This window comes from Kitasatospora viridis (genome assembly GCF_007829815.1).
In the GTDB taxonomy this organism is placed as follows: Bacteria; Actinomycetota; Actinomycetes; order Streptomycetales; family Streptomycetaceae; genus Kitasatospora; species Kitasatospora viridis.
Window position 1 is genome coordinate 566,334 of record NZ_VIWT01000003.1, and the last position, 54,351, is coordinate 620,684.

At 74.5% G+C, this 54,351-nt stretch carries 54 protein-coding genes and 1 pseudogene (2 of these 55 running past the window's edge); 23 read left to right on the plus strand and 32 right to left on the minus strand.

Features of this window, described 5'->3' with window-relative positions; translation table 11 throughout:
- The 3 genes in view from FHX73_RS33145 to pelF are tightly spaced (at most 43 nt apart) and all read right to left on the minus strand, a layout consistent with a single transcriptional unit that may run on beyond the window.
- A protein-coding gene (locus FHX73_RS33145; protein ID WP_145909641.1) for an SDR family NAD(P)-dependent oxidoreductase crosses the window boundary here: on the minus strand, positions 1-857 show its 5' portion. The gene continues 145 nt to the left of window position 1, outside the view; only the first 857 of its 1,002 coding nucleotides appear in the window; it begins with the start codon at positions 855-857; its stop codon lies beyond the left edge, outside the window.
- A gap of 43 nt (positions 858-900) precedes the next feature.
- Positions 901-2,409 carry a hypothetical protein gene (locus FHX73_RS33150; RefSeq protein WP_145909642.1) on the minus strand — a complete coding sequence of 503 codons (1,509 nt, stop codon included), beginning with the start codon at positions 2,407-2,409 and terminating at the stop codon, positions 901-903.
- Positions 2,406-3,866 carry a GT4 family glycosyltransferase PelF gene (gene pelF, locus FHX73_RS33155; protein ID WP_145909643.1) on the minus strand — a complete coding sequence of 487 codons (1,461 nt, stop codon included), beginning with the start codon at positions 3,864-3,866 and terminating at the stop codon, positions 2,406-2,408. Before pelF ends, FHX73_RS33150 begins: the two co-directional genes overlap by 4 nt.
- 1,131 nt (positions 3,867-4,997) lie before the next feature.
- Here pelF and FHX73_RS33160 point away from each other — a divergent pair.
- Both FHX73_RS33160 and FHX73_RS33165 read left to right on the plus strand, forming a co-directional pair.
- Positions 4,998-8,624 (plus strand): putative Ig domain-containing protein, encoded by a 3,627-nt coding sequence (locus FHX73_RS33160; protein ID WP_145909644.1) that lies wholly within the window; start codon positions 4,998-5,000, stop codon positions 8,622-8,624.
- Between the two features lie 140 nt (positions 8,625-8,764).
- The gene (locus tag FHX73_RS33165; RefSeq protein WP_145909645.1) at positions 8,765-9,451 is read left to right on the plus strand and encodes an MFS transporter; all 687 of its coding nucleotides are present in this window, start codon (positions 8,765-8,767) and stop codon (positions 9,449-9,451) included.
- A gap of 7 nt (positions 9,452-9,458) precedes the next feature.
- Here the strand turns inward: FHX73_RS33165 and FHX73_RS33170 are convergent, their stop codons facing one another.
- The gene (locus FHX73_RS33170; RefSeq protein WP_145909646.1) at positions 9,459-10,235 is read right to left on the minus strand and encodes an SDR family NAD(P)-dependent oxidoreductase; all 777 of its coding nucleotides are present in this window, start codon (positions 10,233-10,235) and stop codon (positions 9,459-9,461) included.
- A gap of 95 nt (positions 10,236-10,330) precedes the next feature.
- Here FHX73_RS33170 and FHX73_RS33175 point away from each other — a divergent pair, with 95 nt between their 5' ends.
- Both FHX73_RS33175 and FHX73_RS33180 read left to right on the plus strand, forming a co-directional pair.
- Positions 10,331-11,269 (plus strand): LysR family transcriptional regulator, encoded by a 939-nt coding sequence (locus tag FHX73_RS33175; RefSeq protein WP_145909647.1) that lies wholly within the window; start codon positions 10,331-10,333, stop codon positions 11,267-11,269.
- A 97-nt stretch (positions 11,270-11,366) separates the two neighbouring features.
- Positions 11,367-11,768 (plus strand): VOC family protein, encoded by a 402-nt coding sequence (locus FHX73_RS33180; protein WP_145909648.1) that lies wholly within the window; start codon positions 11,367-11,369, stop codon positions 11,766-11,768.
- A gap of 18 nt (positions 11,769-11,786) precedes the next feature.
- On the opposite strand, the gene FHX73_RS33185 is transcribed toward FHX73_RS33180, so the two are convergent.
- The 3 genes from FHX73_RS33185 to FHX73_RS33195 form a co-directional block, all read right to left on the minus strand.
- Entirely contained in the window at positions 11,787-12,848 is a 1,062-nt protein-coding gene (locus FHX73_RS33185) for an NAD(P)-dependent oxidoreductase (protein ID WP_145909649.1), read from the minus strand.
- 10 nt (positions 12,849-12,858) lie between these two features.
- Positions 12,859-13,434 (minus strand): TetR/AcrR family transcriptional regulator, encoded by a 576-nt coding sequence (locus FHX73_RS33190; RefSeq protein WP_145909650.1) that lies wholly within the window; start codon positions 13,432-13,434, stop codon positions 12,859-12,861.
- A gap of 120 nt (positions 13,435-13,554) precedes the next feature.
- A complete protein-coding gene (locus tag FHX73_RS33195) occupies positions 13,555-15,513 on the minus strand; it encodes an ATP-binding cassette domain-containing protein (protein WP_246214030.1) in 1,959 nt (652 codons plus the stop codon).
- A gap of 340 nt (positions 15,514-15,853) precedes the next feature.
- Here FHX73_RS33195 and FHX73_RS33200 point away from each other — a divergent pair, with 340 nt between their 5' ends.
- Entirely contained in the window at positions 15,854-16,168 is a 315-nt protein-coding gene (locus FHX73_RS33200; protein ID WP_145909652.1) for an ArsR/SmtB family transcription factor, read from the plus strand.
- A complete protein-coding gene (locus FHX73_RS33205) occupies positions 16,165-16,620 on the plus strand; it encodes an SRPBCC family protein (RefSeq protein ID WP_145909653.1) in 456 nt (151 codons plus the stop codon). The genes FHX73_RS33200 and FHX73_RS33205 overlap by 4 nt, the downstream gene beginning before the upstream one ends.
- Positions 16,621-17,197: 577 nt before the next feature.
- On the opposite strand, the pseudogene FHX73_RS46715 reads toward FHX73_RS33205, so the two are convergent.
- The 4 genes and pseudogenes from FHX73_RS46715 to FHX73_RS33225 form a co-directional block, all read right to left on the minus strand.
- Positions 17,198-17,764, minus strand: a pseudogene (locus tag FHX73_RS46715) (TerD family protein); the annotation flags it as partial.
- Positions 17,765-17,889: 125 nt separating this feature from the next.
- Positions 17,890-18,096, minus strand: a complete 207-nt coding sequence (locus FHX73_RS33215) for a hypothetical protein (protein ID WP_145909655.1) — start codon at positions 18,094-18,096, stop codon at positions 17,890-17,892.
- A gap of 225 nt (positions 18,097-18,321) precedes the next feature.
- On the minus strand, positions 18,322-19,047 hold the full coding sequence (locus tag FHX73_RS33220) for a YcnI family copper-binding membrane protein (protein ID WP_145909656.1): 726 nt from the start codon (positions 19,045-19,047) through the stop codon (positions 18,322-18,324).
- Positions 19,048-19,189: 142 nt separating this feature from the next.
- On the minus strand, positions 19,190-19,897 hold the full coding sequence (locus FHX73_RS33225) for a hypothetical protein (RefSeq protein WP_145909657.1): 708 nt from the start codon (positions 19,895-19,897) through the stop codon (positions 19,190-19,192).
- Positions 19,898-20,068: 171 nt separating this feature from the next.
- Between FHX73_RS33225 and FHX73_RS33230 the strand changes: the two genes are divergently transcribed.
- Together FHX73_RS33230 and FHX73_RS33235 are read left to right on the plus strand one after the other, a co-directional pair.
- Positions 20,069-20,635 carry an RNA polymerase sigma factor gene (locus tag FHX73_RS33230; RefSeq protein ID WP_246214031.1) on the plus strand — a complete coding sequence of 189 codons (567 nt, stop codon included), beginning with the start codon at positions 20,069-20,071 and terminating at the stop codon, positions 20,633-20,635.
- Entirely contained in the window at positions 20,632-21,264 is a 633-nt protein-coding gene (locus FHX73_RS33235) for a hypothetical protein (protein ID WP_145909659.1), read from the plus strand. Before FHX73_RS33230 ends, FHX73_RS33235 begins: the two co-directional genes overlap by 4 nt.
- Before the next feature lie 21 nt (positions 21,265-21,285).
- Here FHX73_RS33235 and FHX73_RS33240 read toward each other — a convergent pair whose 3' ends face one another.
- Both FHX73_RS33240 and FHX73_RS33245 read right to left on the minus strand, forming a co-directional pair.
- Complete coding sequence (locus tag FHX73_RS33240) at positions 21,286-22,164, minus strand: class I SAM-dependent methyltransferase (protein WP_145909660.1); 879 nt, start codon at positions 22,162-22,164, stop codon at positions 21,286-21,288.
- 107 nt (positions 22,165-22,271) lie between these two features.
- Entirely contained in the window at positions 22,272-22,895 is a 624-nt protein-coding gene (locus tag FHX73_RS33245) for a CGNR zinc finger domain-containing protein (RefSeq protein WP_145909661.1), read from the minus strand.
- A gap of 82 nt (positions 22,896-22,977) precedes the next feature.
- Between FHX73_RS33245 and FHX73_RS33250 the strand changes: the two genes are divergently transcribed.
- A complete protein-coding gene (locus FHX73_RS33250) occupies positions 22,978-23,724 on the plus strand; it encodes an MBL fold metallo-hydrolase (RefSeq protein WP_145909662.1) in 747 nt (248 codons plus the stop codon).
- A 20-nt stretch (positions 23,725-23,744) separates the two neighbouring features.
- Here FHX73_RS33250 and FHX73_RS33255 read toward each other — a convergent pair whose 3' ends face one another.
- From FHX73_RS33255 to FHX73_RS33265, 3 genes are all read right to left on the minus strand, one after another.
- On the minus strand, positions 23,745-24,389 hold the full coding sequence (locus tag FHX73_RS33255) for an acyl-CoA-like ligand-binding transcription factor (protein ID WP_145909663.1): 645 nt from the start codon (positions 24,387-24,389) through the stop codon (positions 23,745-23,747).
- Positions 24,386-25,969, minus strand: a complete 1,584-nt coding sequence (locus tag FHX73_RS33260; RefSeq protein ID WP_246214032.1) for an MFS transporter — start codon at positions 25,967-25,969, stop codon at positions 24,386-24,388. The genes FHX73_RS33255 and FHX73_RS33260 overlap by 4 nt, the downstream gene beginning before the upstream one ends.
- A 171-nt stretch (positions 25,970-26,140) precedes the next feature.
- Positions 26,141-26,944 carry an NRDE family protein gene (locus FHX73_RS33265; RefSeq protein WP_145909664.1) on the minus strand — a complete coding sequence of 268 codons (804 nt, stop codon included), beginning with the start codon at positions 26,942-26,944 and terminating at the stop codon, positions 26,141-26,143.
- Between the two features lie 215 nt (positions 26,945-27,159).
- On the opposite strand from FHX73_RS33265, the gene FHX73_RS33270 reads away from it, so the two are divergent.
- Positions 27,160-27,498 (plus strand): VOC family protein, encoded by a 339-nt coding sequence (locus tag FHX73_RS33270; RefSeq protein WP_145909665.1) that lies wholly within the window; start codon positions 27,160-27,162, stop codon positions 27,496-27,498.
- A gap of 171 nt (positions 27,499-27,669) precedes the next feature.
- A complete protein-coding gene (locus tag FHX73_RS33275) occupies positions 27,670-28,137 on the plus strand; it encodes a hypothetical protein (RefSeq protein WP_145909666.1) in 468 nt (155 codons plus the stop codon).
- Between the two features lie 16 nt (positions 28,138-28,153).
- Here the strand turns inward: FHX73_RS33275 and FHX73_RS33280 are convergent, their stop codons facing one another.
- Positions 28,154-28,633, minus strand: a complete 480-nt coding sequence (locus FHX73_RS33280; RefSeq protein WP_145909667.1) for a VOC family protein — start codon at positions 28,631-28,633, stop codon at positions 28,154-28,156.
- An 82-nt stretch (positions 28,634-28,715) separates the two neighbouring features.
- Positions 28,716-29,750, minus strand: coding sequence for a beta family protein (locus FHX73_RS33285; RefSeq protein ID WP_145909668.1), 1,035 nt, complete (start codon positions 29,748-29,750; stop codon positions 28,716-28,718).
- Positions 29,751-30,103: 353 nt separating this feature from the next.
- Here FHX73_RS33285 and FHX73_RS33290 point away from each other — a divergent pair, with 353 nt between their 5' ends.
- The 4 genes from FHX73_RS33290 (at position 30,104) to FHX73_RS33305 (ending at position 33,082) form a co-directional block, all read left to right on the plus strand.
- A complete protein-coding gene (locus FHX73_RS33290) occupies positions 30,104-31,102 on the plus strand; it encodes a serine protein kinase RIO (RefSeq protein ID WP_145909669.1) in 999 nt (332 codons plus the stop codon).
- 98 nt (positions 31,103-31,200) lie between these two features.
- Positions 31,201-32,103 (plus strand): alpha/beta fold hydrolase, encoded by a 903-nt coding sequence (locus FHX73_RS33295; protein WP_145909670.1) that lies wholly within the window; start codon positions 31,201-31,203, stop codon positions 32,101-32,103.
- 8 nt (positions 32,104-32,111) lie between these two features.
- Entirely contained in the window at positions 32,112-32,621 is a 510-nt protein-coding gene (locus FHX73_RS33300; RefSeq protein WP_246214033.1) for an RNA polymerase sigma factor, read from the plus strand.
- The gene (locus FHX73_RS33305) at positions 32,618-33,082 is read left to right on the plus strand and encodes an SRPBCC family protein (protein ID WP_145909671.1); all 465 of its coding nucleotides are present in this window, start codon (positions 32,618-32,620) and stop codon (positions 33,080-33,082) included. The genes FHX73_RS33300 and FHX73_RS33305 overlap by 4 nt, the downstream gene beginning before the upstream one ends.
- Positions 33,083-33,112: 30 nt before the next feature.
- On the opposite strand, the gene FHX73_RS33310 is transcribed toward FHX73_RS33305, so the two are convergent.
- On the minus strand, positions 33,113-33,925 hold the full coding sequence (locus FHX73_RS33310) for a LysR substrate-binding domain-containing protein (RefSeq protein ID WP_145909672.1): 813 nt from the start codon (positions 33,923-33,925) through the stop codon (positions 33,113-33,115).
- A gap of 57 nt (positions 33,926-33,982) precedes the next feature.
- On the opposite strand from FHX73_RS33310, the gene FHX73_RS33315 reads away from it, so the two are divergent.
- Positions 33,983-34,432: a DUF5997 family protein gene (locus FHX73_RS33315; protein WP_145909673.1), complete on the plus strand. Its 450-nt coding sequence runs from the start codon at positions 33,983-33,985 to the stop codon at positions 34,430-34,432.
- Here the strand turns inward: FHX73_RS33315 and FHX73_RS33320 are convergent.
- From FHX73_RS33320 to FHX73_RS33335, 4 genes are all read right to left on the minus strand, one after another.
- Positions 34,411-34,608, minus strand: coding sequence for a hypothetical protein (locus FHX73_RS33320; protein ID WP_145909674.1), 198 nt, complete (start codon positions 34,606-34,608; stop codon positions 34,411-34,413). The genes FHX73_RS33315 and FHX73_RS33320 overlap by 22 nt on opposite strands.
- 83 nt (positions 34,609-34,691) lie before the next feature.
- Entirely contained in the window at positions 34,692-36,908 is a 2,217-nt protein-coding gene (locus FHX73_RS33325) for a HEAT repeat domain-containing protein (RefSeq protein ID WP_145909675.1), read from the minus strand.
- A gap of 43 nt (positions 36,909-36,951) precedes the next feature.
- The gene (locus FHX73_RS33330; protein ID WP_145909676.1) at positions 36,952-38,220 is read right to left on the minus strand and encodes a lanthionine synthetase LanC family protein; all 1,269 of its coding nucleotides are present in this window, start codon (positions 38,218-38,220) and stop codon (positions 36,952-36,954) included.
- Complete coding sequence (locus FHX73_RS33335) at positions 38,217-38,858, minus strand: PhzF family phenazine biosynthesis protein (RefSeq protein WP_145909677.1); 642 nt, start codon at positions 38,856-38,858, stop codon at positions 38,217-38,219. The genes FHX73_RS33330 and FHX73_RS33335 overlap by 4 nt, the downstream gene beginning before the upstream one ends.
- A 182-nt stretch (positions 38,859-39,040) precedes the next feature.
- Between FHX73_RS33335 and FHX73_RS33340 the strand changes: the two genes are divergently transcribed.
- The 5 genes from FHX73_RS33340 to FHX73_RS33360 all read left to right on the plus strand — a co-directional run bounded on the left by FHX73_RS33340 (position 39,041) and on the right by FHX73_RS33360 (position 42,679).
- Entirely contained in the window at positions 39,041-39,490 is a 450-nt protein-coding gene (locus tag FHX73_RS33340; RefSeq protein WP_145909678.1) for a ribonuclease domain-containing protein, read from the plus strand.
- A gap of 71 nt (positions 39,491-39,561) precedes the next feature.
- Positions 39,562-40,488: a TIGR03619 family F420-dependent LLM class oxidoreductase gene (locus FHX73_RS33345; RefSeq protein WP_145909679.1), complete on the plus strand. Its 927-nt coding sequence runs from the start codon at positions 39,562-39,564 to the stop codon at positions 40,486-40,488.
- A 59-nt stretch (positions 40,489-40,547) separates the two neighbouring features.
- Positions 40,548-41,129, plus strand: coding sequence for a PadR family transcriptional regulator (locus tag FHX73_RS33350; RefSeq protein ID WP_145909681.1), 582 nt, complete (start codon positions 40,548-40,550; stop codon positions 41,127-41,129).
- A gap of 11 nt (positions 41,130-41,140) precedes the next feature.
- Positions 41,141-41,665: a hypothetical protein gene (locus FHX73_RS33355; RefSeq protein WP_145909683.1), complete on the plus strand. Its 525-nt coding sequence runs from the start codon at positions 41,141-41,143 to the stop codon at positions 41,663-41,665.
- A 174-nt stretch (positions 41,666-41,839) separates the two neighbouring features.
- Entirely contained in the window at positions 41,840-42,679 is an 840-nt protein-coding gene (locus FHX73_RS33360) for a polysaccharide deacetylase family protein (protein ID WP_211786404.1), read from the plus strand.
- 21 nt (positions 42,680-42,700) lie between these two features.
- On the opposite strand, the gene FHX73_RS33365 is transcribed toward FHX73_RS33360, so the two are convergent.
- From FHX73_RS33365 to FHX73_RS33375, 3 genes are all read right to left on the minus strand, one after another.
- Positions 42,701-43,198, minus strand: coding sequence for a DUF5709 domain-containing protein (locus FHX73_RS33365; protein WP_145909684.1), 498 nt, complete (start codon positions 43,196-43,198; stop codon positions 42,701-42,703).
- A gap of 120 nt (positions 43,199-43,318) precedes the next feature.
- Complete coding sequence (locus FHX73_RS33370; RefSeq protein WP_145909685.1) at positions 43,319-45,355, minus strand: serine/threonine-protein kinase; 2,037 nt, start codon at positions 45,353-45,355, stop codon at positions 43,319-43,321.
- 197 nt (positions 45,356-45,552) lie between these two features.
- Positions 45,553-46,377: an alpha/beta fold hydrolase gene (locus tag FHX73_RS33375; protein ID WP_145909686.1), complete on the minus strand. Its 825-nt coding sequence runs from the start codon at positions 46,375-46,377 to the stop codon at positions 45,553-45,555.
- Between the two features lie 99 nt (positions 46,378-46,476).
- On the opposite strand from FHX73_RS33375, the gene FHX73_RS33380 reads away from it, so the two are divergent.
- The gene (locus tag FHX73_RS33380) at positions 46,477-47,166 is read left to right on the plus strand and encodes a helix-turn-helix domain-containing protein (protein ID WP_246214034.1); all 690 of its coding nucleotides are present in this window, start codon (positions 46,477-46,479) and stop codon (positions 47,164-47,166) included.
- A gap of 21 nt (positions 47,167-47,187) precedes the next feature.
- Here FHX73_RS33380 and FHX73_RS33385 read toward each other — a convergent pair whose 3' ends face one another.
- The 6 genes from FHX73_RS33385 to FHX73_RS33410 form a co-directional block, all read right to left on the minus strand.
- Positions 47,188-47,592 (minus strand): VOC family protein, encoded by a 405-nt coding sequence (locus FHX73_RS33385; protein ID WP_425461462.1) that lies wholly within the window; start codon positions 47,590-47,592, stop codon positions 47,188-47,190.
- Between the two features lie 89 nt (positions 47,593-47,681).
- Positions 47,682-48,455 carry an SDR family NAD(P)-dependent oxidoreductase gene (locus FHX73_RS33390; protein WP_145909687.1) on the minus strand — a complete coding sequence of 258 codons (774 nt, stop codon included), beginning with the start codon at positions 48,453-48,455 and terminating at the stop codon, positions 47,682-47,684.
- A 103-nt stretch (positions 48,456-48,558) separates the two neighbouring features.
- A complete protein-coding gene (locus FHX73_RS33395; protein ID WP_145909688.1) occupies positions 48,559-49,428 on the minus strand; it encodes a class I SAM-dependent methyltransferase in 870 nt (289 codons plus the stop codon).
- A 144-nt stretch (positions 49,429-49,572) separates the two neighbouring features.
- Complete coding sequence (locus tag FHX73_RS33400; RefSeq protein WP_145909689.1) at positions 49,573-52,374, minus strand: molybdopterin-dependent oxidoreductase; 2,802 nt, start codon at positions 52,372-52,374, stop codon at positions 49,573-49,575.
- A complete protein-coding gene (locus FHX73_RS33405) occupies positions 52,371-53,186 on the minus strand; it encodes an FAD binding domain-containing protein (protein ID WP_145909690.1) in 816 nt (271 codons plus the stop codon). Before FHX73_RS33405 ends, FHX73_RS33400 begins: the two co-directional genes overlap by 4 nt.
- A 104-nt stretch (positions 53,187-53,290) precedes the next feature.
- Complete coding sequence (locus FHX73_RS33410; protein WP_145909691.1) at positions 53,291-53,896, minus strand: TetR/AcrR family transcriptional regulator; 606 nt, start codon at positions 53,894-53,896, stop codon at positions 53,291-53,293.
- A gap of 117 nt (positions 53,897-54,013) precedes the next feature.
- On the opposite strand from FHX73_RS33410, the gene FHX73_RS33415 reads away from it, so the two are divergent.
- Positions 54,014-54,351: the beginning of a beta-ketoacyl-ACP synthase III gene (locus FHX73_RS33415; RefSeq protein ID WP_145909692.1), read on the plus strand. It continues 619 nt past the right edge of the window; only the first 338 of its 957 coding nucleotides appear in the window; the start codon lies at positions 54,014-54,016; its stop codon lies off the right edge, out of view.

Sequence of the window (54,351 nt, forward strand, 5' to 3'; positions counted from 1 at the left end):
CGGAACACCTCGGAGTCGGCCGGGCGGAGCCGTTGTTCGTCCTCCTTCACGGTGACGTCCGCGCCCATCAGCTTGCCGATCAGCGCGACGGTGTCGCCGACCGAGATCTCCCGGCCGGTGCCGGCGTTGAAGGTGCGGCCCACGACGGTGTCGGCGGGCGCGGTGCCGACCGCCCGGAAGGCGGCCGCGGTGTCCTCGACGAACATGAAGTCGCGGGTCGGGCGCAGGTCGCCGAGGGTGATCTCCCGCTCCCCCGCCGCGAGTTGGGCGATCACGGTGGGGATGACGGCGCGCATCGACTGGCGCGGCCCGAAGGTGTTGAACGGGCGCAGGGTGACCACCGGCGTGCCGAAGCTCGCGTGGTAGCTGTCGGCCAGCCGGTCCCCGCCGGCCTTCGAAGCGGCGTACGGGGACTGGGTGTTGATCGGGTGGTCCTCGGTGATCGGCACGGTCTGCGCGGTGCCGTAGGTCTCGCTGGTGGAGGTGTGCACCAGCCGCGGCACGTCCAGGTGGCGCACCGCCTCCAGCACGTTGAGGGTGCCGGTGACGTTGGTGTCCACGTAGGAGTGCGGCGCCTGGTAGGAGTACGGGATCGCGATCAGCGCGGCCAGGTGGTAGACCGTCTCGGCGCCCTTGACCAAGCCGTTGACCGAGCCGGGGTCGCGGACGTCGCCGAGCACGACCTCGACCGAGTCGAGCACCTGCGGGTCGAGCTCCTCCAGCCAGCCGAACGAGGAGAAGGAGTTGTACTGGACCATGGCGCGGACCCGGTGGCCGTCCGCGACCAGGGCCTCGACCAGGTGCGAGCCGATGAATCCCTCGGCCCCGGTGACGGCGACAGTGGTGCTACTGCTCATGCGGGTTCTCTCCATCCGGATCGGAAATCTGTGGGGCGGGCGCTCAGCGGTGCGGGGTGACCCGGCCGAGCACCGGTGCGGCCACCGCGCCGAGCAGCACGGCCACCAGGCCGCAGCCGACCAGTTGGGCGGTCACCGCGGCGGTGCCGGCCGACAGCGCGGACAGCTCCAGGCCGGCGCCGAGGCAACAGGCGGCGGCCACGGTTCTGCTCAGCCCGAAGGCGTTGAGCAGCAGGGCGAGCCAGAGCGCGGCGCCCAGCAGCACGATCGCCAGCACCGGCAGCGCGGCCGGCGCCCGCCCGCCGGGCCAGAGCAGGCCGATCAGCGCGTCGAGCACCGCCAGCGCGGCGAGGTAGCCGAGCAGGCAGCCGGCCAGCTGCCGGATCGAGCGGCGGGCGAACTCGCCCGGCCGGGTGGCGGTGTGCAGCGCCCGTACGGCCAACTCCCGGTAGCGGTAGAGCAGCCACTCGGCCAGGCCCAGGCTGAGGCTGATCGAGAGCATCGCCGGTCCGCCGAGCCCGCCGGCGGCGCCGCCGTGCCCGGTGAACAGTCCGGCGTTGCCGGCCAGCAGCGTCAGGACGCCGGCGGCGAGCCCGAACAGCGCCTGCGGCAGCTGCCCGCTCAGCGCGGGCGGCCGGCCCGGTTCGCCGCCGGCCCGCAGGCAGCCGAGCAGCGCCCGGCCGGCCAGGACCAGCAGCCCGGCCAGCGAGGCGAGCAGGATCGCCGCCCGGACCGTGGACGGCAGCGGGGTGAGGGCCAGCGCGCCCGCTCCGGCGGCCACCGGGGCCAGCCCGTACAGCAAGTGGCGGGCCCGGCCGAGCGAGAGCAGCACGGTGGCGGCCGCCATGTAGAGGCACTGCCCGGCGGTGAACCAGAGCGCCGGCCACTCCGCGCCGACCACCCAGGCCGCCGCCATCGCCAGCAGCGCGCCGACCGGCGCGCCGACGGCCAGGCAGCGCCCGGCCTGCCGGCGCCGGCCGCGGGCCAGCCAGCTGTAGGTGCGGTGGGCCAGCGCCTGGTTCCACGCCCAGGCCACCACGGTGGCGGCCGCCAGGGCCGCCGCGCCGTCCGGCATCCCGAACTTGAGGTAGTGCGGGTCGAACCAGCCGCTGCCCAGCAGGTAGCCCAGGGCCGGCAGCGCGAAGACCAGGCCGCGCACCAGGCACCGCCAGGGCGAGACCTGCCACGGGTTGGCGGGCGCGGCCGCGGTCGCACGGTAGTGCCGGGGCACCTTGGCGAAGAGCTCCTCGGCCAGCGTGAAGGCGTCCGGGCGGCCGTAACGCAGCGCGGCCTGCTGGTCGTTGACCCCGTCCGCCTCCAGGAAGGCGGCGATCTCGAAGGGGTGCACGGCGGCGGCGCAGACCTCGGCGAGCTGCTCGGCGAGTTCGTCGAGCGGGTCGGCGCTCAGCACTGGTGCGGGGTCGGGCGCCGCGGGCGGGCGCGCCTGGGAGCGGCGCGACCAGGGCAGCGCGAGCTGCATGGTGCGCTCGTTGCCCTGCGGTCCGGCGGGCTGGTCGGCCTCCTGCGGGACCAGGTAGAGCGGCCCGCTCACGCGGCACCTCCCGTCGCGGCGGCGGTCAGCAGCGGGCGCGGCGTGCGCACGCCGGTGCGCAGCAGCTCGGTGTAGATCTCCCGGAACCCGTCGATGTTCTGACGCAGCGTGAACTGTTCGATCACCCGCAGCCGGGCCCGCTCGCCGAGTTGGGCCCGCCGCTCGGGGTCGCGCAGCAGCTCCAGCGCGGCCGCGGCCATCGGCTCGGGCTCGCGCGGGGGCACCACCAGTCCGGCGTCGCCCACCGCCTCGCGCACCCCGCCGACGTCGGTGGACACGGTGGCCCGGCCGCAGGACATCGCCTCGATCAGGGTGAACGGGAAGCCCTCGCTGATGCTGGAGAGCATCACCACGTTCCCGGCGGCGTAGGCGTCGGTGATGTCGGCGACCCGGCCCTCGAAGTGCACCGAGGCGCCCACCCCGAGCTCCTCGGCCAGCGCGACGCAGCGGTCCCGGTAGGCCTCGCCGCCCTTGGGCGTGCCGCCGAACAACCGCAGTCTGGCTTCCGGCAGTTCGGCGTGCACCAGGGCGAAGGCGCGGATCAGCGTCTCCAGGTCCTTGATCGGGTCGACCCGGCCGGCCCAACTGAGCGTCGGGGCCTGCGGTTCGGGGCCGGCGGGCGGGAAGGCCGCGGGGTCGACGCCGTTGTAGACGGTGCGGATGTTGTCGGACGGGGTGCCGCCGCGCTCCTCCCACCGGCGGTTGTACTGGTTGCCGGGGGTGACCAGCGCGGCGTGCCGGTAGCTCTCCTCGGCGAGCATCCGGTAGAAGCCGAGCAGCAGCGCCTTGACCGGCCAGCGGTAGGGGCCGGTGCGGTAGCCGAGGTAGCGCTCGCGCAGGTAGACGCCGTGCTCGGTGAGCAGGAAGGGCACGTAGTGCAGTTGGGCGCCGACGAGTCCGGGCAGGGTGGCCAGCCCGCCGCTGGCCGCGTGCGCGACGCCCTCGCGCGGCGGCTCGACCGCGAGCGGGCGCAGCGCGTGCTCCAGCAGGTCGCCGGCGTTGAGCGCGTCGTGCAGGGTGGGCCGGGCGGCGGCGGTCGGCAGCCCGGTGCGGCTCCACACCCCGTGCAGGGTGCGCAGGGCCTGTTCGCTGCGCAGCGCCGGGCCGAGCAGGCCGCGCCGCGCCAGGTCGGCGAAGGTGCTCAACTCCCGTCCGAAGTGCGCGTCGTAGACCGGGTCGAGCAGCGAGTGCAGGAACCGCTCGTAGGACTCCAGGAAGCGGCGCAGCTCCCGGCCGCGCGGTGCGCGCCCGTCCGCCGCGGGACCCCACAGCGGCACGGGTGTGACCGAGCGGACGTTGCCGGGCAGGTCCCAGACCACCGGCTCGGCGCCGGTGCCGGTCACCGCGATGATGTCGAACTCCACGTCCGGCATCCCCTGGACCAGTTGGTCGCACCAGACGCTGACTCCGCCGTGCTGGTGCGGATACGTTCCTTCGGTGAGCAAGGTGACACGCATGCCGACCCCCCTGTTCTGCCGGCCCGCTGCCTGCTCACTGCCCCGGGCCCCCTCTCGGCGGCGTCGCACCGGTCCGCTGACCGGTGCCGCACCGTCATGTCGTGCTGCGCCGGCCGAGATCGGCCGGCCGTCGGCCGTCGCTGCGGGCCCCTGGACCCACGACGGCTCTCCCTCCCCAGGGCCGGCGGTGCCGCGGTTCGCGCGGTGCCGCCGGTGGTGCTCGTAGTGGTGACCGTGAATTCCGGTTCCGCTCGTCGGCGCTCTTGCCTGTGGCCGTGAATTCGCGCACCGGGATGGCGTTCCTCGGCGCTTGAACGGATGATGAAGACGAAATGTGCACGCGCCGACCGGGAATCGTCGTCGACGTAACGCTGCGGCGTCGTTTCCTGCCGTGCGTGTCATCTTTGCACACCTGACCGGGGCTTTGAGGTCGGCTCAGGAATTCTCATAACGGAACTGATGGATTGTCAGCAGTCGCTCGGGGCCCGCAGCGAGAACTTCCGTGGACGCATGGCACGCCTTCCACCGGTGTCGTGCGTCCACCGGCCGATCGGCCGCAGGGCCGCCGCCACCCCGGCCGGGGAGGCTCGCTCCGGCGCCCGGACCAGGCGGAACACAACTGGATGACAGTCGTCCTGACGCTTCGTCAGCCAGTTGACTCAAAACGGGTGCCGCCGGACCCGACGGCTGGGAGTGATCGCGGCCGCCGTTCAGGAAATTCCCAGGAAACCGCACCCAATTCCCCGATGAATCCAGGATTCCGGCAGGAAGCGCTCATTGTTCATCCAGGATCGGCCCCCAGTTCGAATTGCCGCACCGCACAACACGGACCGGTTCCATTCGTGCGTTTCCCCGTCGAGGCCCGTGGTCGATCCGTGAAGACCGGCCGCCCCGGACGGAACACCGCAGGGCGGGCGCGGCCGGCAGCCCTTGACCGCGCCCACCTGAGCAGCAGCGTGCCGGACGTCGGCGAACTTCCCGCGCCGGGCCGTTTCCGGGCCTTCCCGGAAATGAAGATATCCCCTTGGCATTCCCATATCCGGGCGGCGGCCGGACGGACCGACGATGCTGGGGCATCGCCCACCGAGCGACGGATGGGTGCGAGTCACGGATTCCATGGGGAGGGCCTGGATGGCCGGACGAGTTGCACGTTGGGCTGCCGCGGGGGCGGCAGCCATCACCCTGCTGGGAACGGTCCAGGCGGGGGTGTCGGCCGCGACCCCGGCCGTGATGTCCCCGCAGGTGGACCTGCGGGTGCTGCTGATCGGCGGCGGATCGACGGATCCGACCACCACGGCCTGGCAGAACGCCCTGGCCACCGAGGGCGTCCCCTACACCCTGGTGAACGCCAGTGGCGCGATCGGCAGCGAGACCGTCACCCTGCCGTCGCTGTCCACCGGCAGCCACGCCTACTTCAACGGCGTCGTGGTGGCGGACTCGCCCACCTTCTTCGCCGCCGGGCAGTTGAGCAGCCTGTTCAGCTACGAGTCGACCTTCGGGATCCGCCAGCTCGACGGCTACATGTACCCGTCGCCCTCGCTGGGCCTGACCGCCGCCGGCTCCGGCGCGGTGACCGGCACCGCGCAGCTGACCTCCGCCGCGCTGACCCAACTGCCGGAGCTGAAGGGCCCGGTGCCGTTCGAGTCCGGCTCCTACGGCTACCCGGCGACGCCCGTGGCCGGCGCCCCGGTGACCCCGTGGCTGGAGAACCCGGCCGGCCAGACGCTGGCCGCCGTCTACCAGCACCCGAGCACCGACCCGCAGGCCGGGGTCTCGGAGCTGTCGCTGACCTTCGACTACAACTCGACCATGCTGCCCTGGCTGCTGCTGGCACCCGGGCTGGTCAACTGGGTCACCCAGGACACCCACCTGGGCCTGTACCGGAACTACTTCGGTCAGGACGTCGACGACATGTTCATCTCGGACAACGAGTGGAGCCGGCAGTACCAGTGCACGCCGGCCGCCACCGACCCGAACGACGTGCTCTGCCCGTCCGGCGTCGGCGGCAACGCGGCCGACGGCCCAGCCGACACCCAGATGACCGCGACCGACGTGGACTACGTCGCCAACTGGGAGAAGCAGACCGGCATCAAGCTGGAGTTCGCGTTCAACGCGATCGGCGCCTGCACCGCGCCCACCGCGACCGCCGAGTCGAGCGCCAACTGCTCCGGCAGCACCACGGTGAACGGCCAGAACTTCACCGACCCGGGCCAGGCGGTGGACAGCGGCTACCCGAACGACGCCGCCTTCGTCAACGAACTGCTCAAGCAGCAGGGCTCGTTCAACTGGATCACGCACACCTGGTCGCACATGTACCTGGGCTGCCAGGTCGGCGGCCCGCAGCCGGCCAACGCCCCGACCGCGGGCAGCGGCGGCACGCTGACCGCCGGCGGCTACAGCTACGAGATCACCGCGGCCACCGCGTACGGCGAGTCGGAGCCCTCCGTCCCGCAGCAGGTGACCGTCGGCGCGAACGGCTCGGTCGCGCTCAGCTGGCCCGACGCCCCCAACGGCGGCGGCCCCTCGCTCGCCAAGCTGGAGTCCCTGTACTCCGGCGGCACCGGCTTCTGGGGCTACAACGTGTACCGCGCGCCCGCCGGTTCGACCAGCTTCGGCCTGGTCGGCCAGGTCGCCGAGGACCCGACCGGCGCGGCCACCGGCTACTCCTTCACCGACACCGGGGCGACCACCCCCGGCGGCGGCCCGGGCAGCACCAGCACCTTCCCGACCGCCACCGACCCCGGCATCGACTGCTCCGCCAACTCCGCCTGGCTGCCGGCCACCAGCACCCAGCCCGACTCCAGCATCGAGCAGGAGATCGGCCTGGACGACGCCTTCGCCGCCAACAACGGGCTGACCAACTTCAGCACCGGCGGCCTGGTCACCGGTGAGCACTCGGGCCTGGAGAACCCCAACATGCCCAAGTCGATGGCCGACATGGGGATCTCCGTCTTCGGCACCGACGCCTCCCGCCAGCCGCAGAGCTACACCATCCAGGGCACCAGCGCCTCGGGGGCGAGCAACACCGCCTCCTCCGCACCGCGCTACCCGAGCAACATCTACTACAACGCGGCCAACTGGCCCGACGAGCTGAGCGAGTACAACACCGCCTACGTCGCGCAGGGCTCCTCGATGGGTGACAGCCAGTACCCCGCGGAGACCGGAAAGTGCGTCAACACCCCCTCCACCACCTGCAGCAGCGCCCCGGCCTCCGAGAGCACCCTGCTGGCGAGCGAGTCGCGGATCATGCTCGGCCACGTGCTGGCCGACGACCCGCGGATGAACTACGCCCACCAGTCGAACCTGATCGGCCCGGCCACCCAGACCGTCAACGGCACCACCTCCGACTACGGCTACACGCTGCTCACCCTGCTGAACGACATGCAGGCGCAGTACAGCAGTTGGTACACCGCGCCGCTGACCCAGATGACCGACGCGACCACCTCGCAGACCATCGGTGAGTCGGCCGCCTGGGCCTCGGCCGAGCAGGCCGGCACGGTCACCGCCTCGGTGAGCAACGGCTCGGTGCAGGTCACCAACTCCGCCGGTGCCGCCGTCACGGTGCCGATCACCGTCCCCGCCGGGAGCACCGTCAACGGCGCGGCCTTCGGCCAGTCCTACGGCGGCACCCTGTCGGCCTGGACCTCGATCGCCGCCGGTGACACCACCACCGTCACCACCACCACCGACACCGCGCCGGCGATCACCAGCGCGGCCACCGCGAACGCCACCGCCGGCGCCGCGTTCAGCGCCACCGTCACCACCAGCGGCAACCCGACGCCCGCCCTCACCGAGAGCGGCACCCTGCCCGGCGGCGTCACCTTCACCGACAACGGCAACGGCACCGCCACCCTGGCCGGCACCCCGGCCACCGGCAGCAGCGGCAGCTACCCGCTCACCATCACCGCCAGCAGCCCCGCCGGCTCGACGAGCCAGAGCCTCACGCTCACCGTCGCCCAGGCCCCCGCGATCACCAGCGCCACCAGCGCGGCGTTCACGGCCGGCACCGCGGGCACCTTCAGCGTCACCAGCACGGGCAGCTCCACGGCCGCCCTCAAGGAGACCGGCGCCCTGCCCGGCGGCGTCACCTTCACCGACAACGGCAACGGCACCGCCACCCTGGCCGGCACCCCGGCCACCGGCACCGGCGGCAGCTACCCGCTCACCATCACCGCCACCAGCCCCGCCGGCACCGCGAACCAGAGCTTCACGCTCTCGGTCGCCCAGGCGCCGGCCGTCACCAGCGCGGCCACGGCGGCGTTCACCGCCGGCACGGCGGGCACCTTCACCGTGACCACCAGCGGCAACCCGGCGGCCGCCCTCACCGAGAGCGGCACCCTGCCCGGCGGCGTCACCTTCACCGACAACGGCAACGGCACCGCCACCCTGGCCGGCACCCCGGCCACCGGCACCGGCGGCAGCTACCCGCTCACCATCACCAGCACCAACAGCGCGGGCACCGCGAGCCAGAGCCTCACGCTCACCGTCACCCAGGCCCCCGCGATCACCAGCGCGGCCACCGTGACCGGGCGGATGCTCACCCCGCTCTCCTTCACCGCCACCACCACCGCCAACCCGACGGCCAGCCTCAGCGAGACCGGCCTCCTGCCGCTGGGCCTCGCCTTCACCCCCGGCAAGAACGGCACCGCCGCCCTCACGGGCCTCCCGCTGCTGCCGGGCACCTACCACCTGAAGCTCACCGCCCGGAACGCCACGGGCAGCACCACCCAGGCCCTCACCGTCACCATCGGCGCCTGACCGCAGCCGCACCGCGGCACCGCCCCTGGTCCCGCCCGCTGCCACGCAGCGGGCGGGACCAGGGGTTTCGCGTCCGACGGAGCTGACGGACGATCACCTCCGTTGCCCGGCAGCCGGATCGGCGCCTAGTCTCGCGCAGCATGCGAGAACTGCTGCGCGACCGGCGGGCCCGCTGGTTCCTCACCGGCCAGGCGGTCTCCTCGTTCGGCGACTCCGCGCTCTGGCTGGCGCTCGGGGTGTGGATCAAGCAGCTGACCGGCAGCAATTCGGCCGCCGGGCTGGCGTTCTTCGTGCTCGCACTCGGCAACCTGACGGCCCCGCTGGCCGGGCTGCCGGTCGACCGGGTGCGCCGCCGCCCGCTGCTGATCGCGGTCAACCTGGCGGCCGCCCTGCTGCGGCGGCTCGGCGAGATCCGCCTGGTGGCGGTCGCGCTGGGCGCGGCGGCCGCGGGGTTCCTGCTCCAGACGGTGCCGGCCGTGCCCGCGGTGCTGGCCGGGGCGGCGCTGCTCGGCACCGGGTTCCCGCTGTTCAGCACCGGCCTGCTGACGCTCTTCCAGCGCGGCACCCCGCCCGCCCTGCTCGGCCGCACCAGCGCCGCCCTGGGGCTGCTGCTCTCGGCCCCGCAGGCGCTGTCGGTGGCCGCCGGGTCCGCGCTGGCCACCGTGCTGGACTACCGCGTGCTGCTCCTGCTGGTCGCGGGCGTGCTGCTGCTGGCCGCCGTTCCGTTGCGGCGCACGGCACTTGACGCATCCTCCGACGACCGGCAGTCGAGTCCCGCCGAGCCGGTCGGACCGGTCGAGCCGGTCGAGCCGGTCGAGGCCGGCTGACGCTGCGTCACCACGGCACCGGGCCGTCCTCGTCGAAGAAGCCGCCGCTCGGGCCCTCGGCCCCGGGCGGCAGGGTGGCGAACTTCACCGCGACGGCGGCGCCTTCGGCGGCGGTGCGGGTGATGTCGTCGGCGAACGACAGCCCCTGCACGAAGTCGGTGGCGCAGGCGCCCGGTGCCACCGCGTTGACCAGGATCCCGTGCGGGCGCAGCTCCTTGGCGTACTGCACGGTCAGCGCGTTCAGCGCCGACTTGGAGGGCGCGTAGGCGCCGAACAGCGGCCAGCGCGGCCCGGTCCCCAGCAGCTCGGTGTGCCGGCCCAGCGAGGCGACCCCGCTGGTCACGTTGACGATCCGGCCGGCCGGGGAGCGCCGCAGCAGCGGGAGCAGCGCGTTGGTGACGGAGAGCACGGCGAAGACGTTGGTCTCGAAGACCTCCCGGAGCACGGCGGTGTCGATCGTGCTGGGGTTCTGCTCGACCAGCGGGCCGGAGACGCCCGCGTTGTTGACCAGCACGTCGAGCCGGCCGTAGCTGGCCTCGATCCACTCGGCCGCCGCGGCGATGTCGGCGGGGTCGGTGACGTCGAGCCGGACGTGCTGGATCCGCGCGTCGCCCGCCGGCTCGCCCGGCGGCTTGCGCGAGCCCGCGAGCACGGTGCAGCCCAGGGCGGCGAGTTGGGCGGCTATCTCGCGGCCGATGCCGCGGTTGGCGCCGGTCACCAGGGCGACGCTGTCCGTCAGGTGTCGCGTGGTCGGGTGTTGCGTGGTGATGTCTGGAGTGGGCATGCGTCGAGTGGACCATCGCCCGCACCCCGGGGGCCAGACCGGTCCGGGTATCGCTCCATACCCGTCAAACATCCCGCTCGTGCGAGGATCATCGGATGAACCGTGTGGAGACCCGTGAGCTGGCCTATTTCCTCGCCGTGGCGCAGGAGTCGCACATCGGCCGGGCCGCCGAGCGGTTGGGGATCGCGCAGCCGCCGCTGTCCCGGGCGGTCCGGGCCCTGGAGCGCCGGCTGGGCGTGGAGCTGCTGGTGCGGCACGCGGGCGGGGTGCGGCTGACCCCGGCCGGCGAGGTGCTGGCCCGCGAGGCGGCCGAGGTGCTGGCCGCGGCCGACGCGGCGGTGCGGCGCACCCGGCGGGCGGCCGAACAGCGGGCCCGGCTGCTGGTCGCGCTCAAGCCGGGCGGCGACGGTGAGCTGCTGCCGGAGATCCTGGCGCACTACCAGGCCGGCGGGGCGGCGGTGCCGGTGGAGCTGGTGTTCTGCGACGGGGCCGAGCGGGTGGCCCGGCTGCGGGACGGCACGGTGGACGCGGCGCTGCTGCACCACCCCTACGACGACCTCACCGACCTCGACGTCGAACCGCTGCTGGTGGAGGCGTCGATGGCGCTGCTGCCCGCCGGGCACCGGCTGGCGGACCGTCAGCGGCTGCTGCTGGCCGACCTGGCCGAGGAGCCGCTGGCCCGCTGGCGCGGCCTGCCGGAGTACGGCGGCACCGGGCCCGAGGTGCACGGCATCACCCAGCTGACCCAACTGGTGGCGCTGGGACAGGCGGTGGGGGTGGTGCCGGAGTCGGTGCGGCAGCACGTGCCGGGCGGCGTGGTCTGCGTGCCGGTCGACGACGCGCGGCCGATCACCCTGCTGCTCGCCTGGCCGCAGCGGAGCACCTCGCCGACGCTCGCCGCCTTCGCCGCGGCGGCGGCCACGGTCGCGGCAAGTCGCTTGCCCGGTTCGGCCACGGACGTTAGTGTCCCTTCCATGACTGCCGGGTCGGCCGCAACGGGCCACGCACGAAACGGTTCCCCGGCCTCGGCATGAGTCCGGGGCGGGCCAGGAGCCCGCCGCCGTCCCTCTTCGACACCGCGAAGCACGCTCGCCACCCCGAAGAGAGGAAGTTCTCAGCATGTCCGACAGCATGTCCGAAAAGCCCGCCACCGCCGTCCAGTTGAACCACACGGCGGTCTACGCCTCCGACCGCAGGACCTCGGCCGAGTTCCTCGCCGGGATCCTCGGCCTCGAAGTCGGGGCCCCGTTCGGCCCGTTCCTGCCGGTGGACCTCGGCAACGGCGTCACCCTCGACTACTTCGAGCTGCGCGACCAGCCGGTGCAGAGCAACCACTACGCCTTCCTGGTCCCCGACGAGGAGTTCGACACCATGATCGCCCGGCTGGAGGCGGCCGGGGTGACGTACTACGCCGACCCGCAGCACACCCAGCCGGGCCGGACCAACGACATGTTCGGCGGTCGGGGCGCCTACTTCGACGACCCCGACCGGCACAACATGGAGATCATGACCCGCCCCTACGCGCGCCCCTGACGCCGCCGAGGTCTCCGACTACCGTGCGGAGACCGTCGGCACGCCCTGCACCCGGCCGGCCAGCAGCGCGGCGATGTGGTCGGCGCACCGCACGGCGGCCTCGGCCATCGCGCCGGCCGTCATGCCGGCCAGGTGCGGGGTGAGCAGGGTGCGGGGCGCGCCGACCAGCGGGGAGGCGAAGGCCGCGTGCTCGTGGGCGAAGGTGTCCACGGCCGCTGCGGCGAGCGGATGCCCGGGGTCGCGCAGCGCGTCGGCGAGCGCCTGCTCGTCGACGATGCCGCCGCGCGCGGTGTTCAGCAGGATCGCGCCGGGCCGCAGCTCGGCGAGTTCGGCGGCGCCGATCAGGCCCCGGGTGTGCCCGGTCAGCGGGAGGTGCACGGAGAGCACGTCGCTGCTGCGCAACAGGTCCTGCAAGGTGGCGACTTGGGGTACCTCGGCGGGCACGCTCGGGCGGGCCAGGGTCTGCACGGTCATGCCGAGCGCGGTGGCCCGGCGGGCCAGTTCGGCACCGATCCGGCCGAAACCGAGGATGCCGAGCGTGAGTTCGCCGAGCTCCCGGGCGGGCGCGCCGGGAGCGCCCCAGCGACCGTTCTGACTTCGGGCGTGATGCTCGGTCAGTTCCCGGGTGAGCGCGAGGAGTTGGGCGAGCGCGAACTCGGCGACGGCGCCCGCGTTGGAGCCCGGCGTGTGGGTGACGGTGACGCCGTGCCGGGCGGCGGCCGCCAGGTCGACGTGGTCGGTGCCGGAACCGGCCCGGCCGATCACCCGCAGCGGGTTGCGCAGCGTCGGGTCGGTGGCCGCGGCCAGCAGGGCGGCGCGCAGCGGCACCCCGGCCCGGGACTTGACGGCGTGGAAGCCGTCGGCGGAGCACAGGAAGGCGGTCAGGGCCTGCTCGTCGAACGGGTCGAAGTCGGTGAACGCGACCTCGGCGCCCCAGCGTTCCCGCACCGGCGCCGGGTGCTCGACCCGGCGCAGGTTCAGGGTGGGCGCGAGCCCGTGGCCGAGCACCCGGGCCAGCTCGCGGTCGAGCAGCGGTCCGGGTGCGGCGTCGAGCAGCAGGATGCGGTGCGGGTCCCCCATGCACGGCAGCCTATCCGGCCCGGCTCGGCCAGTTGTCGAGGGCCACGTGCAGGGCCTCCAGCGAGCGGTGCCAGGACTCTTCGACCACCCGGCTGTCAGCGAAGCCCTGGTTGAGCTCCAGGTGGATGTAGCCGTGGAAGGAGGCGCGCAGCAGGCGCCCGGCGTCGGTCAGGTCGGGCTCGGTCAGGCCGTAGCCGCGCAGCACGCCGCGGGTCAGCTCGACGCCGCGCCGGAAGCCGGGCGAGTCGGCCACCTCCTCGGGCTCGAACTGGAGCTGGGTGGCGGCGTACCGGCCGGGGTGGGCGAGCGCGAAGTCGCGGTAGGCGTCGGCGAAGGCGAACAGCGCGTCCTTGCCGGCCCGGCCGGCGACGGCCAGCGCAATCCGTCGGCTCATCTCCTCGGCGGCCAGCAGGGCCACCCGGACCCGCAGCTCGCGCAGGTTGCGCACGTGCGAGTAGAGGCTGGCGTCCTTCACCCCGAACTGCCGTGCGAGGCCGGAGACGGTCAGCCGGTCGAGGCCGTTCTCGTCCGCCAGTTGGGCCGCCGCCTCGGTGAGCCGGGCGGCGGTGAGCCCTGCGCGCGCCATGCGGTGTCCTCCGGAGGGATTCCTAGGGTGTCTAGGCACGAACCTAGCATGGTGCTCCCCCATGCCGGGGGCGGCCATCTGCGCGACCACCCCCGGCACGGATGCCGGCCCCGGCCCGGCTCAGGCCGTCGCGGCCCGCGGCTCCGGCGGCCGGCCCGGGCCTGCGACGGTGCGGTCACGCTGCAGGTCGAGCAGTTCCCGGAACAGGCCGGTCGGCTGCTCGGCCAGCTCCTGCCAGGTGCCGCTCTGCACGATCCGCCCCTGGTCGAGCACGATCACCCGGTCGGCGAGCGCCGCGTTGGCGATGTTGTGGGTGACCAACAGGGTGATCCGGCCGGGCGCGAAGGCGCGCAGGGCGTGCAGCAACCGGTGCTCGGCCCGCGGGTCGAGGTCGGAGGTCGGCTCGTCGAGGATCAGCAGCCCGGGGTTGCGGGCCGACCGGTACAGGGCCCGGGCCACCGCCGCGCGCTGCCAGCCGCCGCCGGAGAGTTCGGCACCGCCCAACCAGCCCTGGGCGAGCAGGGTCTGCCACCCCGAGCGCAACCGGGCGACGATCTCGTCGAAGCCGGTGGGCGAGGCGGCCCGCTCCACCTCCGCCATCAACTCCCGGGTGAGCTGGCCCAGGTGGACGTTCTCAGCCGCACTCAGCGGCCACCTGGCGAATTCCTGCGGCACCCGGGCCACCCTGGTCCACAGCCCCTCGGCGTCCAACTCGCCCACCGGCACGCCGTCCCAGCAGATCCGGCCGGACTGCGGCAGGTAGAGCCCGGCCAGGTACTTGAGCAGCGTGGACTTGCCGCTGCCGTTCTGCCCGATCAGCGCCACCACTTCACCTTGACGGAGCGTCAGGCTGACGCCCCGCAGGGCGGGTTCCTGCTGGTCGCCCGGGTAGCAGTGGGCCAGCTCGCGGACCTCCACCAACTCCGGTGCGCCCGGCACCAGCCGGCCGCGGCGGATCCGGTGCCCGCCCGCCTCGTCCAGGAAGCGGAAGTAGTCGTCCAGGTAGAGCCCCATCCGGTAGAGCCGGGCGCCGTTGCCCACCATGCCCTGCACGCCGGCCGTGGCGGTGCGCAGCGCGAAGGTCGCCGAGCCCGCGGCGGCCAGGCTGATCCGCCCGCCCGCGACCAGGTAGAGCAGCAGGCCCCAGATCAGCGCGCTGCCGGCGCCGGTGCCCAGCGCGGCGAGCAGCGAGACCCGGGCGGCCTGCCGCGCGGCCCGGTCGGTGGCCTGCGCGATCCGCGCCTCCACCTGCCGGTACTTGCCCAGCATGAACGGCAGCAGCTGGTCCGAACGGACTTGGTCGGCCCGGCTCTTGTCGATCAGGAACCAGCGGTAGATGCGCAGCGCGACCCGTTCCTCGTTGGTGGTGACGGCGGCCAGGTAGTGGATCCGTGCGGTGCGCACGGCGCCGATTCCGGCCGGCACCGAGCCGAGCAGCAGGAACGGCACCAGCCAGGGGTGCAGGGTGCCCAGCACGCCCGCCGCGGCGGCCAGCGAGACCGTGGCGGCCGTCACGTCCTGGGCGGCGGCGAGGAGTTCGGGCGTGGTGCTGGCGCCCCGGTCGGCGGACTCCCACTGCTCGGCGTAGGCGGGTTCGTCGTAGGCGGCCAGCTCGGCGGAGCAGCCGGCGGCGATCAGCGCCAGGTCGGCCTCCCGGTTGATCCGCGGGGCGATCCTGGCGGACAGCCCGGTGGCGGCGATCGCCAGCCCGGCACGCAGTGCGGTGGCACCCGCGACCAGGGCGAGCGAGGGCGCGGCGCGACGCAGGTGGGTGCCGAGCTGGCCGGGCAGGAAGAGCGCGTGCAGGGTGCCGGTGGCGGCGTAGAGCGCGAGCGCGCCGAAGACGCCGGCGAGCAGCTGGCAGAGCAGCAGCAGGGCGGTGCCACGGCTGTCCGCCCGCCAGGACAACTCCAGGGTGCGGTAGAGGAGTTGGGGCAGGCGACGGAGCATCGTCACAGTGCGGACGGGGGCGGCGAGCCGGTCCTGCTCCTCGCGCGAGCGGCGGGTGCGGATGTGCTCGCCCGCAGGGGGCGGAGCGGGTTGGTCGGGGTCGGTCGTCACGGTGCTGGGTTCTGACACTGTGCTCCCTAGGTCGGCTCCGGGCAGCCCGGGTCGCCGGGCGGGCGGCCGCAGTTGAGCGCGGCGGACCGGCCGGGGGCGGCGGGCTACCTGGGTGGTCGACCGGCGTCTGCCGGTGCGGTCCCCGATCCTGGCAGCGCGTCGCCGGGCCGTTCGGCGTGTCCCGACGGGTCTCACTCGATCCGGGCGGATCCGTGTCCCGGTCGGCGCGTTGCTGGCGCGCGATCTTCGAATCGCCTTTCGAACACCCGGGACTTCCGACGGCTCCCGACGGCTCCTGACAGCCCCGACGCGTCGGAGATGTTTGACGCGTCGGAAATCTCCGACGTATGGTCGTGGCATGCCGACCGACGTGTTCGGCGTACTGGCCAACCCGGTGCGCCGCAAGCTGCTCGACTGCCTGCGCGACGGACCGCGCTCCACCGGCGACCTCGCCGGGCTATTCGAGCTGGGCAGACCGGCCGTCTCCGAGCACCTGGCCGTCCTGCGGGCCGCCGGGCTGGTCCGCGAGGAGCCGCGCGGCCGGCACCGCTTCTACCACCTGGAACCGGGTCCACTGGCCGAGGTCGAGGCCTGGCTGCGCCCGTTCGAGCAGTACTGGTCGCAGCGCCTGGACGCCCTGGCCGCCGTACTGGACGAGGAGAACCCCGAATGACCGCCGAACCCGCAGAGACCCCGGGAACCCCGGGAACCCCGGGAACCCCGGGAACCCCCGAGATCCGCCTGGACCGCCTGCTGCCCCACCCGCCGGCCGCCGTCTGGGCCGCGCTCACCCGGCCCGAGCTGCTGGCCCGCTGGTGGGCCGCCGGCGACATCGCGCCAGTGGTCGGCCACCGCTTCACGCTCGACATGGGCGCGTTCGGGCAGCAGCCCTGCGAGGTCACCGCCGTCGAGCCGGAGCGGCTGCTCGCCTACCGGTTCGCCGAGGGCACCCTGGACACCACCATCACCTGGCGGCTGGAGCCCACGGCGGACGGCACCCGGCTGCGCCTGGAGCACGCCGGCTTCGACCTCGACTCCCCCATGGGCCGCCAGGCCTACCAGGGCATGGGGCACGGCTGGCCGCACGTGCTGGACCGGCTCGCGGCGGAGCTGACCACCGCCTGACGGTCCGTCAACTGCCCTTTGAGCAGGCTGATTAGAAGAAGTCGCCGTCGTCCTCGTAGTAGTTGTTCACCACCACGTCGGGGCGGTCGTCGCTGAACGCCTCGTCGAGCAGCACGCCGCCGAGCACCCCGGCCACGCCCGCGCCGATCAGCGCACCGGTGCCGTAGCGCCGCGGCTGCTCCGGCGGCAGCTGACCGTGCTGGTGGGGGTAGCCCTGCTGCACCGGCTGCGGGTAACCCTGCTGCTGGGCGTAGCCCTGCTGCACCGGCTGCGGCGGGGTGTAGAACGGCGGCACCGTGCTCTGCACCCGCTGCGCGCAGTGCGCGCAGGTGTGGACCTCGCGCGGCACGCCCCACTGCGGGGACCAGAGCACGGCGGTCGTCCCGGCGCCGTGCGCGGGGTCGAAGAAGCAGGTCACGGGGGCACTCCTCGGGGTGGACGCCGGGATGAACGAGGGGGCGGGCGCGGCGGGCGGCGGCACGGCGGCCGCCGGTGCGGGAGCGGGCGCAGGTGCAGCCGCCGGTGCGGGCTCGGGCACAGCAGCAGTCGCAGGCGCAGGCGCAGGCGGCTCCTGGAGCAGCGCCACCCCGTAGTCGGTGGCGATCCCCGCCAGCCCGGTCGCGTACCCCTGCCCGATCGCGCGGAACTTCCAGTCCCCGCGGTGCCGGTAGAGCTCGCCGAAGACCATCGCCGTCTCGGTCCGCGCCTCCGCCGCCAGCTCGTAGCGGGCGATCTCCAGGCCGCTGCCGGGGTCGGCCAGCCGGACGAACGCCTGCCGCACCCGGCCGAAGTCCTGCCGCCGCTCGGCCGCCTGGTAGATCGCCACCGCGAAGACCACGGTCTGCACCTCGGCCGGCACGGCGGCCAGGTCGACCTCGATCTGCTGCCGGTCGCCGGGGCCGGCCGCGCCCGCGTCGACCGAGCCGCCGTGGTGGCGGACCGAGCCGTCGGGGCTGCGCAGGTTGTTGAAGAAGACGAAGTGCCGGTCGGAGACGACCCGGCCGGAGGCGTCGCACAGCAGCGCGCTGGCGTCGAGGTCGTAGCTCCCGTCGACCGTCCAGCCCAGCCCGACCAGCACCGTGCCGAGCCCCGGTGCCAGCTGGCCCAGGGAGACGTTGCCGCCCATCGTCAGCGCCACGCCCATGGACCCTCCTCCGTCACGGAGCCCGTCGACCGGCGTGCGACGGGCTTTCGTCGCCGATAACGCCGTACTCGACCCGGTTGGTTCCCGGCGCCCCGCGCCCGGCGCCCCGGTGGGTCCGGCCCCGGTCAGACCCGGTCGCCCCGGATCACGGCCGCCAACTCGATCTCCGTGCTCACCGGCCGCGGCAGCCCGTCCAGCAGCACGGCGGCCAGCGTCACCATGTCGGACCACTCCATCACCAGCCGCCGCCCGTCCCGCAGGTAGGCGTTGCGCCCCCATGCCTGGCCGCGCGCGGCCAGCTCGGGGAAGTCGGCGACCCCGGGGTTCAACACCCGTCGCCATCCCGCCGCCGATATCTCGGCATCCCAGAAACCCGGACCAGCAATCATCAAGCCTCCCTCACAGGGCCGTCACACTACTGCCCCGCCGATCGCGCCCGCGCACCAGGGTCCGTACACGCACCACCGCACGCACCGGACCCCCCGCCGGGCCCGGCACGCGACGGGGCCCGGACGCCGCTCGGCGTCCGGGCCCCGGGATCTCAGACCGTGCGGACGTTACTGGGCGGAGCCGCGCCCGCGCCGGCCGAGCAGCAGACCGGCCGCCACGCCGAGCGCGCCGAGCACCACGCCGGCGATGCCGAGCGCGCGGGCGGTGTTGTCACTGCTCGCCGACGACTTGCCCGCGGCGCTGGCCGCCGGCGCGGCCCCCGCACTGGGCGCGGCGCTCGCCGAGGCGTCGCTCGCGGCGGTCAGCTTCAGCACCGGCGCCGGGTGCTCCGGCTCCGGCTGGCCGTCCTTGGGCACGTCGATCCAGCGCACGACGGTGCCGTCGCTGTAGGTCTGCAGCGCCTTGAAGACCACCTGGTCGGTGCCGTCCGGCAGGGCGCCGAAGTCGACCGTGAAGTCCTGGTAGTGGCCGGGCGCGATCTGGCCGCCGGTCCAGACGATCTGCGAGACCACGTCGGTGATGTCGCCGTCGTCGGTGTGGATCGGGGTGGTCAGCTTGGTGGTCTGGATCTGGTCGGTCCAGCCCGGCACCGGCGCGACCAGCGCGGACGGGATCGGGTGGTCGGTCGGGAAGTCCACCTCGACCTTGACGGTGTTGGCGTTGTCCTGCTCGTTCGGCACCCGGAAGGCGAAGGTCTGGTCGGTCGCGTTCGCGGGGACGCTGCCCGGCTGCACGGTCACGTGGGCGGCGGCGGGCAGGGCGGTCAGCAGGACGGCAGCGCCGGCCGCCGCGAAGGCGGCGGTGAGGCGGCGGGCGGAAACGGAAAACGACATGGGGGTACTCCTGGTCGGCGGCTTGGCCTGTGGTGGTCGGACGGTCGGTGATCGGACGTCAGCCAACGGACGCCAGTGATCAGACGTCGGAGATCAGACGTCGGTGATCGGACGTCAGTGATCGGACGTCAGTGATCGGACGTCAGTGAACCGGGACCACCGGCGGGCCGCGCCGGGCCAGGGAGTGCCGCAGGACCGCACGGCCGGGCGCGCCGGGCGGCGGGTCGGCGGGTACGAAGCGAGCACCGGCGGGCTCCGGCACCGCCGCGCGCGCCTCGATCAGCGCGAGCACGGTGCGGGCGGCACCCGCGCAGCGCCGGGCCGCAGCGGCGGCGGCCCGGGAGGTCGAGCTGACCAGCCGCCACACGGCGGCCTCGCCGCGCCGCAGCCACCAGCCGGCGACGACCGTGGCGAGCAAGTGGCCGAGCAGCATCGCGGGGCTGAGCCCGAGCACCGCGTGGTGCCAGAGCGCGCCGGGCGCGACGCCCGAGCCGGACGCCCCCGGCATCCCGGACATCCCGGGCATGCCCAGCATCCCGCCCGTCGCCCCGGCGGGCGGGGCCTGCCGGATCGCCTGGGCCAGCTGGAAGAGCAGGTGCAGGGCGAGCTGTCCGCCGGCCAGCCCGGCGGTGATCGCCCGCAGCGAGCGCTCGCGCCGGGCGGCCCGGATCGCGGCGGCCAGCGCGAGCAGCCACCCGAAGAGCACCGCGCCGAGCGGGATCCCGGCCCCCGAGCCGATCAGGTGTCCGCCCACCCCGAGAAGCACGCAGACCGTCGCAAAAGGGACGGCCCGAACCAGCGTCAGGTCCAGTGCGGCGGAGCGCGCGGACTCGACGACGGGGGCATTCATGGCCGGGCCATCATGGCACTTGATCCACTCCGGCGACAGATGGCCCCGCAGGGGGCGCGCGAGGCCCGCCGCACCCCGGCTTCTCGACGCGAGCCGGCCTGCGGCGACGGCGCCGGTGGTAGGAAAGACCCATCGACCGAGGACGAACGGTCGGACGGCGAACGACCAGGGGTGAGCACGGTGGCCGAGGAGCGGCGGTGCGACGGCCCACCTGGCACTCCCGCCGGCGCGCCCCCTGACGGACCGACAGCGGACACCCCGCTCGCCCTCGCCTTCGACGCGCTCTTCGCCGACCTGCTCCCCCGTCTCTACCGGCGGGCCGCGCTGCTCACCGGCGAGGGCGCCCAGGACGCGGTGCACGACACCTACCTGAAGCTGCGCCCGCACCCGGAACGGCTGCTCGGCCACCCGGTGCCGTACGCCTACGCCTTCCGCACCCTGGTGAGCGTGATCCACAACACCCGGCGGCACCGGCGCCGGCACGTCCTGGTCGACCGGGTGCCGGAGCAGCCGGAGCCGGGCGGCGCACTGGTGCTGCGCGAGGCCGAGTGGCAGTCACGGTGGCTGCTCGGACAGTTGACGCTCCGTCAGGCCGCCGCCGTGCTGCTGGTCGACCTCGACGCGCACACCATCGACGAGGCCGCCGCCATCCTGGGCGTGCACCGCGGCACCGTCTCCCGGGCGCGCGCCCGCGCGCTCTCCCACCTCCGCACCCTCGCCAAGGACGGCGACGCATGAGGCCGCACCGCGAGTCCGCCGATGCCACGGGCGACCGGCTCCGCACCCTGCTGCGGGCCGCCGACGACGACGTCGAGGTCCCTCCGGACCTGTTCGACCGGATTCGCCGGCCCCGCCCGACGCCCGCCGCACCGCCGGCAGCGCGGCGGCGACGTCTGCGACCGCTGCTGGCCGCGGGTGCGGTCGCGGTGGTGGCGGCCGGTGCGGCGCTGCTGGCGGGCACCGGGGGGTTGCACCTGTTCCACCGGCAGTCAGCACAGGCCCCGCCGGGCGGCACGGGCATCACCGTCACGGTCTACAACGCGGAGGCCGGCTGCCGCCCGCTGCACACCCTCGAATGCGCCCTCGACCTGCTCCAGAACCCGCACGAGCGCTACGTCGCGCAGTACTCGGCCGGCCTGGTCTGGCACGGCGAGCGGCTGTCCGCCGACTGCGTGGTCACCGACGGGACCCTGCTGACGGACGAGGCCGGCGTCTCCAGCCGGCGCTGGTACCACGTCACCCTGCCCACCGGCGCGACCGGTTGGCTCCCGGGCGCCCGCACCCGCAACACCGAGGAGGTCCCGTTCTGCGCCACCGACCCGGCTCTGCCGCCCGACACCCTCCCCGGCCCGACGTCCTCCCCCTGAGTCAGCCCCTGCTCCGGGCCGTCACCTCCGCCCGCTCACCAGCAGCGCGGCGTGCGGGAGCAGCAGCGTCCCGTCGGCGTCGGCGAACTCGCGGCTCAGCTCCAGGTAGTGCCCGCGCACCAGTTCGCGGACCGACTCCTCCTGCGCCAGCAGCAGTTGGCCGATGAACCCGATCCCGGCCGCCGCACCGTCCCACCACTCCTGCCGGCCCGCGCGGTGCTCCCAGCGCAGCTCGACGCACTCCGGCTCGCGCCAGCCGGCCGACTCCAGCAGTGCCACCAGGCCCGCCGGGGTGCGTGGGAAGTCGTGCTCGGCGTCCAGCGGCGGCAGGTGGGCGGGGCGGGTGACCCCGGCGGCCTCGACAGCCCGCCAGAGCAGGGTCTGCCCGGCGGCGGCCGGCACCGCCCAGATGGTCAACGCGATCCGCCCGCCCGGCCGGACCACCCGGCGCAGCTCGGTCAGCGCGGCGGCCGGCCGGCCGACGTGGTTGAGCACGAAGTTGCCCACCACGGCATCGAACTCCTGGTCCGCACAAGGAAGTTCCGGCAGCGTGCCGAGCCGGACCGCAGCCTGCGGCACCGCCTCGCGGGCCAGTTCCACCATGCTGGGCTCGGCGTCCACGGCGGTGACCAGGGCCGCCCGGGCGACCGCGGCGGCCGCCACGGTGCCGGGCCCGGTGCCGACGTCGAGCACCCGGTCACCGGCACCGACCCCGGCCGCGTCCAGCAACTGCGGCACGGCGCCGGCGCAGAGCTTGGCGAAGCTGTCCGCGTACGCGCGCCCGCGCCCGGCCCAGGCCCGCCGCTCGTACCCGTCGAAGGGCGTCTCCGACTCCCCCACCCCCGGCCGTTCCGGTTCGGTGGCGCCCAGGTGCAGGTCGGAAAGGTGAAGGTTCCTCATGTGGCGAACCTACCGACCACGCCGCCCGGCGGACCAGCCTCCCCGACCACCGCCGATCCACCGCCCGCCGCCCGCCGCCGACTGCGGCGCCCCCACCCGACGCCGCGTCAGTCCACCTGCTTCGCGGCGTCCCTGGCCTGGGTCCGGCGCGCGTATGCGCGCGCGGCGCGGACCCGGTCGCCGCACCGGGTGGAGCACCAGTGCCGGGCCGCGTGGGTGCGCAGCAGGTAGCGGGTGCAGGGGGTGGCGGCGCAGCGCACCATCAGCTCGGCGTCGGGGCCGGTGAGCAGTTCGGCGGCGTCGGCGGCGACTGCGGCCATGGCGTGCTCGGCGGCGCGGTCGGCCGGGTGGGCCGGGGCGCGGTGCAGGCCGCGGGTCTCGTCCCAGCGCAGCAGGGCCGCCGAGGGCGCGGTGGTCAGCGCGGTGTTGACGGCTTGGAGCGCCGCCGGCGGGGCGGGCGTGCCTTCGACGCACGCCGAGAGCAGTGCTCTCAATTGTGAGCGGAGCTCTCGAAGGCGACCCGCGCAGTACTCGTAGAGCACCGCGTCGTCGGTGGCCAGGTCGTGAGCGCGCAGCCAGTGGACGGCGGCGTCCGGGCTGTCGAGCAGGTCGACCGGCCCGGCGGGCAGGGCGAGCAAGGTGTTGGCGAAGGCGAGCGCGACGTGCTGCGCGGAGCCCGGCGCGGGCGGCAGTGGGTCGGCGGCGGTCACGGTCTCTGTCACGCCTCTCATGTTAAACCTTGCGCTTCTCCGTGAGGAGTAGCTAGATTTCCCTCACGGCAAACGCCAGCTTTTCCCATGAGGGAGATTAATAATGGCCAGCATTACTGTCTTCGGCGGCCCCACCGCGCTCATCGAGTTCGGCGGCCTGCGCCTGCTGACCGACCCGACCTTCGACGCGCCGGGCGACTACCCGGTCGGCGCCGACCGGAAGCTCACCAAGACCGCGCCCACCGCCACCACCCCCGCCGCACTCGGCCGGATCGACGCGGTGCTGCTCTCCCACGACGAGCACCCGGACAACCTGGACACCGCCGGGCGGGCCTACCTCACCGAGGTGTCGACCGTGCTCACCACCCCCAGCGGCGCGGGCCGGCTCGGCGGTTCCGCCCGGGGCCTGGCCCCCTGGCAGTCCGTCACCCTGCCCCGCCCGGACGGCGGCACGGTGACCGTCACCGCCACACCCGCCCAGCACGGCCCCGAGGGCTGCGAGCCGCTGACCGGCGAGGTGATCGGCTTCGTGCTGACCGCCGACGACCTGCCCTCGGTCTACGTCAGCGGCGACAACGCCTCACTCGCGGTGGTCAAGGAGGTCGCCGACCGGTTCGGCCCGGTCGACACCGCGCTGCTGTTCGCCGGCGCCGCCCGCACCGTGCTCTTCGACGGCGCCCTGCTCACCCTGGACAGCGCCCAGGCCGCCGAGGCCGCCGCCCTGCTCGGCGCCCGCGAGGTGGTGCCCGCCCATTTCGACAGCTGGGGCCACTTCACCGAGGGCCGCGAGCAGCTGACCGCTGCCTTCACCACCGCCGGCCTCGCCGACCGCCTGCGGTTCTCCTCCTGACCCCGCGTCAGGAGGGTTGCTCACACCTGGGACGGGCCCAGCGCGTCGAACGCCGCGCCCACCAGCTCGGCCAGGTCGTCCACCCCGTCGTGCTCCGCCCAGTAGACGACCGCCTCGGCGGAGGCCGCCAGCATCGCCGCGACCAGCGCGCGCACCGGGAGGTCGCCGGCCGGGCGGCCGGTCCGCTCCGCGATCAGCGCGCAGAGCCGGTCCGAGGTCTCCTGCTGCTCCGCCATCGCGCGGGCCCGGATCGCCGGCACGGCACGGAAGAGCTGCATCCGCAGCAGCACCTCGTCACGCTCCACCGCGAGGATCTGCCGCAGCGGTCCGATCATCGCCTGCCGGAGCGACTCGATCAGCGGCTCGTCCACCGGGCGGCTGCGGAACCCGTTCTCCAGCAGCGGGTCGTAGTCGTCGCTGATGACCACGTCTTCCTTGGTCGGGAAGTACCGGAAGAAGGTGCTGGGCGAGACCTCGGCCTGGGAGGCGATCTGGTCGACCGTGGTGGCGTCGTACCCCTGCTCGGCGAAGAGGTCGAAGGCCGCCGAGCGGATCGCCCGGCGGGTCTTCAGCTTCTTGCGCTCGCGCAGGCCGAGCGGAGCGGCGAGCAGCTCCTCCAGCTCGGAGCCGGCGGCGGGTCGGATGTCAGGCAGGCCGGGGGTCATGCCCTGGATTCTGCCTCACCTCCGGCCCGGCCCGGCATCCGCCAGGCGATCAAGGCCGCGGAGAGCACCGCCCCGATCCCGCAGGCCAGCAGCACCAGGTCCATGCCGTGCACGAAGGCGGCGCGCGCGGAGAGCGCCAGGGCCGGGTCGTTCGCCGCCCGCGCGATCGCCTGCGCGGCCGAGACCGAGCCGCGCGCGGTGTGCGCGGCGGCGGCCGGCAGTCGACCGGTCGTCAGCCGGGCCGTGTAGGCGCCCGCGAGCAGGCTGCCGAGCAGTGCGACGCCGATCGCGCTGCCGGACTGGCGCAGTGTCTGCAGCAGGCCGGAGCCGACGCCGGCCCGGTCCTCCGGCAGCGCCGCCATCGCAGCGCCCATCGCGGGGACCATGGTGAACCCGGTGCCGAGACCGAGCAGCGAGAGCCAGATCGCGGTGCGGCCGTAGCCGTCGCCGCCGGAGGTGGTGGCGCCCAGCAGCATCGCGGCCGCCATCACCAGCAGGCCCGCGGCGATCACCCAGCGCGCCGACAGCCGGTGGACCAGCCGCTCCGCCGCCCGCGCCGCGACCAGCAGCCCGGCCATCAGCGGCATCAACCGGATCCCGGTGCCGAGCGCGTCGTAGCCGAGCGCCGACTGCAGGTACTGCGGCAGTACGAAGAGGCCGCCGGCCAGCACGAACGAGACCAGCACCGAGGCGACCGAGCTCCAGCGGTAGGCCTGGTCGGCGAGCAGGGTGAAGTCGACCATCGGGTTCGGCTGGGTGCGCTCGCGCCGGACCAGGCCGCCGAGCAGCAGCACCGCCGCGACCAGCGCGGCCACCACCTTCGCGGAGCCCCAGCCGTCGGCCGGGCCCTGGATGATGCCGAAGGTGAGCGCGGCCAGCCCCAGCACGCCGATGACGGCGCTGACCGGGTCGACCCGCGGCACCGAGGGGTCGCGCGACTCCGGCACCAGCCACAGGCAGGCGGCGATGCCGATCACGATCAGCGGCACGTTGATCAGGAAGATCGAGCCCCACCAGAAGTGGTTGAGCAGCAGCCCGCCCAGCATCGGGCCGAGCGGCATGCCGATCGCCATCCCCGCCGTCATGATCGCCACGGCGCGCGGTCGCTCGGCCGGGCTGAACAGGCTCGGCAGGATCGCGATGCCGAGCGGCATGATCAGCGAGCCGCCGAGCCCCATCACGGCGCGCACCGCGATCAGCGTGGCGGAGGAGTCCGCCAGCGTGCCGACCATCGAGGCGACGCCGAACAGCACCAGCCCGCCGATCAGCAGCCGGCGCCGCCCGAACCGGTCGCCGAGCAGGCCGGCCGGCAGCATCGCGGCGGCGAAGACCACCAGGTAGGCGTCGGCGATCCACTGCAACTGGCCGGTGGAGGCGTGCAGTTGCACCGCCATCTCGGGCAGCGCGACGTTCAGGATGGTGCCGTCGAAGCCGAGCACCAGCACGCTCAGGCAGATCGCGGCCAGCGCCCACCAACGGCGGTTGCCGCCCCGGCCCGCCCCACCGGGCGGCGCGGCGGTGCTCGCGGTCGCGTCCGTCATCGCACTCGCGGTCCCGCTCGTGGTCCCGTCCACGGTCATGGCAGCCCCCTTGAGAGTCCCTGTCTTATGACAGTAACTCTCATTTCGGAGACGCTGTCAATCGAACAGGGGCAGGGGCATGCGCGAGCAGCCCAGCGCCGTCAACGGCCCTGGGCTGCTCGTGTCTTGGGTCTCGGGTCGGTCAGAAGGTGGTCATGGGGATCAACGCGGTCACCGCTCCGCAGCCAGGTCGACCCGCTGCCACTGACCCTCGCTCGGCGCCGCGCTGAAGTCGTATCGCGCCCCAGCGGGCCCGAGGGCGAGCAGGGATATCGAGGTCGAGCCCCAGATCCGCCCGTCGCCGAAGTCCCGACGCTGTATCAGGGCGGCCCGGTCGTCCAGCTCCAGGCCGTCCCCGCAGGCGAGCGGCAGCCACTCGCCCCAGGCCTGCCGGGTCGAGCCCGCGCCGGGCTCGGGGCGCACCGCCGCCGCCAGCCGGGCCCGGAAGTGCACGGCCCGGGCGGCCATCATCAGCCGGGCCCGCCGCGAGGTGGTGCGGTTCTCCGCCCGGCCCTCCAGCCCGTCGTTGACCACGACGCTCAGCCCGGTCGGCAGCGCCCGGTCGACCAGCTCGCCCCCTCCCCAGCTCAGCACCCGCACGCCGGTGGGCCGCGCCAGGACCAGGTGGAACGGGTCGTACCGTTCGAGGTCCGTGCGGTCGAGGCGGTCGAACCCGCCCTCGGTCACGGCGAGCAGCGGCAGGCCCCCGCGCGAGAGGCGGGCGTGCGGGTCCGCCGCCGGGCCGAAGCCGTTGAGCAGGCACGCCACCGCCGGTCCGTCCCCGGACCCGTCACCCGGCCGGACGGCGAGCCAGGTGCCGCCCGCGACCAGGTCGAGGCCGCCGACCAGGTCGGGGCTCGACGGCCAGTGGTGGTCCGGCGGCAGCCACTGCCGGCCGACGTACTCGTCCCGCACCGAGAGCAGCAGCACCGGCACGGCCGATGTCGGTTCGATGCTGATGAACGCCGTACACATGTCGCCCCCGTGGACTTCCTGAACTGCCGATCGCAGGTACCACCCTCGTGACGATCCTCGCACGCCTGATCGACCGGCCCGCCGGACCGGCCCCCGATCGCCCGGCTGGACCGGCCCCCGATCGATCAGGAATCAAGAAGCCCCCGCCCCGGCCCCGCTCGTAGCGTGGAGACACCGCCGGGGAGCACCGGCACCGGAGCAAAAGGAGAGGTCAGATGGCCGACAACTTCAAGGCGATCATCTACCCGGTCAAGGACCTGGAGAAGGCCAAGGCCCTGTTCACCACCCTGCTCGGCGCCCAGCCGGACCAGGACGCCCCCTACTACGTCGGCTGGACCATCGACGGCCAGAACATCGGCCTCAACCCGCACGGCTTCGACCAGGGCATGACCGGCCCGGTCCCCTACGTGGACGTGGCCGACCTCGAAGCCCGGATCGACGCCCTGACGGCGGCCGGCGCGAGCGTCCGGCAGCAGCCCACGGACGTCGGCGGCGGCCTGCGGATCGCCACCGTCGAGGACGCCGACGGGAACATCATCGGCCTGCGCGGGTAGGCGACCCCCGTGGTCCCGGCCGGCGCCACCGGCCGCGTGCCCACCGGCACGCGGCCGGGCCCGCGCCGCCGCGAGCCCGCACGCTACGGTTGCCCACCGAGACCACGACGCACCACGACGCACCACCAGGCACAGGCACCACCAGGCACCACCACTCACGGAAGAAGAGCCATGCCCCGCAGGACGGCGGCTGCTCTACGGCTCGACGCCGACTGCCGGTCCCGGCTTCGGGACCACCCGCGCCGGCCATCCCGACTCACCTCCCGCACACGTCGTCAGGCGGCCCGCTTCGAGACCGAACGGGGCCTGCACGAGCGGCGGCTCGAAGACGCCGTCCACCGCTGGCGGGCGTTCACGCGCCGTCCGGGCCGCACGCTCTACCTGCCCGAGCCGGACCTGCCGGGCTACGACATCTGGGACGACCGCTCGCTGATCGAGCGGGCCATCGGCGCGCTCGACGCACGGGCGGCTCGGGAGCTCGCCTCGGTCGTCAGGGACGTCGACGCCGCCTTCCTGGCGCGCACCCTGCCCGACCCGTACGCTCCGCGCGCCTGGCCGTGGTGGCGCCGCAGGTGCCAGGAGCTGGGCGACATCCTGGACGTCCCCTCGCAGGCGCACGGCCGGCCGGCCGGACCGTAGGCGAGCCCCGGGTCCGTCACCCCTCGCCGGCGTGCGCCCGCAGCAGCGCGGCGATGTCCAGCTTCCCCATCGCCATCATCGCCTTGGTGGCCCGGGCGGCCTTCTCCGGGTCGGGGTCGCCCAGCAGCTGCGGCATCACCGTCGGCACCACCTGCCAGGACACCCCGAACCGGTCCTTCAGCCACCCGCACGGCCCCTCCTCGCCGCCCTCGGAGAGCTTCTCCCAGTAGTGGTCCACCTCGGCCTGGTCCGCGCACGGGATCTGGAACGAGATCGCCTCGGAGAAGCTGAACTGCGGCCCGCCGTTCAGCCCGAGGAACCGCTGGCCGTTCAGCGTGAACTCCACCGTCAGCGCGCTCCCGGGCGCCCCGGGCCCGGCCTCGGTGTGCCGCAGGACCGACCCCAGGCTGGAGTCGGGGAAGATCCCCAGGTAGTGCTTGGCGGCCTCCTCCGCCTGGCCGTCGAACCAGAGACAGGTGACAAGCTGACCGGTCATCACATTCCTCCCGGAGCGGTCGAAAACGGGTACTCCCCATGAGTACCGCGTGCCCCGGACAACCGCCGCCGGGACGCGCCGCTCAGGGGTGGCCGCCCCGGATGATGAACCGCACCACGGAGGCCAGGTGGTGCGAGGTGTCCCAGGCCCGCCGTTCCCGGTGACCGCCGGACTTCTCGCCGTCCTGCCTGGCCGCGTACGCGGCGATCTGCCCGGCTCCCCAGGAGAACGCGGCCGGATTGGTCGGCCAGACGGTGGAGTCGGTGAACCTCCGGTAGAGCTTGAGGCAGTCCGATCCGCGCGCCGAGGCCGCCCGCATCACGTACCAGTGCGGGCCGTTCAGGTAGCGCAGCCCGGCCGGTCCCTCCTCGTCCTCGTCGTAGCGGCCCACGTGGGTGGGCCCGTGGTCGCCGTAGTCCAGCGCGAAGCCGCCGAGCAGTTCCCGGGTCCGGCCCCAGAGGTCCAGGTCGTGACGGCGCAGGACCTGCAGCCGGTAGGAGGATCGCGGCAGCGTGGCCGGAAAGGCGCCGCTGGTGAGGGCAGTGCTGCGCCAACCGAACGGCCAAGCCCAGTCCACCGCACGCACGGCGCGCAATGCCATCCGCTCGACCGCCGCCTCGTCGCCGACGTGACCGGCATCGAGCAGCAGGTCGACCTCGGAGGGCAGCAGCTCGACCGCACGCAGGACCCGCCAGATCTCGTCGCCCAGCGACTCGTACTGACGGTGCTCCACCTCATCCAGCGTCAGGCGCAGGCATCCACCGGCACGATGGAGCAGGTGCATGTGACCGGCTTCGGCGAGCGCCACCGGTCCGTCACCCGGCCGGAAGACCGGCACCGCCGTCACGGACTCCTCCGCCAGACCCGCGCTGAGCACCCGCAACGCTCTGCCGTCCGCCTCGCGGGGCAGTCGGAGGTGGTGGAAGTCCACCGCGACCTTGCACTCCGTCTTCAGCCATCGCCTGACCGCCGTCAGGAGCGCGTCGACGGCACGGGCCGGCCCCTCCCGCGGCATCACCTCCAGCACCGGCCGGATCCGCGCCCGCACCCACGGCTCCGTCTTCCGCAGCGCCAGCAGCTCGCCCTGCTTCGCGTACAGCACCGGCACGTACTCCATCGGCTTCCCCCAGCAGACCCGCCCCGCCCGGAACCGCGCGTACTCCGTCAGTGTGCGGCGCCGGGGCTGGCGCGGACAGACCGGATACGGCCGACCCCGGTGCGGGGCGCGGAAAACCTGTTTGCACCTGCCCGCCGACTCGATAGGATCGCCGCATTCCCGTGGGGAGCCGAGCCGATGATCGCGGCCCGGCCCAGGGCGAGTGAGGAGGTGCGTAAACGTGATGACGGCCGCTGTGACGCGGCGCGCTTCGACCTGCGCGCCAGACGCCTTCACCCGTTCCCTGCCCGCCGGCTGACGAGTCGTCCGCTGACGCACCCTCCGGTGGGCCCTCTCCGCAGGAGACCACCGCAGTGCGCGAGCGCTTTTCCGAGTCCGAGTCCTTCACCCGCATCCGCAGCAAGGGCAGCGGCAAGGGCACCGGCAACGGCAACAAGACCGGCGGCCGCCGTTCCTTCGACGACGACGCCTACGACTACCAGCCCTACGACTTCGGCCTCGAACTCGAACTCGACGTCCAGGCCGACGGCGAGAACGAGCACGAGAACGGCACCGGGCACGACGGCCCGCCCGTCGGCGACCGCTGGTCCACCTGGGACCAGTCCACCCCCACCGAGAAGGGCCCGGACCCCCGGCCCGACTGGGTGATCACCGAACTCGCGGCCGTGGACACCGAGTTCGGCATCGTGAAGACCGGCAAGGAGGCCGACGTCTTCCTGCTGGAGCGGGCGGTGCCGGACACCGACCGCCGCACCCTGATGGCCGCCAAGCGCTACCGCGACGGCAACCACCGGATGTTCCACCGGGACGCCGGCTACCTGGAGGGCCGCAGCCACAAGGAGTCCCGGGTCAGCCGGGCGATGGCCCGGCGCACCGAGTTCGGCAAGCAGGTGATCGCCGGCCAGTGGGCCGCCGCCGAGTTCGCCGCGCTCTCCCGGCTGTGGAGCGCAGGCGTGGCGGTGCCCTACCCGGTGCAGATCCTCGGCACCGAGATCCTGATGGAGTTCATCGGCGACGAGAGCGGCACGGCCGCGCCCCGGCTGGCCCAACTGCGCGCCGAGGAGGCCGAGCTGGCCGACCTGTGGGCGCAACTGGGCGACAGCCTCGCCCTGCTGGCCCGGGGCGGGTTCGCGCACGGCGACCTGTCCGCCTACAACATCCTGGTGCACCACGGCCGCCTGGTGATCATCGACGTGCCGCAGATCGTCGACGTGATCGCCAATCCGCGCGGCCGCACCTTCCTGGAGCGCGACGTGCGCAACGTCGGCGCCTGGTTCATCGCGCGCGGGCTGCCGAAGTCGGCGGTGGACGAGCTGTCCCACCGGCTGGCCTACGAGGCCCGGTTGGATTGAACACCGGCGTGACGCGGGTCACAGGATAGAAGTCGCGCTCCCCCGCCTCTTCCTCCCCGGGAGCCCGCACCGGGGCTCGTGCACGAGGAGGAAGAGCCATGGGGGACCGACCGATGCCGCAGCTCGACGGCGTCAGCCACCGGTACGTCAGCGCACGGGGCGTCAGTTTCCACGTCGCCGAGGCCGGTCCGGCCGACGCCCCGCCGGTGCTGCTGCTGCACGGCTTCGCCCAGCACTGGTACGCCTGGCACAAGGTGATCCCGCTGCTCGCGGCCGACCACCGGGTGATCTGCCCGGACCTGCGCGGCTGCGGCTGGTCCGATGCGCCTCGCACCGGCTACCGCAGCACCGAGCTGGTCGCGGACGTGCTCGCCGTGCTGGACGCGCTGGAGCTGCGCGAGCCGGTCCGGCTGGTCGGCCACGAGTGCGGCGGCTGGCTCGGCTTCCTTCTCTGCCTGGCGGCGCCGGAGCGGGTCGCGGGCTACCTCGCGCTGAACACCTCGCACCCGTGGCGCCGGGCCGAGGGCCGACTGCCGCTGGACGCCTGGCGGTTCTGGTACACGGCGTTCTGGGAGTACCCGGGGATCGGCCGCCGGGTGCTGCGGCACTGGCCGGGCTTCACCCGCTTCGTGCTCCGGCACTGGACGGCCGATCCGGCCTGCTGGGAGCCCGAGGTGCTGGAGGAGTTCGTCCAGACCGTCCGCACGCCCGGCCGGTCGCGGGCCGCCGAGCAGTGGCTCTGGCAGTTCGTGCTGCACGACATCCCCGCGCTGGTCACCGGCCGGCACCGCGGGCAGCGGCTGACCGTGCCGACCCTGCTGCTCTGCGGCGACCAGGACCCGGTGACCCGCCCGGCGCGGGAGGTCGAGGGGATCGACGTCCGGGTCGTGACGGGTGGTCACCTGCTCCCGCAGGAGGCCCCGGAGGTGATCGCCGGGGCGGCCCGCGAGCACTTCGGACGCACTGTCACAATGCCCGCAGCCGAGGTCGAACGGGGGTGACGGCGGTGGTGACGGATGGCGAGCCGGGGATCGACCCGCAGCTGGTGCGCGCCGCCCAGCGCGGGGACCCGCTGGCGGTCGCCGAGCTGATGGAGCTGCTGACCCCGTACGTCGGGCGGATCTGCGGCCCGATCGCCCGCCAGGACGGGCCGGACGCCGCCCAGGAGGCGCTGATCGTGGTGCTGCGCGGACTGCGCCAGCTGCGCGAGCCGGCCGCACTGCTCGGCTGGGCCCGGACCATCGCGGTGCGCGAGGCGGTCCGGGTCGCCCAGCGGGCCGGGCGCACCGTCGCCGAGCCGCTCGCCGAGCTGCGCGCGGCCGGCGATCCCCAGCTGGCCGCCGACATCGAGGACACCCTGGCCCGGCTGACCCCCGAGCACCGGGCGGTGCTGGTGCTGCGCGACGTGGTGGGCCTGGACGAGAACGCGGCCAGCTCGATGCTGTCCGTCCCGCTCGGCACGGTCCGGTCCCGGCTGGCCCGGGCCCGGCGGAGCTTTCGGAAGGTGTGGGAGTCGTGACCGAGAACTGGATGGTCGCCGAGCTCGACCCGATCCGCCGGCTGCGGGTGCTGGCCGCCACCCTGCCCGGCGCCTACCGCCACCGCGAGGTGCTGCTGCCCGCGCCGGTCGACCGGGTCTGGGCGGTCGCCGCCGACCTGGAGGGCGAGCTGCCGCACCTGCTGCCGACCGTGCGCAGCTTCCGCTACACCAGCGGCGAGGGCGAGCGGCGCACGGCCCTGGCGGTCGGGCGGTTCGGCCAGCGGGCCGAGTTCGAAGTGGTGCTGCGGCCGGGCTGGTGCCTGATGCAGAGCCGCTTCGTGCTGGGCGCGATGGCCGCCGTCCCGGCGGAGGGGGGCACCCGCTTCGCCACCCTCGGCGGCCTGCGCGTCCCGGGCGCCCGGGTGCTGCGCCCGCTCACCGGCCTGCTCGGCGCCACCGGCCTGCGCCGGCTCGCGGAGCACCCGGCCCTGCGGGACTGAGCAAAGCCCAAAAGCAAACCAGACGGCCGACTACCGCCGCCCGCGCGGCTTGCCCCGCTTGGCGCCCGCCGCGCCGCCGCCCGAACCGGCGCGCGAGCGGGCGGCGGCGGGCTTGCGCGCCGCACCGCCGGGCTTCTTCCCGGCGTCCTGCTTCGGCTTCGCGCCCTGCCGCGGCTTGGCGTCCTGCCGGGCCTTGGCCTGCTGCTTCGGCTCCGGCTGGGCGGCGGCCGAGCGCCCGCGCGAGCTGTTCACCGTCCGGCCCCGGACGATGCCGATGAACTCCTCGACCAGGTCGGTCGTGCGCTCCTCCGGCCAAGCCAGCGCCACCTGCGACTGCGCGGCGTCCAGCACCGGCCGGTAGGTGAGGTCCTTGCGGTGGTGCAGGCGGGCCAGCGACTGCGGCACCAGCAGCAGCCCGACTCCGGCCGCCACCAGCTCGATCGCGTCGGCCGTGCTGGCGGGCCGCTCGAAGCCGGGCGTGCCGGGCCGGGTCTCCCAGACCAGCGTCTCGTCCTGCGGGTGCCAGACCACCTGCTCGGCCAGCTGCTCGACCAGCAGTTCCTCGGCCTCGGTCAGCTCGTGGTCCTTGGGCAGCACCACGACCGTGGTCTCGGTGTAGAGCGGGATCGCACTGAACAGCGTCCGGTCCACCGGCAGCCGCAGCAGCGCCGCGTCGGCGGTGCCGGCGGCCAGCGCCGCCTCGGCCTCGGCGGGGGCGGCGAGCGGGCACGGGACGAACGGAACCTCGGGCAGCCGCTGCTCCCAGATCCGGATCCACTTGCCGGGGGTCACGCCGGGCACGAACGCCAGCCGGAAGTCGGGGGACGCCTGGTTCTCAGTCACGGCCCCAGGCTACCGTCCGTGATCGAGGGCAGTGCACTCTCATCTACCCTGGTGACCATGACATCGCTCAAGCCGAAGACGACCCAGACCATGAAGCCCGCCACCGCGGCGAAGAAGCTCGGTGTGTACCTGCCCGCCACCCCGGCCGAATTCCAGGAGGGCGTCGTCTCCCGCGAAGAGCTGAACTCCCTGCAGACCGACCCGCCGGCCTGGCTGCGCGAGCTGCGCGAGAACGGCCCGCACCCGCGCCCGGTGGTCGCCGCCAAGCTCGGCATCTCGGTCTCCGGCCTGGCCCGGGGTGGCGTCAGCGAGGCGCTGACCACCGCCGAGATCGAGGAGCTCAAGGAGACCTTCCCCGAGTGGCTGCGCGTCGAGCGCAACGTCCAGGCCGAGGTGCGCCGCGAGAGCGTCCGGGTCAAGGAGCTGCACGCCCAGCAGGCCGCCAAGGCCACCGCGCCCAAGGGCGGCCCGGGCGCCAAGGCCGCTCAGGCCGCCAAGCGCGGCTGACGCCCGCCCGGCCGGCCGACCTGGGCGCCCCGGGCCAGGTCGCCGACCTGGCCGCCGCCCAGGCGGCGCGGCACCGCGGCTGGCTCGCCGACTACCGCGGGCTGCGCGAGCGCCTCGACCCGGCCGCCCCCGACACCCCGGCCCGCACCCGCCTGCTCACCCTCGGCCTCGCGCACGAGCAGAGCGGCCTGGCCTTCTGGGAGTCCCTGGCGGCCGACCCGCGGGGCACCGGCGAGCCGCGCTGCCCCCGCGGCGCGACCTACGCCAGCAGCTCCTCGCACTGCCGGAGCAGGGTGTCGTCGGCCTCGCAGTCGTAGCGCACGAAGCTGGTCAGGCCGCGCTCCGCGCCGTCGTTGTTGTGCCGGCGCGGGTGGGCCAGCTCCTCGCGCAGCAGCTCGGCGAACCCCTCCGGCAACGCGCCGGCCTCCCGCAGCAGCGCCTCGGCCAGCATCGGCCGCAGGTCGCGGCGGCGCTGCCAGAGCTCGCCGAGCAGCCGGTCGTCCGCCGGGGTCACCGGCGTCGCGGCCCGGGCCGCGAGCAGCAGCCGGACCAGCTCGTTGTCGGACCCGCCCGCCCCCAGCGCCCGGTCGAACTGCCCGCGCAGCAGCTCACCGAGCGGCGCGGCGGCCGGGCCCAGCGCGGCGGTCAACTCCAGCGCGGCGTACCGGGCCTGCCACTGGTCCGCGTCCTCGACGACCCGGGCGAGCACGGGCAGGTACTCCGCCGCGTCCTGCCCGCCGTGGAACAGCGCCCGGGCGGCGAGCACCCTGGTGCCCGGCTCGGGGTCGGTGAGCAGGTCGCGCAGCACCGGCAGCGCGTCCCCCGGCTCGGGGCCGAGGCCGTGGGCGCGGGAGAGCCCGAGCTGCGGGCCGATGTGCAGCTTGCCGTCGCGCTCGCGGCCCTGCTCCAGCAGCACGGCGAGCAGGGCGCCGATCGTCATGTGGGCGGCGCTCGGTCCGCAGGCGGCCATCGCGGCGATCAGCCGGCCGAGCGTGCGCAGGCCGTCGTGGTCCGTGCCGCCGTCCTCCTGGTTGGCGTCCACCTGCTCGCCGGCGGCCTGGCAGCGGCGGACCAGCGTGAGCAGCAGCTTCGCCGAGTGCGGGCGCAGCCGCTCGCACCAGAGCGCGAGGTCCTCCGGCACCGGCCGCCCTGGCAGCACCCGGCTGAGCTCCCTGACGGCCCGTTCGTCGCCGTGGTTGGCGAGCAGCTGCATGCACTCGCCGGGCAGGTTGCGCTCCCAGCCCCAGCGGCCGTGGTACTGCCCCTCCTCCATGATCACCGCGGCGGTCTCCAGCACCTGCGGGTCGCAGGGCAGTCGGCCCGCGCGCAGCACCCCGGCGGCCCGCGCGGCGAGCTCCTGGTCGGGGTCGGTCAGCAGGGCGCCGAGCAGTTCGGCGGTGGCGGCGGCCCGGTCCGGCGAGGTCCGCCAGCCGGTGTGCAAGGTGCCGGCCCGGTCGACGGCACGGCGCGGGCCGTTCGGGTCGCCGTGCCGCAGGGTGTGCAGCACCAGCTCGTGCCGCAGCTCCACCCGGTCGCCGAGCGCGGCGTGCAGGCGTTCGAGCGCCTCGGCGGTGCGCTGGTCGGCGCCCTCGGCGAAGCTCTCGGCCCGCAGTTCGCGCAGGTGGGAGAGCAGGGTCGGGGTGTCGGGCCGGGGCTCGGGGGCCGGCTCGGCCGGGCGCTCGCGGGCCCGGTCCAGCGCGGCCGTCGCCCGCTCGGCCGTGTCGGCGGGCAGCAACTGCGGGTGGTTCCGAGCCAGTTCGGCGAGCGCGGCCAGCTCGGTGCCGGGGTCGCCGCCAGGCTCGGCGAGCACCAGCAGGGCGGCGCCGGCCCGTTCGGCCGAGGCGGCGTCGGCAGCGTCGAGCCGCCCGGCGAGCGTGCCGATCGCCTGGGCGAGGGCGTGCCGCACGGCGCCGTCCGGCTCTTCGGCGGCCCGGGCCAGCAGGGCGTCGAGCACGGCGCCGGGCTGCTGGTGACGGTTCGCCAGCAGCTCGGTCGCCGCGCCCCGGACGTCCGGGTCCTGGTCGGCCAGCAGGCCGGTCAGCGGGGGCAGCAGCTCGGCGAGCAGCCGGTGGGCCAGCATGCCGTGGGCGAGGCCGACCTCCTCGTACCACTCGTCCTCCGCCTTGGCCTCGGCGATCACCGCGTGCGGGTCGGTGATCCCCTCCTCCGCGCCGAGCTCGGCGCCCGTCGCGGCGCTGTGCCCGATGCTGTCGATCAGCCGGAGCACGCCGTCCCGGTCCGCGCCGCCGGGTTCGGCCGCGATCGCGCACAGGAACGGCAGGCAGGCGAGCGTGGAGTCGTAGACGTCGCCCTGGTGGTGGACGCCGCCGTAGAGCGCGTCGAGCGCGCCCTCACGGGTCGCCGGGTCGGCCGCGGTGAGGGCGCGCAGCAGGTCGGGCACATCGGTGGCGGCGCCGTAGGCGTGCGAGAGGCCCGCCCAGTCGATCCCGTCGAGGCCCTGGAACAGGTCGTGCATCGGTGGTTCCCCCGTGTGGCGCTGAAGAGTTCGCGCCAGTAGATCACGGGTCCATGACGGCACGGGGGGTGGGCCGCCGGGCCGCCGGGTGGTCCGGCCAGTCCACCGCGTACCCGGGGGCGCCGTCGGCCACCGTCCGGGCGTAGCGCAGCAGTTCGCGCGCGATGCCGGCGTTTCCCATCGCCCAGCCGGTGGTCGGTTCGAGCAGGCTGGGGGTGCGGCGGTGCTCGGTGTTGGACCAGCGCACGCCGTCGCCGTCGATGGTGGCGCGGTCCAGCAGGTCGGCGACCAGGGTGTCGGCGAACTCCGGCCGGTCGCCGTGCTCGACGATCCGGTCGCAGGCCAGGGCCAGCACGCCGGCGGTGCCGCAGCAGCGTCCGCTGTTGTCCCAGAAGCCGGGGCGCAGCCGGGCCGGCAGGCCGCTGCGGGTGACGGTGTGCCAGCAGCGCTCGGCGAGCGCGGCCCAGGCCGGATCGCCGAGCAGGGCGTGCAGTCCGCGGAAGACCTGGGCGTCGCCGGCGGGGCCGTGGCACCAGCCGTAGCTGTAGCGCTCGATGCGCTCCGGTTGGTCCTGGGGGTCGGAGTGCGGGACCAGGAAGCCGGCGGGGCCGGCCTCGTCGCGGGCCACCACGTCGGCGGCGCCGGCCAGCGCGAGCTCGACCAGGTCGGCGCGCCCGGCCGCCCCGCCGACGGTGGCCAGGGCGTGCACCACACCGAGGGTGCCGTGCGAGAGGTGGTGCAGCCGGGCGTCCGCGCCGAGCTTGGGCTGCCACTGCACGCCGTGCCCGGTGGGTTCGGCGGTGCGCAGGTACGGCTCGACGGCGAGCACGGCGAGTTCGGTGTCGCCCGCGGCGAGCGCGGCCAGCGCGATGCCCGCGTTGCCCTTGAGCAGTTCGAAGCCCGGCTCCCAGCGGGTGCCGTCGAACCGGGCGCGCAGCAGGCCGAGCGCGCGGCGGGCGGCGCGGCCGGCGGCCGGGTCACCGAGCCGCTGGTGCACGGCGTGCAGGGCGACGGCCAGGCCGGCCAGGCCGAAGGCGAGCGAGGAGTACTCCCAGCCCTGCTCCACGGCGGTGGCGACGCTGCGCGCGCCGCGCAGCGCGGCCTGCCCGTAGCGGTCGGCGCCGAACTGCCGCTGCCCCTCCAGCAGGGCCAGCACGATGCCCGAAGTCCCGCTGTACAGGACGGGGTTGAACTCGGGTTCGGAGGGCCGGGTGGGCCAGGAGAGGCCGCCGTCGGGGGTGGGCAGCGCGGTGTGCAGCAGCCAGTCCAGTGCGCCGGCGCCGGCCTCCTCGGCCCGCTCGCCGAGCGTCACCGTGCCACGCGGCCGCCGAGCACGGCCGTGCCGTCGCCGAGCGGCCGGGCGAACAGCTGCGAGCCGGTGCCCTGAGTGATCGTCACCTGACGACCCAGCTGCTCGGCCAGTTGCAGCGCGGCGGCGCCGGTCGCCTCGTCCTCGTCGACGCCGTCGCCGCGGCCGGGGAAGGCGCGGGCCCGGACCAGGCCGGCCGACTCGTCCTGCCAGGCCCAGGCGTAGATCCACTCGCCGGGCTCGGGCACGGTGAGCGCCGCCACCTCCTCGGGCGTGGCGTACTGGCGCAGGGTGCGCGGCAGGGCCCAGTCGGGGCGGGCGGTGATCCAGGTCAGCTCGCCCTCGCGGTGCACCGGGATCTCGCCGGCCTCCAGCACCAGCCGGTCCGCGCCGAGCACCCAGGCGGCGCCGATCAGCGGGTAGCCGGCGAACGGGAGCCGCACGCTGGGCGTGTAGATGTCCACGGTGCCGCGCTGCGGGTCGTCCACGAAGATCGTCTCGCTCAGGGCGAGGCGGCGGGCGAGCTCCTGACGCCGCGTCGGGTCGGGTATCGCGGCGCCGTCGGGCACCACCGCGAGGACGTTGCCGTGGTTGCCGTCGGCGTCGGTGAAGACGCGCACCAGGGTGATCTCAGGGTCCATGCCGGGCAGTCAACCACACCGGTGCCGACCGGACCGGCCGACTGCGCGTCAACTCCGCGACGCCGCGGGTCCCACCGGCGGGTGGCAACCGCGCCGTCCGGTGGCGCGGCGGCTGGACCGGCCCCGGCGGCCCCGGTTCCCTGGCTGCTGGCACCTTCACGTCCCCCAGAGGAACCACCGTCATGCCCACCTCCCACCGCCGCCCGCGCCCGCCCCGGGGCCGGTCCGCAGTCACCGCCCTGATGCTCGCGCTGGCCATGGCCGCCTTCCCGAGCTCGGCTTCCGCCGCCGGCACCCGCGCCGTCGACCCGCCCAGCCAACTCACCGCTCTCCCGGCCCAGGTCGCCCGCGCCTGCGGGCTCTGGCACGACCAGCTCGACTGGCCCGCCACCGTGCGGCCCGTCGACTACCGCCTGTCGGACGGGCGGTACCTGCGCGGCGGCAACGAGTACGACAACCGCGACGGCGACCTGCCCGCCGCCACCGGCTACCACGAGTACGACGTCAACCCCCGCCCCGCCCCGAACACGCGGCGCGACGCGGAGCGCCTGGTGCGCGAGGTGGCGACGGGTCAGGTCTGGTACAGCGCCGACCACTACGCCGACTTCACCGAGATCCTCGGCGGCTGCTGACCCTTCGCGAGACGCCGGATCGCCCGGCGGCGTTCAGTGAACGTTGATCCGGTCCTGGCAGGCTGGCGCCCATGCACATAGGACTCTCCATCCCGCAGTACGGCCGGTTCGCCGACCCCGCGCTCGCCGCCCAGGTCTCCCGCACCGCCGAGGAGATCGGCTACGACAGCCTCTGGGTCGGCGACCGGCTGCTGGTCGCGGCCCAGCCGCAGAGCCGCTATCCGGGCGGCGACGGCAGCACCCCGGAGCAGCACCAGCTCTTCCTCGACCCGCTGACCATCCTCACCGTCGCCGCCACCGCCACCAGCCGGGTCCGCCTCGGCAGCAGCGCCCTGAACGCGCTCTTCCAGCCCCCGGTGCTGCTCGCCCGGACCCTGACCACGCTCGACCGGGTGAGCGACGGCCGGTTGGACGTCGGGCTCGGGCTCGGCTGGTCGCGCGACGAGTTCCAGGCCGTCGGTGTCCCGTGGGCCGGGCGCGGCGCGCGGCTGGAGGAGACCCTGGACGTGCTGGAGCGGGTCTGGGCCGACGGGGAGCTGATCGAGCACCAGGGCGAGCAGTGGAACGTGCCGGCCTCGATCGTCCGGACCAAGCCGGTGCAGCGGCCCCGGCCGCCGCTGCTGCTGGGCGGGTTCAGCGCCGCGACGCTGGCCCGGGTCGGCCGGCGCGCCGACGGCTGGCTGGGCGCGGGCCTGCCCGTGCCGGTGCTGCGGCAGATGTGGCGCACCGTCAGGCAGCACGCCGAGCAGGCCGGGCGCGATCCGGAGGCGCTGCGGCTAGTGGTGCGGGTCAACCCGGTGCTGACCGCCGAGCCCGCCCCCGAGTCGCAGGTGCCGCAGCGCGGCAGCTTCGGCCAGCTGGTCGGCTACCTCACCCACGTGGTCGAGGCGCTGGGCGCCGAGCTGCTGATCGACCTGCACTTCACGGCGGGCGACGCCGAGGAGTACCTCGCCCTGGCGGCCGACCTGCACGATGCGCTGCGCAAGGCGGCCGACTGACCGTCAGCTCCCGGGTGGTCCGCTGGGGGCCGGTCCATTTCGACTGTTAGATTCCGACCGTGCCCCGCAAAGCGCTCGACAACCCGATCGTGCTCGCCGTGCTCGGCCTGCTCCTGGAGCAGCCCGCGCACCCGTACCAGATGCTCGCCGAACTGCACGGCCGCAGCGCGCACCACGCCGCGGCCGTGACCCGGGGCACGCTGTACAACACGGTGGCCGCGATGGCCGAGGCCGGCTGGTTGGCCGACCAGGGGCAGCAGCGCTCCGGCAACCGCCCGGAGCGCACCGTCTACTCCCTCACCGAGGCCGGCCGGGCCGAGCTGGTGCGCCGGCTGGACCAGCAGATCCGCACGCCCGAGCGGGAGTTCTCGCAGTTCCTCGGCGCGGTCGCCTACCTGGGCGCGCTCGGCAAGTCCGGCGCCCTGACAGCGCTCGCCGAGCGCACCGACCGGCTGGCCGAGCGCACCGCCGAGGACGAGCGGCGGCTGGCCGAGGTGCTGGCCTCCGGCATGCCCCGGCTCTTCATGATCGAGGCGGAGTACGCGATCGCCCAGGCCCGCTCCGAGCTGGCCTGGCTGCACGAGCTGGCCGAGCAGGTCGCCGACGGGCGGCTGGCCTGGCCGACCTCCCCCACCGGGTAGGCTCCGCCCCCATGGACCCGCAGGCACCGTTCACGGACGACGAGAGCGAGGTCTGCTGGTACTGCCCCTCGCTGCGCCACCCGGCCGGCGGTTTCGACGTCCACCCGGGGCCGAGCCCGCAGTGCCCGTTCGACCCGGCCACCGGCTTCCGCTTCACCCCGGCCGGCGTTCCGGTCTGCGTGCACCCGGGCAAGGTCGGCCTGCCCGCCGCCCGGTACGCGACCGACCGGCTCCCCGTGCCCGCGCCGGCGCCCCGCCGCCCCGACCCGCGCCCGCTGCGCGCCCACCCCGACGAGCTGCCGCCACCGCCACCACCGCTCCAGCCGCTGCCGACCGGGGCGACGGACGCCGAGGTGCTGGCCGGCGCCCGCCCCGAGGTGTCCGAAGGCCTGCTCGCCCTGCTCCGCGCCGAGTTGGCGAACGGCGCCGACGACTTCGACGGGGCGATCGCCGGCGCCGAGCGCGCGGCGACCGGGCGCGGGTTCCCGGTGGAGTCGGTGGTGGAGGCGATGCGCAGGGTGCTGGGCGGCGGCTGACCCGCCCCGCAACCGGGCGACCCTCGCAGGGCGTCCTGGCGTCCAGCGGGCTCGCAGACACGGCGAGCCCGCGCCTGGGAAAACTCCCAGCTGGTCATAGGATGATCCGACCAGGGCTGACGGCGCAGCCGGTCCACGACCCGCGCCCAGCCCGCCCGGGGAGGAAGCACCACCATGGAGGGCCCAGTGCCGATACCGCCGCACGTCCCGCACCCGCGCCGCCACCTGCTCCGCTGGGGCGCGGCCGGCGCCGCCTCGCTCGCCGCGGCCGCCCTGGCCGGCTGCTCCGACAGCGCCCACGCGCACGGCGCGGCGCCCGAACCCTCCGACTCCTTCTCCCCCGGCCCCGCGAGCAACCCCTCGGCCGCCGCCGGCCTGCCCACCCCGCCGGTCGCCTCCCCCGTCGCCGCCCGCAGCAAGCCCGTCTTCAAGGTGCACGACCTGCTGCCCGACGCCCCGTCCGACGCCATCGCGCTCACCATCGACGACGGCCCCAGCGCGCTCTACACCCCGCAGATGCTGGCCCTGCTGCGCCAGTACGACATCCGTGCGACCTTCTCGGTGGTCGGCATCGAGGCGCACGCCCACAAAGACCTGATCAAGGCCATCGCCGCCGACGGCCACATGATCGCCAACCACACGATGACCCACCCCCAGCCGTTCTCGAAGCGCACCGCCGCGCAGATCGAGCAGCAGATCGTCGACGCCCAGTCGGTGATCGTGGACGCCGGCGCGCCGGCCCCGACCCTGTTCCGCTCCCCCGGCGGCGACTGGTCCACCGCCGTGTACGACACCGTCGCCAAGCACGGCATGATCCCGATCGACTGGGACGTGGACCCCCGCGACTGGTCCCGCCCCGGCGTCCCGCACATCACCGAGAAGCTGATGGCCGCCCACCCGGGCGACATCCTGCTCTGCCACGACGGCGGCGGTGACCGCTCCCAGACCCTGGACGCCCTGAAGTCCGTCCTCCCCGCGCTGAAGGCCAAGGGCTTCACCTTCGTGACGCTCTGACCCCGCGTCGGCCGCGCCCGCTCAGCGGTAGTCGTCGCCGGGGCGCACGCCGGTGTCCAGGTCGTCCAGCATCGTGTAGCGGATCGCCTCGGAGAGGGTCTGCGGGTCGGTGGCGTCGTCCAGCTGGGCGTCGGCGTCCTGGTCCTCGTCGGTCAGGTGGATCGCCGCCTCCTCGGCGCTGGCCGCGCCGCCGTCCGGGCCGACGTCCCAGCCGTGGGTGTCGTCGGTGTCCGGGACCAGCCGGCCGGCGCGCGGGCGCGGGCCCTGGGCCCAGCGGTCGTCCACCGACGCCGGGACGGCGTCCGGCTCCTCGGCGGCCAGCTGCTGCTCCAGCGACTCGCCCTGCTGCGCCTCGGCGGCCGTGGTCCCGTACGAGTTCGCGCCCTGGTAGCCGCCGGCGGTGTTCAGGCCGGTGTCCAGCGGGTCGTCGTCCAGCCGGTCGGTCTCCAGCGAGTCCGCGGGCTGCAGCACGCCGTCGTCCTCGACCGCGACGAAGTCCCGGTCGTCCCAGTCGGTCATGGCACACCATTCCTTCCGGCGCCCGCCCGTGGACGGCTGGCGGCATGAGGCGTGCGACTTTCGCACACGCCTCATGCTTCGCACCGGGTGATCGTTCCGCAACTCCTGGGACACCTGGGCTCAGGAGGTCATGAACCACTCCTGGGCCTTGTCGCCGGGGGTGCAGGCGGTCATGGTGAGCTGCCGGCCCGAGCCGTTGTCGGTCAGGCAGTTCTGACCGTTCGCGCCGAAGGGCTCGATCAGCACGGCCCCGGAGGTGGTGGCGGGGGCCACCGAGAACTGGAGGGCGAAGTCCGAGGTGCCGCGCAGCTCCACGGTGGTCGGGCCGCCGGTCGTGTAGTTGAACGTGACGGCGAGCGGCGGGGAGGAGAGGTTGCAGGGGTAGAAGTACTCGCTCTGGTTGAAGATCCAGCCGTACTGGGTGTTCTCGTTCATCACCACGGCGGCGCCGCCGGCCAGCGAGCCGGCGAAGCCGAGCCGCAGGCCGTCGCCGACGTTGGTGATCGGGTGGGCGGCGCTGCACTCCGCGGGCGTGCTGGTGCCGCCGCCGGTGGAGCCGCCGCCCGAGGTGCCGGAGCCGGAGCCGCCGTTGGAGCCCGAGCCGCCGGCGCTTCCGGTGCCGCCGGTGGAGCCGCCGGGGTGGCTGCCGCCGCCGGTGGAGCCGCCGGTGCTCCCGCCGCTGGACCCGCCGGCCGCGCTGCCGCCGGTGCTACCGCCGGTGCGGGTTCCGCCACCCGTGGTAGCACCCCCGGCGGAGCCGCCCGCCGCGCCGCCGCCGGTGGAGCCGTTCGGCGCCTGGCCCGGCTGCGGGCTGCCCGGGCCGGCGGCCGGGCTGGACGGCGCGCCGGAGGACGGCGCGGCGGACGGGCTCGCGGGCGAGGGCGAGGGCGCGCCGCTGGACGACGGCGCGGGCGAGCCGCTGCCGCCCGGGCCGCCCGAGGGTGCGGCGCTCGCCGGGGTGCCGGGCGCGGCGCCGGGCGGGAGCGCGGCGTCGTGGTGGGTCGATCCGTCCTGGGTGAGCACGGCGAACAGCGCGGCGGCGGCGATCACGCAGGGGGCCAGCACGGCCGCGGCGACCCGGGTGCGGCGCTCCTTCCACCAGACGGGTTGCGGCAGGCCGATCACGGTCGGCACCGCCGAGAGCTCGTTGCCGGCGGTGCCGGCGTCGGGCTCGGTCCCGGCTGTCGCGGCGCTCGTCCGCTGCGCCGATCCGACGGCGCCGGCCGGGCCCGAGCCGCTCGCCTCGACCGTCGCCGCCCCGGCCACCGCGAGCGCCGCCGCCTCGGTCGCGGTCGGCTCGGGCAGTGGTTCCGGCTCGGGCTCGGCGATCCCGCGCGCGGCCCGGCGCGCCGCGGCCGCCATCGCGGCGGCGTCCGGGTGGCGCTGCCCGGGGTCCTTGGCGAGGGCCCGGGCGACGAAGGCGCGCACCGGCTCGGGGAACTCCGGCGGCAGCGCCGGCGCGGGCTCGCGGACGTGCTTGAGCACGATCTCCAGCACCGCTTCGCCGGTGAACGGCAGCTCGCCGGTGAGCAGCTCGTAGGCGACCACGCCGATCGAGTACAGGTCGGAGGCGGCCACCGTGCCCTTGCCCTCGGCCTGCTCGGGCGCCATGTAGAGGGCGGTGCCGAAGACCGAGTGGGAGGTGGTGATCTTCGTGCCGGCGAGTGCCCGGGCGATGCCGAAGTCGGTCACCTTGACCAGGCCGCTGCCGGTGAGCATCAGGTTGGAGGGCTTGAGGTCGCGGTGGACGATCTCCCGCTCGTGCGCGACCTGGAGGGCGTCGAGCGCCTGGGCGACGATGTCCAGCGCCTCCTCCACCGGCAGCTTGCCGCGCTCGCGCTGGACGGCGTCCAGCGGCCGGCCGTCGACCAGCTCCATGACGATGTAGGCGAGCCGCTCGGTGTCCTGCTGCTCGTCCTCGCCGTAGTCGTGGATGTCCACGATGCTCGGGTGGCTGAGCGAGGCCAGGATCCGGGCCTCGCGGCGGAAGCGGGCGGCGAAGTCCGCGTCGTCGAGCAGCGCGGGCAGCACGATCTTGACGGCGACCCGCCGCTCCAGCACCTGGTCCTCGGCGCGCCAGACCTCGCCCATCGCGCCGCCGCCGATCCGTTCGACCAGCGTGTACCGGCCTCCGAGGACCGTGCCCCGACTCCACATGTCCTGCTCCCCCTGCTCCGGAAATCCGTCCCCGAGAATTCATTGACTTGAAGCCAATGAAAAAGTCGCGTGTCGGCCCGGGCCCGCACTGCCCTGCGGGTCCACGCGCTCCACACATCCGCCGCGGCCGTCCGGTCGGGCCGCTCGAATGCGCTTCGAACACTACTGCAAGCGGTGGTCCGCCTACTGACGGAGGATCATCCGACCGCCGGCCGCTGACCTGGTGTCAGCCGGCGGGCGGCGTCCCGGATCGAGTCGGCCAGGGCCCCGGGGGCGGTCAGGTGGGCGATGTGGCCCTGGCCGGTGAGCGTGGTGGTGCGCGAGTGCGGCAGCACCGCCGCCAGGTCGGCCAGCCGCTCGCGCAGGTGCGCGGGGCTGAGGTCGCCCTCGACGAAGGTCACCGGTACCCCCAGCCCCGCGAAGCGCCCGATGCCGCGGCCGAGCGCGTCGAGCGCCTCGTCGTCCGCGATCTGCGCCGCCGCGTGCACGAGGAAGGCCTCCCGCGTCCGCGGGTCGGCGAGCATCGCGTCGACCAGGTCCGCGGGCATCCGGACCACGTCGCGAAGGTGGATCCGCACCGCCTCGACCAGGTCGCCGCGGTCCACCGCGGCGCGCGCCCGCGGCCCCGCCTCCCCCGCGACCGGCTCGGTGGTGGGCATCGGCGGTTCGTAGAGCCACAGGCCGGCGAAGGCCGACGGTGCCAGCAGCGCCGCCTCCAGCGCGGCGACCGCCCCCGAGGAGTGCCCCACCAGGAGCACGGGCGCCGCCAGCAGGGCGGCGACGGCGACGATGTCGGCGGCCTCGGTGGCCATCGAGTGGGGCAGCGCGATCTGCGCGCCGGGCAGGTAGATCCGCCGGCGGATCCTGACCACCCGGAAGTCGTCGACCAGGCGCCGGGCGACGCCGTCCCAACAGGTCACGTCCCCGCCGCCGGGGTGGACCACCAGCAGGGTCGGCCCGGCCCCGGTGTCGAGGGCGGTGACGGGGTGCCCGTCGTGGGAGTGCGTGCGGAGTTCGGTCATGGGGGCAAGCCTGCGACCGGGCGCCTGCATCGTGCTGACAGATCGCTGACACCGCGTCAGCCCCGGGCTCCGGGAGAGCGGAAGTAGCACAATGGCAGGGTGTACAGCGAGTGGCGGTCGACGGCGGTGCCGGGCGCGGTGCTCTGGTCCCAGCAGCGCGAGCGGGCCGCGACCGGCCCGGCGCGGGTGCTGCCGGACGGCTGCATGGACCTGATCTGGACCGGCCGGGAGCTGCTGGTGGCCGGCCCCGACACCACCGCCCACCTGGTGCCGGGGCGGGCCGGCGACCGCTACCTGGGCCTGCGCTTCGCGCCCGGCACCGCTCCGCTGGTCCTGGGCCTGCCGGCCAGCGAGCTGACGGACCAGCGGGTGCCGCTGGAGGCGCTGTGGCCCGGGCGCGCGGCCGAGCTGACCGAGCGCGTGTGGGCCGCGCCCGATCCCGCCGCCGCCCTGGAGCGGCTTGCGGTCGCGGCGGGCCCGCTGCGCCCGCAGGCGGTGCCCGAGGCGGTGCTGCGCGCGGTGCGCCGGGGCCGGCCGGTGGCCGCGATCGCCGCCGAACTGGCGCTCAGCGAGCGGCAGCTGCGCCGCCACTGCCTGGCCTCGTTCGGTTACGGCGCGAAGACGCTGGAGCGGGTGCTGCGGCTCGGCCGGGCGCTGGACCGGGCCCGGGCGGGCCGCCCGTTCGCCGAGGTCGCCGCCGGGACGGGCTACGCCGACCAGGCGCACCTCGCCCGCGAGGTCCGGGCGCTGACCGGCGTCCCGCTGACCCGGCTGCTGGCCGACGGCTGAGCCGGGTCGGGTCGGGTTGGATCAGGCGAGGCCCGCGAAGAGCTCGGCCGGGTTCCCGTCCGGGTCGTGCAGCACGGCGTAACGCTGGCCCCAGAAGGCGTCCCAAGGTGCCAGGTGGCCGTGGTGGCCGTCGGCGGTCAGCTCGGCGTAGAGCTGGTCCACCCCGGCCGGGGTGCCGCAGTCGAAGGCGAGCGCGACCCGGTGCCCGCCCTGCGGCGGCGACCACTGCGGGTCGAAGGAGCGCACGGTCTCCTCGGTGTCCCAGGCGAGCCGGAGCCCGCCGGGGAGCTTGACCTCGACGTGCGGCTCGCCGTCCGCTTCGGGCGCCAGCTCCAGGCCGAGCCGGCGGTAGAAGGCGAGCGAGGCCGCCATGTCGGCGACGACCAGGCCGATCAGGTCGATGCGGGGTTCCACGGTGACTGTCATGATCGCCACGCTAGCCGCGCACCCGGCCGCCGGTCTTGAACGAAACGGACACGCCCCGCACCGGGCCGGCCGGGTGGGTCGACGGCCCGTCAGGTCGCCGAAAAGCCGCCGTCCACGAAGATCGTCTGGCCGGTGACGTAGGCGCAGGCGTCGCCGGCCAGGAAGAGCGCGATGCCGGTGAAGTCGGCCTGTTCGCCGTTGCGGCCCGTCATGGTGCGGGCGGCCAGCGCCGCCACCCGGGCCGGGTCGCGGAAGACCGGCTCGGTCAGCGGGGTCTGCACGAAGCCCGGCGCGATCGCGTTGGCGCACACCCCGGCGGCCGACCAGGCCTCGGCCTGGGAGCGGGTGAGCGCGGCGATCGCCGCCTTGGAGACGCCGTAGGCGCCGCTGTTGCCGAAGGCGCGGATGGTCTGCTGGGAGCCGACGTTGATGATCCGGCCCCAGCCGCGCGCGGCCATCGCGGGCCCGTAGTGCTGGCCGAGCAGGAAGGGCGCGTCGAGGTTGACGGCCATGGTGACGTCCCAGTCGCTCTCGCTGAGTTCGTCCATCGGCGGGCGCAGGTTGATGCCGGCGGAGTTGACCAGGACGTCCACCGAGCCGTGCCGGGCGTCGGCCTGCCCGATCAGCTCGCGGACCCCGTCGCGGGTGGCCAGGTCGGCCCGGATCCAGTCGACCTCGCCGCCGAAGGCTCGGAAGTCGGCTGCCGTTTCCTCCAGTTGGTCCTCGCTGCGGGCGGCCAGCAGCACCCGTGCGCCGGCTCTGCAGAGCGCCTCGGCGATGGCCCGTCCGATGCCGGAGCTGCCGCCGGTGACCAGGGCGGTGCGGCCCTTGAGCGAGAACAGGTCGGCGAGGAAGGTGTCCAAGGTCGCTCCTTCGTGGGGTCCGGCGCCCGGCGGGCTCCGCGCGGTTCGACCTTAGACCGACCGGCGAATGGGGGGCGGCGTCGGCCCACGGGCCCGCGGGCCCTCAGCGGGGCCGGGCCTTGCGCAGTGCGCGGACCGCGACCGGCGGCAGCAGTTCCTTGGCCAACCGCCGGGCCGCCGAGGGCCCTTGGGGCCGGGGTGTCGGCACGGTCGCGGGCAGCAGCTTGGCCACGCCGCGCCCGGAGAGCCGGACCAGTCGGCGCCCGGCCACCTGGTCCACGTCCAGGTAGCAGTCCTCGGCGTCGCCGCCCAGGCCCAGCAGGCCGGTCTGCAGCGGCTCCGGGTCGTCCCAGGTGCCGTAGAGCTTCTCCGGGGTGACGCAGATCGGGTGCAGGCCGTGCCGGAAGACCGCCTCCCAGGTGGCGGCGGCCACGCCGGGGGTGTGCGGGGAGCGGAAGTCGTCGAGCACCACCACGCCGCCGGGCCCGAGCGCCCGCTTCGCGGTGCGGATGTCCACCGCGACGTGCTCGTACAGGTGCGAGGCGTCGATGTGCACGAACCGGCAGCTGCCGGCGGCTATCCGGTCGTCGCCGAGCACCGAGGTGGGCGCCTGCACGATGGTGGGCAGGGTGCTGTGGAAGGCCAGGTAGTTGCGCTCGAAGGCGGACCTGGTGAGCGTCTTGCGGTAGGACATCGCCATCTCGGCGGCGTTCTCGCCGTCGGGCGCCTGCGAGTCGAACAGGTCGCAGACCGTGAACTGCTCGCCGGGCCGCAGGTAGCGGCCCATCAGGATGGCGCTGCGGCCCAGGTAGCTGCCGAGTTCCAGCAGGTCGCCGCTGACTCCGGCGGCGCTCTGCCGCTCCAGCAGCCAGGCGAACAGCTGCTGGTCGATCGGCCAGAACCAGCCGGGGACGTCGTCCAGCGAGCGTGGCGCCGGCTGCTGTTCCAGGGGCGGGGTCGCGGTGGTGACCATGGAGGCTCCTCGGGTGATCGGGGCCGGCGCCACCGGTCGGTGACCGGTCGGGGGACGGCGCCGACCCCGAGGTGCGAGCGATCCTAGGACTCCCGGGTCCGCCTGAGAAGGGGTTGACCAGGTGGTTCGCGCTCGGTGCAGAAGCTATCCCCGAGTGCCGGGCTGCTTCGTGTCCGCCCGGCGCCGGTTCGCCTGCGCCCGGTGCCGCTCGATCGCCTGCCAGACCTTGTCGCGCAGGAACGGGGCCTCGGTGAAGCGCACGCCGGTGGCGTCGCGCAGCGCGTTGGCGAAGGCGGGCGGGACGGGGTTGAACGGGCTCTCGCTCATCGACTTGGCGCCCAGCGGGCCGATCGCGTCGGAGGTCTCGGAGAAGTGCACTTCGGTGCGCGGCACGTCGGCGAAGGCCGGCAGCCGGTAGCGGCGGAAGGCGGCGGTGGTGATCTGGCCGGCGTCGTCCATCAGCACCTGCTCGAACAGGGTGGCGCCGAGCGCCTGGGCCACCCCGCCCTCGACCTGGCCGCGGCACTGCATCGGGTTCATCACCCGGCCGGCGTCGGCGCCGTGCACGCTGCGCAGGATCCTCATCTCGCCGGAGTCCGGGTCGACGGCGATCCGGAACCACTGCGAGTTGAAGGCGATCGACCGGGGCGAGCCGCCGAAGTAGCCGTCGGCCTTCAGCTCGACGCCCTTGGCGCGCGCGGCCTCGAAGACCTCCTTGAGCGGGATCAGCCGGCCCTCGCACTCCACCGAGTCGGCGGTGAGGCGCAGTTGGCTGCGCGAGGTGCGGGCGTACTCGGCGGTGAAGGAGACGATCCGCTCGGCGAGCGCGTTGGCCGCCTTCATCACGGCCTTGCCCGCCACCACCGTGCCCGCCGAACCGAAGGCACCGGTGTCGTGCTTGACCACGTCGGTGTCGGACTGCCGGATGGCGATCCGGTCGACCGTGGTGCCGAGCGCGCCCGCGGTGATCTGCTTGTGCACGGTGGTGGTGCCGTTGCCGAACTCGGCGGTGCCCACCGCGATGTCGTAGCTGCCGTCCTCCAGCAACTGCACGGTGGCGTCCGCGATGTGGCCGCCGGGCGGGCCGCAGGCGATCGCCGACATCGCGAAGCCCTGGCCCACCAGCCAGCCCTCGGGGGCGAGTTCGGCGCTGGTGTCGTCGGCGAGGGCGTTACGGACCACGTCGAGGCACTGGTCGAGGCCGTAGCTGGCGATGTGCAGGTCCTCCTCCTCGCCGAGCGGTCCCTCCATGTGCTCGCCGGGGCCGATGATGTTCTTCTCGCGCAGCACCAGCGGGTCGAGGTCGAGCCGGCGGGCCAGTTCGTCCATCGCCGACTCGATCGCGAAGGTGACCTGGCCGAGTCCGTAGCCGCGGAACGCGCCGGCGGGCACGCCGTTGGTGTACACCGAGTAGGCGTTGACCTTCTTGTGCGGCGCCCGGTAGACGCCCATCGACTCGCCGATGCTGTGGAACATCACCGCCGGACCGTGGTTGCCGTACGCGCCGGTGTTGGAGACCACCCGGAACTGAATGGCCGTCAGGGTGCCGTCGGACTTGGCGCCGAGCTTCACCGTGATCTTGAACGGGTGCCGGGTGGTGGCGCCGTAGAACTGCTCGGGGCGGGTGAACTCCAGCTTCACCGGCCGGTGCAGCTTCATCGCGGCGAGCACCGCGATGTCCTCGGTGAGCATCTCCTGCTTGCCGCCGAAGCCGCCGCCGACCCGGCCGGCGACCACCCGGACCTTCTCCATCGGCAGGTCGTACAGGGCGCAGAGCGCGCGCCGGGTCAGGAACGGCACCTGGGTGCTGGAGCGCACCACGATCCGGTCCTCGCCGGTCTCGACCCCTTCCTCGTCGAGGGCCGGCTCGAAGTAGACGACGCAGCCGTGCGTCTCCAGGCTGGCGTGCTGCACCCGCTGGGTCTGGAAGGTCTCCTCGTACACCAGGTCGGCCTCGGCGAAGCCCTGGGCCACGTCGCCCATCTCGCCGTGCGCCTCGCCGCAGACGTTGGCCTCGGCGCGGGCGATCCGGGATTCGGGGCCCTTGGCGTGGATCACCGGGGCGCCGGGGGTCATCGCCTCCTCGGGGTCGAGCACGAACGGCAGCACCTCGTAGTCGACGATGATCCGCCGGCAGCCCTCCTCGGCCGCACCCTCGCTGTCGGCCACCACGGCGGCCACCCGCTGGCCGGCGAACCGGACCACGTCGTCCAGCACCCGGGTGTCGTCCGGGTCCTCGGTGGGGTGCTCGTGCCGGGCGGAGGAGTAGAGCCGCTCGGGGGCGTCGTGGTGGGTGAACACGGCGTGCACCCCGGGCACCCGCAGGGCGGCGGAGGTGTCGATCGAGCGGATCCGGGCGTGCGGGTGCGGGGAGCGCAGCAGCTTCATGTGCAGCAGCCCGTCCACCTCGATGTCGAAGGTGTAGCGCGCGGTGCCGGTGACCACCTGCGGGCCGGCCGGCGCGCCCAGGCTGCGGCCCACCGCCTGCCCGGCCTCGGGCAGTTCGGTGTGCCGCACGCCGCAGATCGCGTCCTCGATCGCCCGGTAACCGGTGCAGCGGCACAGGTTGCCCTTCAACGACCGGGGCAGGTCCGTCAGCTGACGCTCAGTCAGAGCACTGGTGGTCATCAGGAAGCCGGCCGTGCAGAAGCCGCACTGGAAGCCCTGGGCGTCCACGAACCGCTGCTGCATCGGGTGCAGTTCGCCCTCCGGGCTGGCCAGGCCCTCGACGGTGGTGACCGAGCGGCCCTCGGCCCGCAGTGCCGGGTAGAGGCAGCTGTGCACCGGCTCGCCGTCCACCTGCACGGTGCAGGCCCCGCAGTCGCCCGCGTCGCAGCCCTTCTTGACGCCGAACCAGCCGCGGTCCCGCAGGTAGGTGCGCAGGCACTGGCCGGGGCGCGGCTCGGCGTCGAAGTCCTGCTGGTTGACCCGGATCCGGAAGCTCATCGGTCCTCCTCCATGAGTTCGCGGCGGATCTCCTCGGCGAAGCGGAAGGTCATGTGCCGCCGCCACTGCGGGAGTCCGTGGATGTCGTCGAAGTACTCCTCGGGGCGCACGCCGAACTCGACCGCCTCGCGCACCGCCTCGGCGTTGGGCGGGAACGGGAAGCGCAGCTGGATCGGCCGCACGGTGGAGGCGGTGAGGGTGAGCGTGCAGGAGTCGTCCTGCGGGTCGCGCCGCCCGATCAGCAGCGCTCCGGAGCGGCCGAGGCCGTAGAGCGAGGCCTGCCGGAAGGCGGTGCGGGAGTCCAGCGCGCGGGCCGGCAGGGTGACCGCGCGCAGCAGCTCGCCCGGGCGCAGCACGTTGCGGCCCGCGCCGGTGACGAACTCGGCGACCGGCACCTCGCGGACGGCGCCGGACTGGGCCACCAGCCGGCAGACCCCGTCCAGCGCGGCGGCCAGCGAGATCATCGGCCCGGCCGGCAGCGAGTTGCACAGGTTGCCGCCGATGGTGGCCATGTTCCAGATCTTCCAGGAGGCCAGGAACGCGTGGCAGCACTGCTCGACCAGGACCGCGGCCGGCCGGTTCAGCGGGTGGCGGAAGAGCTGGGCGACGGTGCAGGTGGCGGCGATCTCCAGGCCGCCGTCGGGCGTCTCGGTGAGCGGCGGCCAGCCGGTGCGGCTCAGGTCGATCAGCCGGCGCAGGTGCGGTTGCGGCTCGGAGAACAGGTAGGTGCCCCCGCCGAGCCAGGCGTCACCCGGGCGCCAAGTCTCCCTCGACCGCGCGTCGCGCAGCTCCACCACGGTGTTCAGGTCCACGTCCACCTGCTCTTTTCGCCGAACTGATGCCGTGATTGAAGCAACGCGGCGCCGGGCGCCACGAGTGGTGGCGATCACCGAAGGGCGGGGTGCGGACTGGAGGATCAACCAGTGAGCAGGCGGTCCACGGCCCGGCGGGTGCGCTCGACGGCGGTCGGGTCGGCGTGCAGCTGGAGGGTGTGGTTGAGCGCGAAGTAGGCGCCGAGCAGTTCGAAGGCGAGCTGCTCGGGGTCGGCGTCACGGGGCAGTTCGCCGAGTTCGACGGCGGTGCGCAGGTCGGCGACCAGGCGGGCGCGCCAGTGCGCGTAGAGCCGGGCGACGGCGTCGTGCAGCGCTCCGGGCCGGGCGTCGAACTCGACGGCCGCCGTGGTGAACAGGCAGCCGCCGGGGAAGGCGCCGCGCTCGCGGACCAGGTAGTCGGCCCAGCCGGCGCAGACGGCGCGCAGGCGGGCGAGCCCGGGCGGGGCATCGGCCGCAGGCTGCCAGACCAGCTGTCCGAAGAGGTCGGCGGCGCCGTCCAGGGCGGCCAGTTGCAGCGCCTCCTTGGTGCCGAAGTGGCCGAGCACACCCGCCTTGCTCATCTCCAGGTCGCCGGCCAGCCGACCGATGGTCAGGCCTTCCAGGCCCTCCACCGAGGCGATCGCGACGCTGCGTTCGATGATGCGCTGCCGGGTGAGGCGGGCCTCGGCGGCGGACTTGCGTGGGCTCATGGGGTCGATGGTATCGGCCCGGGCGCCATTTAGCTTCCGATCGATCGGTTGCTATATTCCGGAGCACCGCTTCACCGCTTCACCGCTTCAGTGCTTGCCGAGCCGAGGAGGACCGCCGTGCCGGGTTCCCGCATCACCGCCATGGGCCACTACCAGCCGTCGCGGGTGCTGACCAACGACGATCTGGCGCGGATGGTGGACACCAGCGACGACTGGATCCGCCGGCGCACCGGCATCGCCACCCGCCGGATCGCCGCCGAGCACGAGACGGTGGCCGACCTGGCCACCGCCGCGGCCGCCAAGGCGCTCGCCGCCGCCGGCCTGGCGCCGGCCGAGATCGGCCTGGTCACCGTCGCGACCTGCAGCGCGATCGACCGCTGTCCCTCCACCGCCGCCCAGGTGGCCGGTCGGCTCGGCATCCCGGACGCCGTCGCCTACGACCTGAACAACGGCTG

What these genes read in the sequence shown, in the direction of transcription:
- pelF (WP_145909643.1), bottom strand. Translation starts at nt 3,866, where the DNA reads ATGCGTGTCACCTTGCTCACCGAAGGAACGTATCCGCACCAGCACGGC.
- FHX73_RS33160 (WP_145909644.1), top strand. Translation starts at nt 4,998, where the DNA reads ATGGCCGGACGAGTTGCACGTTGGGCTGCCGCGGGGGCGGCAGCCATC.
- FHX73_RS33165 (WP_145909645.1), top strand. Translation starts at nt 8,765, where the DNA reads ATGCGAGAACTGCTGCGCGACCGGCGGGCCCGCTGGTTCCTCACCGGC.
- FHX73_RS33170 (WP_145909646.1), bottom strand. Translation starts at nt 10,235, where the DNA reads ATGCCCACTCCAGACATCACCACGCAACACCCGACCACGCGACACCTG.
- FHX73_RS33175 (WP_145909647.1), top strand. Translation starts at nt 10,331, where the DNA reads ATGAACCGTGTGGAGACCCGTGAGCTGGCCTATTTCCTCGCCGTGGCG.
- FHX73_RS33180 (WP_145909648.1), top strand. Translation starts at nt 11,367, where the DNA reads ATGTCCGAAAAGCCCGCCACCGCCGTCCAGTTGAACCACACGGCGGTC.
- FHX73_RS33185 (WP_145909649.1), bottom strand. Translation starts at nt 12,848, where the DNA reads ATGGGGGACCCGCACCGCATCCTGCTGCTCGACGCCGCACCCGGACCG.
- FHX73_RS33190 (WP_145909650.1), bottom strand. Translation starts at nt 13,434, where the DNA reads ATGGCGCGCGCAGGGCTCACCGCCGCCCGGCTCACCGAGGCGGCGGCC.
- FHX73_RS33200 (WP_145909652.1), top strand. Translation starts at nt 15,854, where the DNA reads ATGCCGACCGACGTGTTCGGCGTACTGGCCAACCCGGTGCGCCGCAAG.
- FHX73_RS33205 (WP_145909653.1), top strand. Translation starts at nt 16,165, where the DNA reads ATGACCGCCGAACCCGCAGAGACCCCGGGAACCCCGGGAACCCCGGGA.
- FHX73_RS33220 (WP_145909656.1), bottom strand. Translation starts at nt 19,047, where the DNA reads ATGTCGTTTTCCGTTTCCGCCCGCCGCCTCACCGCCGCCTTCGCGGCG.
- FHX73_RS33225 (WP_145909657.1), bottom strand. Translation starts at nt 19,897, where the DNA reads ATGAATGCCCCCGTCGTCGAGTCCGCGCGCTCCGCCGCACTGGACCTG.
- FHX73_RS33235 (WP_145909659.1), top strand. Translation starts at nt 20,632, where the DNA reads ATGAGGCCGCACCGCGAGTCCGCCGATGCCACGGGCGACCGGCTCCGC.
- FHX73_RS33240 (WP_145909660.1), bottom strand. Translation starts at nt 22,164, where the DNA reads ATGAGGAACCTTCACCTTTCCGACCTGCACCTGGGCGCCACCGAACCG.
- FHX73_RS33245 (WP_145909661.1), bottom strand. Translation starts at nt 22,895, where the DNA reads ATGAGAGGCGTGACAGAGACCGTGACCGCCGCCGACCCACTGCCGCCC.
- FHX73_RS33250 (WP_145909662.1), top strand. Translation starts at nt 22,978, where the DNA reads ATGGCCAGCATTACTGTCTTCGGCGGCCCCACCGCGCTCATCGAGTTC.
- FHX73_RS33255 (WP_145909663.1), bottom strand. Translation starts at nt 24,389, where the DNA reads ATGACCCCCGGCCTGCCTGACATCCGACCCGCCGCCGGCTCCGAGCTG.
- FHX73_RS33260 (WP_246214032.1), bottom strand. Translation starts at nt 25,969, where the DNA reads ATGACCGTGGACGGGACCACGAGCGGGACCGCGAGTGCGATGACGGAC.
- FHX73_RS33265 (WP_145909664.1), bottom strand. Translation starts at nt 26,944, where the DNA reads ATGTGTACGGCGTTCATCAGCATCGAACCGACATCGGCCGTGCCGGTG.
- FHX73_RS33270 (WP_145909665.1), top strand. Translation starts at nt 27,160, where the DNA reads ATGGCCGACAACTTCAAGGCGATCATCTACCCGGTCAAGGACCTGGAG.
- FHX73_RS33275 (WP_145909666.1), top strand. Translation starts at nt 27,670, where the DNA reads ATGCCCCGCAGGACGGCGGCTGCTCTACGGCTCGACGCCGACTGCCGG.
- FHX73_RS33280 (WP_145909667.1), bottom strand. Translation starts at nt 28,633, where the DNA reads ATGACCGGTCAGCTTGTCACCTGTCTCTGGTTCGACGGCCAGGCGGAG.
- FHX73_RS33285 (WP_145909668.1), bottom strand. Translation starts at nt 29,750, where the DNA reads ATGGAGTACGTGCCGGTGCTGTACGCGAAGCAGGGCGAGCTGCTGGCG.
- FHX73_RS33295 (WP_145909670.1), top strand. Translation starts at nt 31,201, where the DNA reads ATGGGGGACCGACCGATGCCGCAGCTCGACGGCGTCAGCCACCGGTAC.
- FHX73_RS33315 (WP_145909673.1), top strand. Translation starts at nt 33,983, where the DNA reads ATGACATCGCTCAAGCCGAAGACGACCCAGACCATGAAGCCCGCCACC.
- FHX73_RS33325 (WP_145909675.1), bottom strand. Translation starts at nt 36,908, where the DNA reads ATGCACGACCTGTTCCAGGGCCTCGACGGGATCGACTGGGCGGGCCTC.
- FHX73_RS33335 (WP_145909677.1), bottom strand. Translation starts at nt 38,858, where the DNA reads ATGGACCCTGAGATCACCCTGGTGCGCGTCTTCACCGACGCCGACGGC.
- FHX73_RS33340 (WP_145909678.1), top strand. Translation starts at nt 39,041, where the DNA reads ATGCCCACCTCCCACCGCCGCCCGCGCCCGCCCCGGGGCCGGTCCGCA.
- FHX73_RS33345 (WP_145909679.1), top strand. Translation starts at nt 39,562, where the DNA reads ATGCACATAGGACTCTCCATCCCGCAGTACGGCCGGTTCGCCGACCCC.
- FHX73_RS33355 (WP_145909683.1), top strand. Translation starts at nt 41,141, where the DNA reads ATGGACCCGCAGGCACCGTTCACGGACGACGAGAGCGAGGTCTGCTGG.
- FHX73_RS33360 (WP_211786404.1), top strand. Translation starts at nt 41,840, where the DNA reads ATGGAGGGCCCAGTGCCGATACCGCCGCACGTCCCGCACCCGCGCCGC.
- FHX73_RS33365 (WP_145909684.1), bottom strand. Translation starts at nt 43,198, where the DNA reads ATGACCGACTGGGACGACCGGGACTTCGTCGCGGTCGAGGACGACGGC.
- FHX73_RS33370 (WP_145909685.1), bottom strand. Translation starts at nt 45,355, where the DNA reads ATGTGGAGTCGGGGCACGGTCCTCGGAGGCCGGTACACGCTGGTCGAA.
- FHX73_RS33375 (WP_145909686.1), bottom strand. Translation starts at nt 46,377, where the DNA reads ATGACCGAACTCCGCACGCACTCCCACGACGGGCACCCCGTCACCGCC.
- FHX73_RS33385 (WP_425461462.1), bottom strand. Translation starts at nt 47,592, where the DNA reads ATGACAGTCACCGTGGAACCCCGCATCGACCTGATCGGCCTGGTCGTC.
- FHX73_RS33395 (WP_145909688.1), bottom strand. Translation starts at nt 49,428, where the DNA reads ATGGTCACCACCGCGACCCCGCCCCTGGAACAGCAGCCGGCGCCACGC.
- FHX73_RS33400 (WP_145909689.1), bottom strand. Translation starts at nt 52,374, where the DNA reads ATGAGCTTCCGGATCCGGGTCAACCAGCAGGACTTCGACGCCGAGCCG.
- FHX73_RS33410 (WP_145909691.1), bottom strand. Translation starts at nt 53,896, where the DNA reads ATGAGCCCACGCAAGTCCGCCGCCGAGGCCCGCCTCACCCGGCAGCGC.